Genomic DNA, 57,671 nt, shown 5'->3' on the forward strand with positions numbered 1-57,671 from the left:
GCGGCGCGATCGGTCCGGTAAGCGCGGTCGGACAGGCCGAACGGCCCAAGCCAAGCAGACACACAATCGACGCCTCGATGACGGAACCGACGTTCGCACCCGCTGACACCGACCTTCTGACCGAGCCTCGTCTCGTCGTCGAGCCGGGCGTCGCGGCGCGCGTGGCGGCGGTGGCCGATCCGGTGCTGCAGGGAATGGGATACCGCCTGGTGCGGATCCGCATCTCCGGCGAATCCGGCTGCACGGTCCAGGTGATGGCCGAGCGTCCCGACGGCACGATGCAGATCGAGGATTGCGAGGCGGTGTCGCGAGCGCTCTCGCCCGTGCTCGACATCGCCGATCCAATCGAACGTGCCTACCGGCTCGAGATCTCCTCGCCCGGCATCGACCGGCCGCTGGTCCGCCGTTCCGATTTCGATCGCCATATCGGTCATCTGGTCAAGATCGAGATGGCCGTGGCCTACCAGAATCGCAAACGCTTCCGCGGCATCATCGCCGGGGTCGAGGGCGACGGCGTGCGCATCGCCCGCGACGACGTGGCGAAGGACCAGGAAGTTGACGTCGTGCTACCCATGGCCGATATCGGCGATGCCAAGCTGGTGCTGACCGACGAGTTGATCGCCGAGTCCATGCGCCGCGGCAAGGCCGCCGAGCGCGAGAAGAAGCGCGACCTCGGATTGGCGCCACCGCTGGCGCCGCACGCCAAGCCGGCGGCCCAGGCCAAGCCGAAACCGAAGTTGAAGGACAAGCAGCCGGCCAAGAAGCCGTTGCCGACCAATACGAAAAAACATCGCCTCGCCGCCGATCGCGCGCGCAGAGGCGAGACCGATCCTGATTAGAGGAGACTGAACCATGGCCGTCAGCGCCAACCGGTTGGAACTGCTGCAGATCGCCGACGCCGTCGCGCGCGAGAAGTCGATCGACCGCGGCATCGTGATCGCCGCCATGGAAGACGCGATCGCCAAGGCCGCGCGCGCCCGCTACGGCAGCGAGACCGACGTGCACGCCGAGATCGATCCGCGCAAGGGCGAGCTCCGGCTGTCGCGCCACATGCTGGTGGTCGAGAAGGTCGAGAACCCCTCCAACCAGATCTCGCTCGATGACGCGCGCCGTGCCAATCCGGGCGCGCAGATCGGCGACACCATCGCCGACACGCTGCCGCCGCTGGAATATGGCCGCATCGCTGCGCAGTCGGCCAAGCAGGTGATCGTGCAGAAGGTGCGCGAGGCCGAGCGCGACCGTCAGTACCAGGAGTTCAAGGACCGCATCGGCGACATCGTCAACGGGGTTGTCAAGCGCGTGGAATACGGCAGCGTGATCCTCGACCTCGGCCGCGGCGAGGCGATCATCCGCCGCGACGAGATGCTGCCGCGCGAGGTGTTCCGCAATGGCGACCGCGTCCGCGCCTATGTGTTCGACGTCCGCCGCGAGACCCGCGGCCCGCAGATCTTCCTGTCGCGCACCCATCCGCAATTCATGGCCAAGCTGTTCGCGCAGGAGGTGCCGGAAATCTATGACGGCATCGTCGAGATCAAGGCGGTGGCCCGCGATCCGGGCTCGCGTGCCAAGATCGGCGTCGTGTCGCGCGACTCCTCGGTCGACCCGGTCGGCGCCTGCGTCGGCATGCGCGGCTCGCGCGTCCAGGCCGTGGTGAACGAGCTGCAGGGCGAGAAGATCGACATCATCCCGTGGTCGCCCGACATCGCGACCTTCGTGGTCAACGCGCTGGCCCCGGCCGAAGTCGCCAAGGTCGTCATCGACGAGGACCGCGAGCGCATCGAGGTCGTGGTCCCCGACACCAACAACCAGCTGTCGCTCGCCATCGGCCGCCGCGGCCAGAACGTCCGTCTCGCCTCGCAGCTCACCGGCTGGGACATCGACATCCTGACCGAGCAGGAGGAATCGGAGCGCCGCCAGGCCGATTTCGAGAACTCCACGCGCGTGTTCATGGAATCGCTGAACGTCGACGAGGTCGTCGGCCAGCTGCTGGCCTCGGAAGGCTTCACCTCGGTCGAGGAACTGGCATTGGTCGATCTCAAGGATCTCGCCGGCATCGAAGGCTTCGACGAGGAGACCGCGACCGAGCTGCAGACCCGTGCCCGCGAATTCCTGGAGCAGCAGGAGGCCGAGCTCGAGGCCAAGCGCAAGGAGCTCGGCGTCGAGGACGCCGTGAAGACGGTGCCGGGCGTCACCACCAAGATGCTGGTCAAGTTCGGCGAGAACGACATCAAGACGGTCGACGATCTCGCCGGCTGCGCTACCGACGACCTGGTCGGCTGGACCGAGCGCAAGGAGGGTGGCGAGTCCACCAAATTCCCAGGCATTCTCGACGGCCTCGAGGTCTCGCGGGATGACGCCGAAGCCATGGTGATGCAGGCGCGCGTCAAGGCCGGCTGGATCAGCGAGGCCGACCTCGCCAAGACAGAGGCCGAGGCCGAGGACGAATCCGAAGAACAGACCGCCTGAGCCATGGACGCCGTGATGATGCCCGCCACGACCATGATCGCTTGAGATGAGGAGCCGCACGACCGCATGCTCGCTTTGGCCGACCCCGAGCTCGACAATGGACCGCGGACTGAGAAGTCCGCGACCATGCGCATGTGCGCGGTCAGCCGCGAGGTGCGGCCGATCGGCGAGCTGATCCGCTTCGTCGTCGGCCCGACGGGCGAGGTCGTGCCCGACCTCAAGCGCAAGCTGCCCGGCCGGGGTTTGTGGATCACGGCCTCACGCCAGGCGGTTGCAGAAGCGGTGCGGCGTAACCATTTCAGCCGAGGCTTCAAGGCGAACGTCCGCGTCCATCCGACACTTGCCGAAGACCTGGAAGCCTTGCTGGCCCGCAGCGCGCTCGAAGCGCTGGGGATCGCCGCCAAGGCCGGCCAGGTCGTTTCCGGCTTCACCAAGGTGGAAGCCGCGCTGTCGCAGCGGCAATCCCGGACCACTCTGGCCGCCCTCATCCATGCGGCGGACGGCGCAGCCGACGGGATTCGCAAGCTCGACGCGCTGGTGCGGCCGACCGACGGGGATCAGGGACAAGGCATTCAAGGACAAGGCGCTCAGGGACAAGCTCTGCCATTTCCGATCATCAGCTGCCTCACTTCGGCAGAATTGGATTTGGCACTTGGGCGCTCAAATGTGATACATGCTGCCGTGCTCGCAGGCCCGGCGAGCAGGACATTCCTGTCGCGCAGCCAGACACTGGTCCGATACCGGTCGGCCGACGCGGACAAGACTGCCGGAACCGCGGCCACGAAATCTGCTTCGACTTCGACGACATAGCTACGATTACGCGACGATTGCACGAATGGGACGGTGCGGCAGACCCGCACGCTGGTAACGAGATTAGGACGACTGAATGGCCGACAACAATACTCCGGGCGACAAGAAACTGAGTGTCCCGAGCAAGACCTTGACGCTGAAGCCGCGCGTCGAGACCGGCACGGTGCGCCAGAGCTTCCCCCATGGCCGGAGCAAGCAGGTGGTGGTCGAGAAGCGTGGCACCAAGCGCCGCGTCGGCGAGGGCGGATCTGATGCGCCGCACGCGCCGGAGCCGGTCGTGGCCAAGGCGCCATCGCCGCCGCCGGCACCCTCCCGCCCGTCCGGATCGCGCCCGTCCGGCTCGTCACAGCGCGGCGGCTCCGGTGTCGTGCTGCGCACGTTGACCGAGGACGAGCGCTCGGCGCGCGCCAGCGCGCTCGCAGACGCCCGTGTCCGCGACGTCGAGGAACGCCGCCAAGCCGAGGAAGAAGCCCGCCGCCGCGCCGAGCGCGAAGCCGCCGAACGCGCCGAGCGCGAGGCTGCCGAGGCGCGCCGCAAGGCTGAGGAAGAGCGTCACCGCCACGAAGAGGAAGCCAAGCGCAAGGCTGAGCTCGAGGCCAAGAAGCGGTTCGGCGAAGGCGAGGCGCCCCGTCAGGCGACCGCCGCGCCGCAGCCGACGGTGACCGCGCCGGCGCGGCCGGCGCAAGCGCCTGGCCGCCCGCAAGGCGCCCCCGGCAGCCGCCCGCAGCAGATCGGAACGAGCTCGCGTCCCGCCGGCGCCCAGCCCGCCGGTGCGCGCCCGGCCGGCGGTGGTCCGCTCGGCCGTGCGCCTGGTGTCGCAGCCGGTCCGGACGAGGATGAAGGTCCGCGCCAGATCCGCCGCGGCCCCGGTGGCGCCGCGCGCCCCGCGCCGCCGCCGAAGACCACGCACAAGCCCGGCCCGCAGAAGCAGCGCGGCCGCCTGACCGTCGTCACCGCGCTCACCGCCGACGACGTCCGCGAGCGCTCGATCGCCTCGTTCCGCCGCCGCACCCAGCGCCTGAAGGGTCACGCGGCCAACGAGCAGAAGGAGAAGCTGATCCGCGAGGTGACGATTCCGGAAGCGATCACCATCCAGGAACTGGCGAACCGCATGTCGGAGCGTGCGGTCGACGTCATCCGCCTGCTCATGCGCCAGGGCGCGATGCACAAGATCACCGACGTGATCGATGCCGACACCGCGCAGCTGATCGCCGAGGAGCTCGGCCACACCGTCAAGCGCGTCGCCGCCTCCGACGTCGAGGAAGGCCTGTTCGATGTTGTCGACGATTCCGGCGATACCGAGCCGCGTTCTCCGGTTGTCACCGTGATGGGCCACGTCGATCACGGCAAGACCTCGCTGCTCGACGCGCTGCGCCACGCCAACGTGGTGTCCGGCGAAGCCGGCGGCATCACCCAGCACATCGGCGCCTATCAGGTGACCGCGCCGGACTCCGGCAAGAAGATCACCTTCATCGACACGCCCGGCCACGCCGCGTTCACCGCGATGCGCGCCCGCGGCGCCAAGGTCACCGACATTGTTGTCCTGGTGGTCGCGGCCGATGACGGCGTCATGCCGCAGACGATCGAGGCCATCAACCACGCCAAGGCGGCGAAGGTGCCGATGATCGTCGCGATCAACAAGATCGACAAGCCCGATGCGCGCCCCGAGCGCGTACGCACCGAGCTGCTGCAGCACGAGGTCCAGGTCGAATCCCTGGGCGGTGAGGTCGTCGACGTCGAGGTCTCCGCCAAGAACAAGACCAATCTCGACCGCCTGCTGGAAATGATCGCGCTGCAGGCCGACATCCTCGACCTCAAGACCAACTCGCATCGTCCCGCCGAAGGCACCGTGATCGAAGCCAAGCTCGATCGCGGCCGCGGTCCGGTGGCGACCGTGCTGGTTCAGCGCGGCACCCTCAAGGTCGGCGACATCATCGTGGCCGGCGCCGAAATGGGCCGCGTCCGCGCGCTGATTTCCGACCAGGGCGAGACCCTGACCGAGGCCGGCCCTTCGGTGCCGGTCGAGGTGCTCGGCTTCAACGGCCCGCCGGAAGCCGGCGACCGCCTCGCCGTGGTCGAGAGCGAAGCCCGCGCCCGCCAGGTCACGAGCTATCGCGCCCACCAGAAGCGCGAGAATGCCGCCGCCAGCGTCTCCGGCATGCGCGGTTCGCTCGAGCAGATGATGTCGCAGCTGAAGACCGCGGGCCGCAAGGAATTCCCGCTGGTCATCAAGGCCGACGTGCAGGGCTCGCTGGAAGCCATCCTCGGCTCGCTGGAGAAGCTCGGCACCGACGAGGTCGCCGCCCGCATCCTGCATGCCGGCGTCGGCGGCATCAGCGAGTCCGACGTCACGCTCGCCGAAGGCTTCAACGCGGCGATCATCGGCTTCTCGGTGCGAGCCAACAAGGAAGCGGCTGCGCTCGCCAAGCGCAACGGCATCGAGATCCGCTACTACAACATCATCTACGACCTCGTGGATGACGTGAAGAAGGCGATGAGCGGCCTGTTGGCCCCGACGCTGCGCGAGACCATGCTCGGCAATGCGCAGATCCTGGAGGTGTTCAACATCTCCAAGGTCGGCAAGGTCGCCGGCTGCCGCGTCACCGACGGCACCGTCGAGCGCGGCGCCAATGTCCGCCTGATCCGCGACAACGTCGTGGTTCACGAGGGCAAGCTGTCGACGTTGAAGCGCTTCAAGGACGAAGTGAAGGAAGTCCAGGCCGGCCAGGAATGCGGCATGGCCTTCGAGAACTACGGCGACATGCGTGTCGGCGACGTCATCGAATGTTATCGCGTGGAGACCATCCAGCGCTCGCTGTAAGTCCGAATCCTACAGAGCGCTGTCTTTTGATTGAGCTGCGAGCCCGTCCATCGACGGGTCTCGCAAGTCTCATTTGAACGAATCGAAGCGTCGTCGAACTCAACCAGAATGACCTCCATCACCCGCGCCACGCCGGGCGATGATTCATTGGATTTTGGGATTTTGAAACAATGCCTCGCCATCACCAGAGGGGAAGCTCGGCTTCCGGCGGCTCGCAGCGCCAGCTGCGCGTGGCCGAGACCGTGCGTCACGCTGTCGCCGACATTCTCGGCCAGGGTCACGTGCACGATCCGGACCTCGAGGGACACATCATCACGGTGCCCGAAGTCCGCATGTCGCCCGACCTGAAGCTCGCAACGATCTACATCATGCCGCTCGGCGGACAGGACACGGACGTCGTGCTCGCTGCGCTGGAGCGCAACAAGAAGTTTCTGCGCGGCGAACTCGCGCACCGCGTTAACCTGAAATTTGCACCCGACATCCGCTTCCGCGTCGACGAACGATTCGACGAAGCGGAACGGATCGAGAAATTACTGCGAACACCCGCGGTGCAGAGAGACCTCAATTCGGATTCGGAAGAGAGCTGATGACCATCCCCCCCGAAACCGGCACTGTCGAATCGCCCCACGCCGATACGATCGCCGCCAACGCGAAAAAAAATCACGCCGCCGACGGACGCCCGCGCGACAACAATGATCCGCGCAACAAGCAGCGCCAGGGAAACAATCAGGGCAACCAGCCGCGCCGCGACCGCCGCGACATCCATGGCTGGGTGGTGCTCGACAAGCCGATCGGCATGACCTCGACCCAGGCCGTCGCCGTCGCCAAGCGCCTGTTCCAGGCCAAGCGAGCCGGCCACGCCGGTACGCTCGATCCGCTCGCCTCCGGCGGCCTGCCGATCGCGCTCGGCGAAGCCACCAAGACCGTGCCGTTCGTGATGGACGGCCGCAAGCGCTACCGTTTCACGGTGTGCTGGGGTGAGGAGCGGGATACCGACGACACCGAAGGCCGCGTCGTTCACACCAGCGAGAACAGGCCGGACGTCGCGGCGATCAGCGCCCTGCTGCCGCAATTTACCGGCCGCATCGAGCAGACGCCGCCGCGCTATTCCGCCATCAAGATCCAGGGCGAGCGCGCCTATGACCTCGCCCGTGACGGCGAGGTCGTCGAGCTCCAGCCGCGCCCGGTCGAGATCCACGAACTGACCCTCGTCGACCAGCCCGATCCGGACCATTCGGTGTTCGAGGCCGAATGCGGCAAGGGAACCTATGTCCGGGCGCTGGCCCGCGACATGGGCCGAATCCTCGGCTGTTACGGCCATATCAGCGCGCTCCGGCGGACCCTGGTGGGTCCGTTTACCGAGAACGACATGATTCCGCTGGAACAGTTGGAGGCTTTGTGCAATAGAGCCGCGTCCGGTGAGGGAAGCCTCGCCGACGCACTCCTGCCCGTTGAGACCGCGCTGGACGACATCCCGGCACTGGCCGTCACTCGGGCTGATGCGGCAAGGCTCCATAGGGGCCAGGCCGTTTTGTTGCGCGGACGGGATGCGCCCAATAGTAGCGGCACAGTCTATGTCACGGTCGCAGGCCGCCTTCTGGCGCTTGCCGAAATTGGCAATGGCGAACTCATCCCCAAGCGCGTGTTCAACCTGACCGGACTGACTGCCAGCTCCGGTCGCAACGAAAGAGACTGACGATGTCGGTGACCGCAGAGCGCAAGGCGGAAATCATCAAGGCGAACGCCACCAAGGCCGGTGATACCGGTTCTCCCGAGGTGCAGGTTGCGATCCTGTCGGAACGCATCAACAACCTGACCGGCCATTTCAAGACCCACGGCAAGGACAACCACTCCCGCCGCGGCCTCCTGAAGCTGGTCTCCACCCGCCGTTCGCTGCTGGACTATCTGAAGAAGAACGACGAGGCGCGCTACAAGGCGCTGCTCGAGAAGCACAACATTCGTCGTTGAGCTTCGCTATGGAATGAGCGCGCGCGGTCTTGCGCGCGTTGACGACATGATCCCGAGGACGCCGCACGCGCGGCGTTCGCTCATCCGGGATCATGCGGTCTGGCCGGATCTGGAAAGAAGCGGATACGCTCTTCGACTGATCCTATCAGGACCATGCAGTACGCTTCAGCAGCAATCCGGCCGCTGGGCGTGACGGGCAAGGTGCCCGTTATTTACGAGAAGGATGGACGCCATCCGAAATAAGAAAACCATGGCAGGATCGCAGGCCGCTGATCGCATTCCAGCGCCCTGCAATCTTGCGCATGGTTTTTTTGTTTCTGGGGAGTCTGCCTTCGATCATCTCATGAAAGAAGATACCCATGTTTACCAAGCATTCCGTCGAGATCGACTGGGGTGGGCGTCCGCTCAAGCTTGAAACCGGCAAGATCGCCCGCCAGGCCGACGGCGCCGTCGTCGCCACCTATGGCGAGACCGTCGTGCTCGCGACCGTGGTCGCCGCCAAGTCGCCGCGCGAAGGCGTCGACTTCCTGCCGCTGACCGTCGACTATCAGGAAAAGACCTACGCTGCGGGTCGCATCCCCGGCGGCTATTTCAAGCGCGAGGGCCGTCCGACCGAGAAGGAGACGCTGGTCTCCCGCCTGATCGACCGCCCGATCCGGCCGCTGTTCGTCGACGCCTGGCGCAACGAGACCCAGGTCATCGTGACCGTGCTGTCGCACGACATGGAGAACGATCCTGATATCGTGGCGCTGGTCGGCGCGTCGGCTGCGCTGACCTTGTCGGGCGTCCCGTTCAAGGGCCCGATCGGCGCTGCCCGCGTCGGCTTCGCCAATGACGAATACATCCTCAACCCGACCCTCGACGAGATGGCCGACACCCAGCTCGACCTCGTCGTCGCCGGCACCTCGGACGCGGTGCTGATGGTGGAATCGGAGGCCAAGGAGCTCAACGAGGACATCATGCTCGGCGCGGTGATGTTCGGTCACCGCCACTTCCAGCCGGTCATCAACGCGATCATCGAGCTCGCCGAGAAGGCCGCCAAGGAGCCGCGCGACGTCGCGATCATCGACAACGCCGCGATCGAGAAGGAGATGCTCGGCATCGCCGAGCAGGACCTCCGCACCGCCTACGCGATTCCGATCAAGCAGCAGCGCTATGCTGCCGTCGGCGCCGTCAAGGAAAAGGTGATGGCCTACTTCTTCCCCGAAGGGCAGGAGCCGAAATACGACAAGCTGCGCGTCAGCGCCGTGTTCAAGGAGCTCGAGGCCAAGATCGTTCGCTGGAACATCCTGGACACCGGCAAGCGTATCGACGGCCGTGACGCCAAGACGGTACGCAACATCGTCTGCGAGGTCGGCGTGCTGCCGCGCGCCCACGGCTCGGCGCTGTTCACCCGCGGCGAAACCCAGGCGCTGGTCGTGACCACGCTCGGCACCGGCGAGGACGAGCAGTACATCGACGCGCTGTCGGGAACGTACAAGGAGACGTTCCTGCTGCACTACAACTTCCCTCCCTACTCGGTCGGTGAGACCGGCCGCCTCGGCGGCACCAAGCGCCGCGAGATCGGCCACGGCAAGCTCGCCTGGCGCGCCATCCACCCGGTGCTGCCGCCACACCACGAGTTCCCCTACACGACGCGCGTCGTGTCGGAGGTGACCGAGTCCAACGGCTCGTCGTCGATGGCGACCGTGTGCGGCTCCTCGCTGGCGCTGATGGATGCCGGCGTGCCGCTGAAGCGGCCGACCGCGGGCATCGCGATGGGCCTGATCCTGGAAGGCAGCCGGTTCGCCGTGCTGTCGGACATTCTCGGCGACGAGGACCATCTCGGCGACATGGACTTCAAGGTCGCCGGCACCGAGAGCGGCATCACCTCGCTGCAGATGGACATCAAGATCGAGGGCATCACCGAGGAGATCATGCGCGTGGCCCTCGGCCAGGCGCGCGACGGCCGGATCCATATCCTGGGTGAGATGTCCAAGGCCCTGACCGCCGCCCGCGCCGAGCTCGGCGAATACGCGCCGCGCATCGAGACCTTCAAGATCCCGACCGACAAGATCCGCGAAGTGATCGGCACCGGCGGCAAGGTGATCCGCGAGATCGTCGAGAAGACCGGCGCCAAGGTCAACATCGAGGACGACGGCACCGTGAAGGTCGCCTCCAGCGACGGCGAGGCGATGAAAGCCGCCATCAAGTGGATCAAGTCGATCGCTTCCGATCCGGAGATCGGCCAGATCTATGACGGCACCGTCGTCAAGGTGATGGAGTTCGGTGCCTTCGTGAACTTCTTCGGCACCCGCGACGGCCTCGTCCACATCTCGCAGCTCGCCGACAAGCGCGTGCAGAAGACCACGGACGTCGTCAAGGAAGGCGACAAGGTCAAGGTCAAGCTGCTCGGCTTCGACGACCGCGGCAAGACGCGGCTGTCGATGAAGGCGGTCGACCAGACCACCGGCGAGGACCTCGAGGCCAAGCAGAAGACAGAGGGCGGCGACGCCCCCCGCGAAGCTGCCGGTGAGTAGGCTGCGTTGAACGTCGAATGAGATATCAAGGGCGGCTTTCGGGCCGCCCTTTTTTGTTGACCGACCGTATCTGCACCGTGAGAACCATGGCGAGCCCGGAGGCCCCACGGATGCGCGGCCCGACGATGAGATCGCAATCCGCATCGTCTTGCCTTGCGCGGATTTGGATCGCGATGTCGCGTCGCTCTCGCCAAAGGCGGGTGATAGCGTAGCAGCGGCAGCCGCACGACTTCACGACGCGCGCCGGAGGTCACCGCCATGCCTGAGTCCGTCATCCGCCCCGCCCGCCCCAACGAATACGACGCCATCGCCAGGCTCTGGATGGAGAGCTGGTGTTCGACCGGGTTGGAGACACCGAGCGACAAGCTGCTCGAACTCCTGCAGGAGCGCGTGCCCCGTGAGGTTGCCGGCGGCTGGAGCCTCTACGTCGCGGATGACGACGGCCGGCTCGCCGCGATGCTCGCGATCAACCTCCCCAGGCTCTACCTCGACCAGTTGATGATCGCGCCCGCCTATCAGGGCCGCTCGCTCGGCCGCCGCCTGCTCGCCTTCACCCACGAGCTTCTGCCCGACGAGGTCTGGCTGCGCTGCGCCGAAGGCAACGAGAAGGCGTGGCGCTGGTACGAGCGCGAAGGCTTCGTCCTGGAGAAGAAAGAGGCCGATCCGCTGCATGGCCGGATCATGAAATATTATCGCTGGAAGCGCGAAAGCCACGACACCCGCTGATCGCGTGCACCAGCGACATGTCTCGCGTGTTGCCTGAAAGGCATTGCGTGCGCCATTCGAGGGGAACTAATTTTGGGTTCCCGACGGCCTAACTGTTCTCGAACCGCACCGATGTCCGTATTTCCCATGCTGATCCGCCGTTGCTCTCGCCGCCACGGCTCTCGTGCTGTTGCACCCGTCTTGGGCCCAGGCGCCCTCGACCCCTGCTCCCGCTGCAAAGCCGCCGGCTGCCGCCAAGAAGCCATCCGGAAAGAAGCCGGCCGCAAAGTCGGCCGCGGCCGTGGACAGCGGCCCCTGCGACATGGGCGTCATTACTGCCACGCACGATCTATTCACCGTCCAGAAGATCGGCCTCACCGTCTTCAACAACGAGTTCGCCGAGATGCCCGTGAGCTGGGGGCTGGACGATCTGATCTATGCGCGCGTCAAGGCCGCGGGTGGGGCGGGCGTCCGTCGCATCACCTACGACAAGCAGCTGTTCGACAATCTGGAGAAGCCGAAGCTGTTCTTCCTGCGCGAGGAGGGCGAGACGCTGACCGGCGTCGTCAAGCAGATCGTGGCGAAAGCGGCATGCCGTCGCTATCTCGTGGTCCAGCGCCAGACCACCCGCATCGGCAACACCAATCAGAACGCCACGGGATTTGGCATCCTCCAGTTCGGCCCCCTGATCACACGGACCTTCATCTTCGCCTATCTCGACATTCGGTTGCTCGATGGCCAGACGTTCGAGACGCTGCGCAACCCCAACTTCACCGTCCAGCGTGTCGTCGAAAACCTCGGTGAGGGCTTGATCAAGATCCCCGGCATGTTCGACGTCGATCAGTCGCTATATCCCGCCGTCGCGGCGGATGCCGCCAACAATGCCAGCCTGCGCGACGCCGTTCGGCGTCTCGTCACCGGTCAGCTCGATCGCGATATGCCTGCCTATTTCAAGGCGGAAGAGCAATGACGGCGGCAGCGATGCCCAACATGAGTGTTTCGATGCGTCCTTCACGACGACGAACTTCCACCGCCACCATCACGCGCCGGCTCGTCCTGCTGATGCTCGCCGTTGCGTTCCCGTGGACCGGAGCCTCGGCGCAATCGCTGCCGCCGGCAACACCTACAGCCAAGGCAGCGCCGAAGACCACGGGGACGAAAGCCAAGGTAGCCAAGACTGCAACGGCCGTCCGCGAAAGCGGACCTTGCGCCGTCGGCGTCATCACCGCGCTCGGCGATATCTTCACCGTGCAGAAGAACGGCATGACCCGGCTGGGAGACGAATACGCCGAAGTGCCTGTGTCCTGGGGCTTCGACGATCTCGTCTACGCGCGCGTGAAAGCGGCCACGGGTGATACCGGCGTTCGCCGTATCGCTGTCCCCAAGGGAGCATTCGATCCCTTCTATCAGTCCCCGCCGATCAAAGCCGAGAACGGAAAACTCACGCCCATCGTCAGGAAGGTGGCCGGCGCATCGGGATGCGCGAGTTATCTCGTCGTCACCCGCCGGACCGACAGCGAGCCGTCGGTACTGGACGAGGTCACCGGAATCGGCGTGATCAACCGCGGCATCGGATTTGGCCGATACTCACACGTGTTCATCATGATGGACATCCAGCTCTATGACGGGACAACCTTCGAGAAGCGGGAGCCCGCCACGAGCTCCAAGGCACTGCTCTCCCGTCTGACGTCCGGCGTCGGGCCGGCGTCCCACGCCGGTGACGTCGACAACTCGGCATTTCCCGCCTCGCCGGCAGATGCCGCCAACAACAATGTGCTGCGTGACATGGCGCGCTCGATGCTCAAATTCAGGCTCGACCAGCGATTGCCGGCCTATTTCGGTCGCGAATAGACGAGCACGTCAGATGGCGCCGCGAGGATGAGTCCGCCGATCACAATCTGATCTTCAGCACGGCACGGCCCGACTGCTGAACGAGACCTGACGGCACCACGTCGATGCCATAGCGAAGACTGAGGTCGAGCCGGTCGTTGCCGGCGGCCGCGAGCCCGAGGCCGGCCGAGTAGGTCCAGGGCGACAGGCCGAGGCCATGGGTGACGAAGCTGTCCCCACCGCCCGAGAAGGCCGCGCCGATCTGCAGCTTCTGGTTCAACCCGTTGTAGCCGGCGCCGATATCGCCGGTGAGACGGATCTGCCTGGTGAGGGCGTAGACGGCTTTCAGCCCGGCCGTCGTCGTCAATTCCTGATAGGTCTGCGGATCGACATCGAGGCTGAAGCCGCCGGCGCCGTTCTCGCGGTAGGAATTGCTCCGCACCGTGCCGTAGTCGAGGCGCAGCGACGGGACGAGCGCGAAACCATCCTGAAGCGGAATGCGCGCCTTGAGGCCCACGCCGGCATGTCCGGAATAGGAACGATAGCTTCCGCCCGCGGATGCACTCATGAAGCTCAACGACCGGCTCTCGCCGTTATCGCTCAATCCGCCATCCAGCTGATAGTCGAGCATGACATCGCGGCTGATGGCGTAGGCACCGTAGAGTCCCAACTGATAGGACGCGAGACCGAGACGGTTCGGCACGGCGTCGTCGCCGCCAGTGATCGTCTGATGGGAATAGGCGAATACGCCGCCGATGATGGCGCGTGACGAGACTGCCGTGTCCGCGCCGAACGCCAGACCGCCCCCGGACGCGCCATAGCCCGGAACACCATCGCGCCCCGCCTGCTGCGCGACCCCGCCGAGGGGCTGCATCCAGACATTGCGGCCCGCGGCCGCACCGATGCTGCTGACATCGTCGAGCCTGCTCGTCATCGTCTGCCGGAAGGCGCGCTGGGTGACGTAGGTCGCCTGCGAGGCCGCGCCGGTCAGCACGGGCAGCGTCTGCTTCATCGCATTGCCGAGCGAAGCGCCGGTCAGATTGTCGAGCGCAGCGAACCCCGAGACCATCGATCCGCTCCAGCCCGCCGGCGTCATCGACAGCCGGTACAGCACGTCGGCAGCTTCCAGACCGACGCGACCGCCCGCGGACCGCAGCGTATCGCGATAAGGCTGGACCAGGGACATGGCCGCGAGATCGCCGGTCAGGGCCCCCGTGAGATCATAGGTCGACGTGACCATCTGCGCGCTCGAGGCGTTGCCGCTCGCCGTGCCGTACAGGCTCGTCAGGCTGCCGCGCGACAGCGTGTTGAACAGCACCCTGCCCTCCGGCGTCACCGAGCCAAGCAAGGTGAAGCCGCCTGCGGCGCTGCCGGCCGGCGCGATGCCGGCACCCCAGAAATAGCCGTTCTGATAGTTGGTGATGACGAAGCGCCCCGGCGCCTGGGTGCCGAACAGGGCCGGGCTGACGATCCGCCACGGCGTGCCGGCGGTCCATGCCCACTGCGGCACCGAATTGGCGGGCACCGGCGCCGGCGGCGGCGGCGTGAACGTCGCGGGATCGTAGGGCAGCATGTAGGCCCAATGCGTCACCAGCAGGCTGTCGCCGGTGATCATCTGCATTTCCATGCTGGTGACGCCGTTGAGCGTACGCATGGCGCCGAGCCCGACCGTGACCGTGCCGCCGCCGGTCGGCGTGAACAGCATGGTGATCTGACCGCTGGCCGTGACGAAGCCCTGGATGGTCGAGGTGTCGGTCAGCAGCGCCGGGCCGATCCTGAGCTGCGCGATGCTGGTCCCGGTGAAGAAGCCGTTCGTTGCGGTGCCCAAGGTCCAAAGCGTCTGATCACCGATCGGGATCGGATTCGAGAATCCCGTCTTCGGCGACATGTAGGCCAGCAGCTGCGCCACCGGCACGTACCAATTCGTGTTGGAGATCGTGGAATCCCAGACGCTCGACTGCGCCCACGCGGGCCCGCAGCAGCCTATGCCGCACGCAGCGCTGGTCATCGCCCACAGGACGACAGCCCGGACCTTTGAACGCAGCATTGCAGATCGCCCCCACGGCTGTCTTGCTGCCGACGCGGCGGGCTGGCTGAATTGGCCGTAGCCCGGGCTTGATCGCCCTGTGCCGTAGCCGCAGCAGAACTCAGCCACCTGAGTTGCGCAAGTCCCCCTGATTACCGAGAAGGGGCGCCTGGGCTCAACTGGGACAAATTAGGTGGATCGCAACGATCATGGTGACGCGAAGCGGTCGGTCCAGTCCGTGGCGACCTTGCTTTGCGCGGGCCGGACTACTCCGCCTTGAGATCCTCGGGCCGCGGCATCGAGATCACGTTGTAGCCGGAATCCACGTAATGGAGTTCGCCGGTGACGCCGCCGGAGAGGTCCGACAGCAGATAGAGCGCGGAGCCACCGAGTTCCTCCAGGGTGACTCCGCGGCCGAGCGGCGAGTGCTTCTGCTGGAACGCGAACATGAAGCGGGCATCGCCGATGCCGGAGCCCGCCAGCGTGCGCACCGGGCCTGCGGAGATCGCGTTGACGCGGATGGCGCGGCGGCCGTAATCGGCGGCGAGGTAGCGCACCGAGGCTTCGAGCGCGGCCTTGGCGACGCCCATCACGTTGTAGTTCGGCATCACGCGATTCGAGCCGTCGAAGGTCAGCGTGATCATGCTGCCGCCGCTCTCCGGCATCAGCTCGGCGGCGCGCTTGGCGATCTCGGTAAAAGAGAAGCACGAGATCAGCATGGTGCGCGAGAAGTTCTCGCGCGAGGTGTCGGCATAACGGCCCTTGAGCTCGTTCTTGTCGGAGAAGGCAACGGCATGAACGATGAAGTCGAGGCCGCCCCAGGCGTCGCGCAACGCTGAGAACACGCTGTCGACGCTGGCGATGTCCTCGACGTCGCAGGGCAGCACATGCTTGACGCCGAGTTCGTCGGCGAGCGGACGCACGCGCTTGCCGAGCGCATCGCCCTGATAGGTGAAGGCCATCTCGGCGCCATGCGCGGCGAGCGTCCTGGCGATGCCCCAGGCGATCGAATGGTCGTTGGCGATGCCCATCACCAGACCGCGCTTGCCTGCCATCAGACCCTGCATGCTCACTCTCCTTCGTCATGCCGGGACCGACCCAGCCAAGATGATCGTCCCGCCTTCAAGACGCCAATGGCCGGACATCTGTGCGAAGAGCTTGGCTTCGCGCGCTGCCCGGCCATGATGCCGACGAGACCAGTCCTGTTGAAAATCCTAGGCGTCGAGCTGCTTGAACACCAGCGTCGCGTTGGTGCCGCCGAAGCCGAACGAGTTCGACAGCACGGTGCCGAGCTTGGCGTTGTCGATACGCTTGCGCACGATCGGCATGTCGGCAAACACGGGATCGAGCTCGGTGATATTCGCGCTCTCGCAGATGAAGCCGTTCTTCATCATCAGGAGCGAGTAGATCGCCTCCTGGACGCCGGTGGCGCCGAGCGAGTGGCCGGTCAGCGCCTTGGTGGCGGCGATTGGCGGGCACTTCTCGCCGCGACCAAAGACCTTGCGGATGGCTTCCATCTCCGGCGGATCACCGGCCGGCGTCGAGGTCGCATGCGGATTGATGTAGTCGATCTTCGTCTTCACCGTCGACAGCGCCATCTGCATGCAGCGCTCGGCGCCTTCGCCCGACGGCGCCACCATGTCGTAGCCGTCCGAGGTCGCGCCATAGCCGACGATTTCGCCGTAGATCTTGGCGCCGCGCGCCTTGGCATGCTCGAGTTCTTCCAGCACGAGGACGCCGGCGCCGCCGGCGATGACGAAGCCGTCGCGCGTGATGTCGTAGGGCCGCGAAGCGGTGGCGGGCGTCTCATTGTGCTTGGACGACATCGCACCCATGGCGTCGAACAGCACCGAGAGTGTCCAGTCCAGCTCCTCGCAGCCGCCGGCGAACATCACGTCCTGCTTGCCGTACTGGATCATCTCGTAGGAATTGCCGATGCAATGATTGGAGGTCGCGCAGGCCGAGGAGATCGAGTAGTTGACGCCCTTGATCTTGAACCAGGTCGCCAGCGTCGCAGATGCCGTGGACGACATCGCCTTGGGCACTGCGAAAGGCCCGACGCGCTTCGGTCCCTTGGTGCGGGTGATGTCGGCAGCTTCGACCAGCGTCCGCGTCGACGGCCCGCCGGAGCCCATGATGATGCCGGTTCTGACGTTGGAGACGTCGGTCGGCTCGAGCCCTGAATCGAGGATCGCCTGCTCCATCGCGACATGATTCCACGCCGCACCCTCGCCGAGGAAGCGCATCGCGCGGCGGTCGACGACCTCGGCCGGATTCAGCGTCGGCGCACCTTGCACCTGCGAACGGAAACCAAGCTCGGCATATTTCTCAGCACGGGAGATGCCGGATTTCGCCTCGTACAGGCTGGCCAACACCTCCTGGGTGTTGTTGCCGATCGATGAGACGATGCCCATGCCCGTGATGACGACCCGCCTCATGATGTCCGCCTCGCCTTGCTCGTGTGTTCTGTCGCAGTCACGTCTGCTGCACTGTCTGTGGTCGCAGCCCGCCGGTTCAAGCCGGCGCTGCACCCTGCTTGAACAGGCCGACCTTCAGGTCCTTGGCGCGATAGATAATCTCGCCATCCATCGAAAGCCACCCGTCGGCAATACCGAGCACCAGCTTTGAGCGCATCACGCGTTTGATGTCGATGTTGTACACAACCTTGCGGGCGGTCGGCAGAACCTGGCCGGAGAATTTCAGGTCGCCGAGACCGAGCGCGCGGCCGCGGCCTTCGCCACCGGTCCAGCCGAGGAAGAAGCCGACCATCTGCCACATCGCGTCGAGACCGAGGCAGCCCGGCATCACCGGGTCGTTCTTGAAATGGCAGCCGAAGAACCAGAGATCCGGCTTCACGTCGAGTTCGGCGCGCACCAGGCCCTTGCCATACTCGCCGCCGGTGTCGGCGATCTCGACGATGCGATCGAACATCAGCATCGGCGGCAGCGGCAGCTGCGCATTGCCCGGGCCGAACAGCTCTCCGCGGCCGCAGGCTAGCAGATCTTCGTATTCATAACTGCTGCGCCGATCCAGCATGACTGATGAGCCTTTCTCAACGATTCCCGATGGAAAATGTGCCGCGCGACCCGATTCCTTCGCGCATCGACCCGTTCACGCGCAGCTCGCCTTTCGGCCATCCCGCCAGCGCGCGTCTTCGACGCTCACGCCCAACGATGATGACCGCGGCCGAGCGGCCCCGGGCCAAGACGTCTGGACGGCGGAGACGACCATGACGGCCAGCCGCGCCCGCCAAGACAGGTCAAATCACGTCCGCGCGCTCTCTAACATAGGGGATTGCGGCGTCAATGCGCGTGTCCTGGTAAATCCACGCGGCAGAGGGACGCGCAACCGGGCCGGGCAGCAATTGCATTTTAGGGGCGTTCTAGATACGTTAGTTGCGATAAGCTTGCATCTGAACGGGTTTCTTCCTATATCAAAGTCGGTGTTATGAATTCTGCGGTGCTTGAAGTGGATGTCAGCAACAACGCTTCGATGAGTGGTCATGACCGGGCCAGTCCGGAAGGGCTGGGGACCGGGCGGCAGCCTGCGCTGAACGGCTGCCCTTGGCACGACGTCAACGAAATGCTGCAGACGGCGGGCTTGCGCCCGACCCGTCAGCGCATGGCGCTGGGCTGGCTGCTGTTCGGCAAGGGCGCACGGCATCTGACGGCCGAAATGCTCTACGAGGAAGCGACGCTGGCCAAGGTTCCGGTGTCGCTGGCCACCGTCTACAATACGCTGAATCAGCTCACCGACGCAGGTCTGCTGCGCCAGGTCAGCGTCGACGGCACCAAGACGTACTTCGATACCAACGTCACCGCCCATCACCACTTCTATCTCGAGAACAACCACGAGCTGGTCGACATTCCGGATCAGCATCTGGCGCTGTCGAAGCTGCCGGAGGCGCCGGAAGGTTACGAGATCGCCCGGATCGACATGGTGGTCCGGCTGCGCAAGAAGCGCTGAGCCGAAAAAAATTTGCGCCGGATGGTGCCCGCGTCTCCCGCGGGCATTTTCATGTCGGCAGCACGTCAGCATCGCGGCTCACGCCGCCTTCACGGACCTACGGCGTCAGTTGACCTGCTCGTCGGAATAGACGCCCCACAGCCGCTGCTGCTCGATCCAGCCCTCGAAGCCATTGCCGAGCACGCGGCACCAGCCGCCGCTGCACTTCTTGACCTGGGCAATCACCCCGGCCTGCAGCCGCGCCGTGACGGCGCTGGACGGACTGGCGCCCTCATAGACCGCGGCGAGATCGTCCTTGTTCTTCATCGTCACGACCGCGGTGCGGCGTCCGGACAGCAGCGAGTGATAGACCCAGCCCTCGGACCCTTCGGAATCGCGCACCCGGCGCCAGTTCTCATATTCGGCCGTGATTTCGACAGGCAGGCCCGAGCGCGTATAGACCCAGGCCACGTCATTGTCCTTGGTCGGACCGGCGCGGACGTTCACATGGTCGGATTTCAGGCTGACATAGCGCGGCACCGGCAGGCCGCTGGTGGTGAGAACCGAATCCTTCGCCGCAACGCCCCTGCCGACGGCAACGTCGAACAGACAGACCAGCAGCACCACGATTGCACCGAAACGCCCCAACGCCAATGTACTCAACTCACTCTCCCTCGAAAGGATCGACGCGCCCCCGGTCTGCTTTGCGGATTGCGTTGCGATCCTTCGCCCGATCCCCATCGAACCGCCCGGCTGCCCCCCTTCGTGCACAGAGAGAGCTTGCCGAAAGCGCCAGTCCACACCCGCCGCTGGCTTCTTGTCTTGGCCCGGCCTTCTGCTAGACAGGACCCAACACAAGCGGCCAGGAAGCGCCTGAGAATCGCTCGCGTAACCCTGTCAGGGACGGATCGGCCCCACCGCGAGATCCGACACGACCAGTCCAGGGAAGCGCCCGGCTCAGGCGACGACGGTAGTTTCGGCGAACCCGGTTAATGAGGTCTGAAGGATCTCATGAGAGCAGCACATGTCAGGTAGGAAAAAGCCCCTCGTCGTGGTGACACGCAAGCTGCCGGACTCGGTCGAGACCCGGATGCGCGAGCTGTTCGACGCCAGGCTCAATCTCGACGACGAGCCGTTGAGTCAGGAGCAACTCGCGGATGCGGTCCGCACCGCGGAGGTGCTGGTTCCGACGGTCACCGACCACATCACCGCCGACATCCTCAATCAGCCCGACTGCAAGCTGCGCATGATCGCCAACTTCGGCAACGGCGTCGACAATATCGACGTCGCGGCGGCGGTGGCGCGCGGCATCACCGTCACCAACACGCCGAAGGTCCTGACCGAGGACACCGCCGACATGACGATGGCGCTGATCCTCGCCGTGCCGCGGCGGCTGATCGAGGGCGCCTCTGTTCTCACCGAGGGTAAGAACTGGGCGGGCTGGTCGCCGACATGGATGCTCGGCCACCGCATCGGCGGCAAGCGCCTCGGCATCATCGGCATGGGCCGCATCGGCCAGGCGGTGGCGCGGCGCGCCCGCGCCTTCGGCCTGCAGATCCACTATCACAACCGCCGCCCCGTCGCCCCGGTCATCGCCGATGAGCTCGGCGCCACCTACTGGGAAAGCCTCGACCAGATGCTGGCGCGGATGGACATCATCTCGGTGAACTGTCCGCACACGCCGGCGACGTTCCATCTCTTGTCGGCGCGCCGCCTCAAGCTGATCCGGAAGGATGCCTACATCGTCAACACCGCGCGCGGCGAGGTGATCGACGAGGAGACGTTGACGCGGCTGATCGAAGCCGGCGACGTCGCCGGCGCCGGCCTCGACGTGTTCGAGCATGAGCCGGCGGTCAATCCGCGCCTGGTGCGGCTTGCGAAAGCCGGCAAGGTGACCTTGCTGCCGCACATGGGCTCGGCCACGATCGAGGGGCGCGTCGAGATGGGCGAGAAGGTCATCATCAACATCAAGACCTTCCTCGACAACCACCGTCCGCCGGACCGCGTGCTGCCGAGTATGCTGTAGGCCGAGCCCTTAGCTTTGCAAAAGGTATCGTCCCTGCGAACGCACTAAGGTTTCTACACGTCTGGCGCGACAGATTGACTCGGGAAGTCATGATGTTGTGCCGTCTTTGCGGGTTGTATGATTCCATCTCCGATGCTTGATTCAAGGGAGCATCGGAGATGGAGCGAGAGCCGGATCTGTCACTGGGGGAGTTTGGCGACGTTCGCCTCGATAAAAGGGGGCAGCGTTCGTCCAGGCTATGCTTTGCACGCGCAGCGTCTGCCTGCGCCGGATGGCGCAGGGTGACTGGGCCGCGTACATGGCGTACTGGCGGTTTGTGAACAATCCGCAAGTCACGATCGATCGGCTGATTGAAGGCTGGAGCCGGCAGACGGCGACTGTGGTCGCGGGGCGGCATGTGCTGGCGATCCAGGACACCAGCGAGGTCAAGTTCCAGACGCGGAAGGGGCGGCGGCGCGGACTGGGCGAGGTCGGCAAAGGCAATGCCCGTGGCGTGCTGTTGCATGCGATGTTGGCGGTCGATGCCGACAGCGGCGCCTGCCTCGGTCTCACCGGCGGCAAGGTGTGGACGCGCCGGGGCAAGGTGAAGGTGCCTCACGACCAGCGGGAGTTGGCCGACAAGGAATCGGCGCGCTGGGTGACGACCGCCGAACAGGCCTGTGACGTTCTCGCTGCCGCACGCATGATCACCGTCGTCAATGATCGCGAAGGGGAGTTCTTTGCGCATTGGGCTTTGACGCCGGGAGACAACGTCCACCTGCTGACGCGAGCCATGCACGATCATGCGCTGGCCGATGGCAGCACACTCTACCAGGCGGTGGAGCGAGCGCGCTTCTGCGACAAGGCGATGATCGACCTGCCGCAGCGCATGGATCGCCGCGCCCGCCAAGCTCAGCTCTCGCTGCGGTTCGGAACGGCCGAGCTCAAGCGGCCGGCGCGCCCCGGCGTGAAGGGCCTGCCGGAGCGCGTCGAAGTCAGCTTCGTGGAAGTCGTCGAATTGCATCCTCCGAAAGGGGCTGAGGCCGTTCATTGGCTGCTCTTGACCACTCATTCGATCGCCAAGGCGTCCGACGCTTGGCAGATCGTCTCCTGGTACAAGCAGCGCTGGATCATCGAACAGCTCTTCCGCTCGCTGAAGACCCAAGGGTTGCAGATCGAGGACAGCCAGCTCGAAAGCGCCCAGGCCCTGATCAAGCTCGTGGCCATCGCCACCAAAGCAGCCTGCATCGTCATTCAGCTCGTTCAGGCTCGCAACGGCGGTCAACAACTGCCGATCGAATGCGCCTTCACTCCGGAAGAAATGAAGGCCCTGGCGGCCATCAACAAGACGATGAAGGGCAGGACCAAGCTTCAGGAAAACCCTCATCCTGCCCAAACACTCGCGTGGGCGGCATGGATCATCGCCAAACTCGGCGGATGGACCGGCTACGCCTCCCATCGGCCTCCCGGGCCCATCACCTTCCACAACGGAATGAGTCGCTTCCAAATCCTCGTCGCCGGCAGAGCCCTCCAAACCGTGTAGAAACCCTAGTGCGAACGCAGGGACCGATACCGCGTGATGTCCGGAATGGGCAGACGGCTCGTTCCGTGCACCTCATTGAAATCCGGGATGACAGCCGAGTTTGTGGCGGGCCCGCACCCATCAAAGCGTGACCGCTGTACCCGCCCGCCTCCGCCACTCGCCGACGAACGCCACGAACGCCGCCAGCGCTGGCGGCGGGTGGCGACGGCTCGGGTAATACAGATAGGGCCCCGGGAATGGTGGGCACCAGTCTTCCAACACGCTGACGAGACGGCCTGCAGCCACGTCCTCGCGCACATGCCCTTCGAAGGTCGCCCAGTAGCCGAGCCCGTCACAGGCGGCGCGGAGTGCCAGTCCGAGTTGGACCGCGATCAGGCGGGCCGGCGGCGCGATCATGACCACCTGCCCGTCTTTCTCGAATTCCCAATCCAGCATCGCCCCAGAGGAGAAGCGGGTGCGGATGCAGGCGTGGCGCAGCAAGTCGCGCGGATGAATCGGGCGGCCATGCTGCGCAACATATTGCGGCGAGGCGACGATGGCGTAGCGCTGGGCCTCGCCCAAGGGCACCGCGATCATGTCCTGCGCCAGATGCTCGCCATAGCGCACCCCGGCATCGAAGCCGCCCTGCACGATGTCGACGAAGCCGCTGTCGGCGACGATCTCGAGCTCGATCCGCGGATGGGCGCTGAGGAACGGCGCCACCATCGGGGCCAGCACCAGGTCGACCGCAGGCGGCGGCGCGTTGATGCGCAGGCGCCCCGCCGCGACCTGCTGCAGGCCGCGCACCTGATCGATCGCCGCTGCGATTTCGGCCAGCGCAGGCTCGAGCCGCGCCAGCAGCACCTCGCCCGCTTGTGTCAGGCCGACGCTCCTGGTGGTCCGGTTGAGCAGCCGTACACCGAGCCGCTGCTCCAGCTCCTTCAGCCGCTGACTGAGGCTGGACACCGCGAGCCCCTGCTCGCGCGCAGCACGGCGGAAATTGCCGCTGCGGGCCACGGCGGCGAAGGCCTGGAAATCGCGGAGGTCTGGCTCGTTCATTGTTCGATATGTTGAACAGTCCATTCGGAATTGTCCAGCTTATCGAATTGCGGAAACGAACCGATATCCGCGTTGTTCGGGCGGTCTGGAGGCCGCCGTGCCAGCAAAGGAGATCGATCATGGAAACCCGTCAACTCGGCTCGACCGGCCCCGGCGTCTCGGTCCTCGGATTGGGCTGCATGGGGATGTCGGACTTCTATGGCCCGACCGACCGGTCCGAGAGCATCGCCACCATCCATGCCGCGCTCGACGCCGGCATCACGCTGCTCGACACCGGCGATTTCTACGGCATGGGCCACAACGAGATGCTGATCCGCGAGGCGCTCGCCTCGGCCGGTCCGCGCAACGTCCAGATCTCGGTGAAATTCGGCGCGTTGCGCGGGCCGGACAAAAGCTGGCTGGGCTATGACAGCCGGCCGGCTGCCGTCAGAACCTTCCTGTCCTACTCGCTGCAGCGGCTCGGCGTCGACGCCATCGACATCTACCGTCCCGCCCGGCTCGATCCGAGCGTGCCGATCGAGGAGACCATCGGCGCCATGGCCGAGCTGAAGCAGGCCGGCTACATCAGGCATATCGGCCTGTCCGAAGTGGGTTCGGAAACGATCCGCCGGGCGCACAAGGTGCACCCGATCGCGGATCTGCAGATCGAATATTCGCTGATCTCGCGCGGCATCGAGAGCGACATCCTGAAGACCTGCCGCGAGCTCGGCATCGGCATCACCGCCTATGGCGTGCTGTCGCGCGGGCTGATCAGCGGGCACTGGTCGAAAGACCGCGCCAATGCGGCAGACTTTCGCGGCCACGCGCCACGTTTTCAGGGCGACAATCTCGACCGCAATCTCACTCTCGTGGATGCGCTACGCAGCATTGCCGAGAATGTCGGCGCCACGCCGGCACAGGTCGCGATCGCCTGGGTGGCCGCGCAAGGCAACGACATCGTACCCCTGGTCGGCGCCCGCCGCCGCGATCGCCTCGACGAGGCGCTGGGCGCGCTCCATGTGAAGCTCACCGAGGTGCAGCTCGCCGCGCTCGACAAGGCGTTTCCGCCCGGCGTCGCCGCAGGTGAGCGCTATGCGGACGCGCAGCTCGCGCACATGGACAGCGAGCGAAGGTCGCGGGCTTGAGAGCGGCCTGAAGCGGGGCGCAGTACGCGGTAGAGTATGTAGCGAGCCTCACCCACAGTGTCGTCCCTGCGAACGCATGCGTTCGCAGGGACGACAGCGGAGGATCTGGCGCGGTACTCGCCACATCACTGCTTTTTGTGTGCGCCCAGATCCGCAATCACCGGCCCGTCGCCATTGAGCGGATTGGCCGGATCCCGGCCATAGCGCAGCGTCTCGAAGCGCATCGTGCGCGCGTCCAGCATCAGCAGCCGGCCGACCAGACTCTCGCCGAAGCCGACGATCTCGCGGATGGCCTCCAGCGCCATCATCGAGCCGAGCATGCCGGCGAGCGCGCCCATCACGCCGGCCTCTGCACAAGCCGGCACCGTGCCGGGCGGCGGCGGCTCGGGGAACAGGCAGCGATAGGTCGGATTGAATTCGCCCTTCTCGTTGGTCTCATGCGCGCGGATCGTCGTCAGCGACGCATCGAAGGTGCCGAGCGCGCCTGATATCAGCGGCCTCGCGGCCAGGAAGCAGGCATCGGAGACGAGATAGCGGGTGTCGAAATTGTCGGAGCCATCGAGCACGAGATCATAGCCGCCGATCAGATCGAGCGCGTTGTCGGCATTGAGCCATGTCCGATGCGTAACGACCGAAACGTGCGGATTGAGCGCGTTGATGCGCTCGGCCGCGCTGTCGACCTTGGGCCTGCCGATATCAGGCGTCGCGTGGATGATCTGGCGCTGCAGATTCGACAGCGACACCACGTCATCGTCGACCACGCCGATCGTGCCGACACCGGCGGCGGCGAGATACATCAACACCGGCGCCCCGAGCCCGCCTGCGCCGATCACCAGCACCGACGCGCGCTTCAGTGCCGCCTGACCGGGGCCGCCGACATCGCGCAGCACGATGTGGCGGGCATAGCGCTCCAGTTCCTCGTCGCTCAGCATCGTTACAGACGTCCTTCTGCCGCATCGCTGTCGGCCCCTCATGGAGACCGCGTCTCTCCACACTGAACCCTCGCCGGATTGTGACCGACCAAGCAGATGTGCTTATTTATGTCAGCGGCAAGAGCATCGGGATTTGTCATGAGACGGCTGGGCACGGCAACCTTCATCTGCGCGATCGCCGCGTGCGCGTCGGCGCAGGCACAGACGTCACAAGCGACACAGGGCGTCTTGCCCGGCGCCAAGCCCAAGCCCGTCGCGACCCAGACCGTGCGCCCGGGCGTGCAGGCCCCGGCCGATACCGCCAACGCGATGGGACAGGTCGAGCGGCTGACGCTGCAATCCGATCTCGCATGGGTCGGCCAGTACAACGGCGCGATCACCGGTGACGTCAGCGAGCGCATGGTCAATGCGATCAAGGAATACCAGAAGCTCATAGGCGGCAAGCCGACCGGCGTGCTGAATCCGCAGGAGCGCGCCACGCTCGCCGACACCGCGCGCCGCAAGCAGGAGGGCGTCGGCTGGAAGCTCGTGACCGAACCGGTCAGCGGCGCACGGCTCGGCATCCCCACCAAGCTGGTGCCGCAACAGACAAGCGACGGCAACGGCTCGAAATGGACATCGCCGACGGGCACGGTGCAGGTCGTGCTGTCACGCCGCAAGGAGGTTAATCCGACCACCGCGGCGCTGGCCGACCGCGAGAAGAAGGAGCCCGGCCGCACCGTCGACTACAGCGTGGTGAAGCCCGACTTCTTCGTGCTGTCCGGGCTGCAGAACCTGAAGAAATTCTACATCCGCGGCACCTTTCGGGGCGACGAGGTGCGCATCCTGACCATCCTCTACGATCAGGCCACCGAGAACACGGTCGAGCCGGTTGTGATCGCGATGTCGAGCGCCTTCACGGCCTTTCCCGCGGCATTGGCCGCGCAGCCGGCGCCACGGCGCAGCGTCGACTACGGCACCGGAATCATCGTGAGCCAGGACGGCGCCATCATCGGGGATCGCGAGGTCACCGATGGCTGCGTGGCGATCACCGTTCCCGGCTTCGGTCATGCCGAGCGCGTGGCCGAGGACAAGGAACACGGGCTGGCGCTGCTGCGCATCTATGGCGCACGCGGCCTGAAGCCGCTGGCGCTCTCGGGCGGCAGTGCGAAATCGTCGGTCGACATCATCGGCATCGCCGATCCGCAGAGCCAGGGCGGCGGTGCTGCGATCAGCACCGTCAAGGCGCAGCTCGCCGCCGGAGGCCAGGGCGACGCCTCGCTGGCGCCGGCTCCCGGACTCGGCTTCTCCGGCGCTGCGGCGCTCGACGGCGAGGGCAGGTTCGTCGGCGTCACTCTGCTCAAGCCGGGAGTTCTCGCCGGCTCGGCCTTCGTCCCGTCGTCACAGGTGGTGATGGTCAGCGCCGAAAACACCCGCGCCTTCCTCGCGGCGAACGGCGTCAAGCCCGACGGCAGCTCGCTCGACGCCAAGACCGCGGCCGTTCGCGTGATCTGCGTGCGCAAGTAGCGCGCGACGCCGACGATCTCTGCCAAATGCCGGAACGTTGCGCACGTTGCGGCGCGGCGACCGTTTACGCAAAATTAAGCATGTCATTTTACAAAAAATTAAGGGCCCGACGACGGCCGGCGAGGATCTGACGTGCAGCATCGCGACTGCATGGGATGATGCTCGACGATGCCGAGCGCTCGCCCGCGGCTCGCTGCCGCTCAACTTCCTAGCACCTTGCTATCAACTCGGAACGGCTCCCGCCGTAGTCAACCGGTCTGTGCAAGCACAGGCCGAGCGTGGGATAGTTCGAACAGTTTCTGTCGGCGTGCTGATTCGGACCACCGCGATCCCTCTTCGTTAGTTGGATCGGGCCGGGACTGTCCTGAGCGAGAATAGCTCTGCACCGCGTAATCGCGATGCACTCAGCTTTGGCGTTCTCATAAGTTCCGTCAACATCCGAAGGACTGTCTCCCGATGTACACGATCGTTTTGGCCACGCAGAAGGGCGGCAGCGGCAAGAGCACGCTGGCTATTGGTCTGGCCGTGGCGGCCCAGCAGGCCGGCCACAAGGTGCGCGTGATCGAGACCGACCGTCAGGGTACGCTGTCAAAATGGCAGGCGCGCCGCACGACCGGCGAGCCGATCGTCGAAGCCATCTATGACGCGAAGATGATCGAGCCGCGACTCGAAGCGCTGGCCATCGATGGCGTGACCGTCTGCGTGATCGACACCGGGAGCGGCATCACGGCATCCACCACCGCCGCGATCCGTTATTGCGACCTTTGCCTGATCCCGGCGCGTCCGAGCGTTGCCGACATCGAGGCCACGGCGCCGACGCTGAGCGTCATCAAAGCCTGGCGCAAGCCATTCGCATTCGTGCTCAATCAGGCGCCGATCCGTGGCGGCCACCGCATCACCGATGCGACCACCGCGCTCGACAGCGATGCGCCGCGCGACATCGCTGAGGTGCTGGCGCAGCCCTTCATCATGATGCGCAACGACCACCAGGACGCGCTCGCCGCCGGCCTCGGCGTCTGCGAGTTCGATACCGACGGCAAGTCCGCGCAGGAGATCCGCAGCCTGTGGCGCTGGACCGCCGGCAAGCTCGCCGGTGACCACGTCATGCACGAGGCCGGCGAACTCAAGGAAGCCGGCGAGCACGCCGAGGTCGAATTCCCGATCATGCTGACGCCATCAGCCGAAGACGCCAAGCTGCCGACGACCCGAGCCTATCCGACCTGGGCCGACAACGGCATCAACTGGAAGGCGGGGTTGTAGCCGCTGCCTGCTCGGCCGCCGGCGCGCTCGGAGCTCACGCAAATCATTCGCTGCCGAACGGCTGCTCGCCAAGCGAGTGGCCGTTTGCGTTAGGCGTGTGCGTCGGCGAACGCCATGCGTCGATATGACCAATTCGGCACAACTATCAGCTTTGCTGCGCTACGCCCGCTATCCGACATTTACAATCGTCGCACGAATGTCATAGTCGCTCGTGGACGTAAAAGCTTGCGATTCGAGCGACGGCGCTCGATTCGATCCGCTCACAGGCGGCCGATCGGCAGCAATTCCGCCGACCGTTCGAACGGTGCTCCCGTTGCGGTGGTCTGCAGTCGGCTTTTGCGGACGAGCAAGGGGTCGCATGATACGCACGATCGTATTGGCCACGCAGAAGGGCGGCAGCGGCAAGAGTACGCTGGCGATGAGCCTCGCGGTTGCCGCGCAGCAGGCCGGCGAGACGGTGCGCGTGATCGAGACCGATCCGCAGGGCACGCTGTCCTATTGGCAGAGCCGGCGCGGACTGGCCGAGCCCCTCGTCGAACCGATCCATCAGCCCTCGGATCTCGGCCGCCGCCTGGATGCTCTCGCCCGCGGCGGCGTCACGCTTGCCGTCATCGACACATCGAGCGGCATCAACGCGCTGATGCGCGCCGCGATCGATCAGGCCGATCTGTGCCTCGTGCCGGCGCGTCCGTGCGTTGCGGACATCGTTGCTGCTGCGCCCACGGTGAAGATCATCCGCAGCAGCGGCCGCCGCTTCGCCTTCGTGCTCAACCAGGCGCCGCATCGGGGGCAGCGCGCGAGCGAGGCGGCGAATGCGCTGAGCCAGGGCGATCGCGATCTCGCCGACATCATCGCCAAGCCGCTGATCACCCTGCGCAACGATCATCAGGATGCCCTCGCCGCGGGATTGGGCGTCACGGAATTCAATGATGACGGCAAATCGGCCGAGGAGATCCGGCTGCTTTGGCAATGGATCGAACAGCGGCTGGCCCAAGGCGACACATGCCATGCACTGCGCACGGCAGGAGCCGAGGCGCATTCCCAGATGACCAACGCCGGCGCGCCGCCGCTGAACGAGATGAGTCTCTCCTGGGACGCCTGCCTGTAGCGCGATCGGCGTCACCGCGGGCGCAAAAATCGAGCACCGATTCTGTTTGCCGGATCGCGCGGCCGCGCGAGGCCACTCATGACCTGCAAGCCTACCGCGGCCCGGCCTCCCGCACCTCCAGCCGCTTGATGCGCGCGTCGGCGCGGCGCAGGCGCCGGCATAGCTCGCGATTGATGTTCTGCAGCACGATCACATAGGCGTGGATGTCCGCCTTGTAGAAGGCATACAGCTTCTGCGCGGTCAGCTCGTACAGCAGGGTCGGCGTCTGCGCGACCACCGTGGCCGATCGGTTCTGCATGTCGAGCAAGGTCATCTCGCCGAAGAAATCTCCGGACTCGAGACCAGACATATGGATCGCGGCCCCGGTCTCCAGGCGCTCGCTGACCTCCAGCGTGCCGCTGTGCACGACGAACATCGAGCGGCCCGACTCGCCTTCCGCGACGACAATGGCGCCGCTGTCGAAGTGGCGCTCGACCAGCATCGAGATCAGCAGATCGAGGCTCGCGTCCGACAAGCCGCCGAAGAACGGCGTGGCGAGCAGGAATGCTTTCAGATCGGGCGAGCTGACAGCCATGGCGGCAGTATACGCCCACCCCCGTCCGTCACAAGCAGACCGGGCGGCCGGCCGGACCGGCTCGTCGGCCACTCCATCACTTCTGGCACTTCGGACACCAGAAGGTCGACCGCCCGTTCTGCACGAAGCGCTTCACCACGCCCTCGCAGCCATCCGTCCGGCACGGCTCGCCCTCGCGGTCATAGACCTGAAACGAATGCTGAAAATAGCCGAGTTCGCCTGATGTCTGGCGGTGATCGCGCAACGACGAGCCGCCGGCGCGGATGGCCTCGTTGAGCACGGTGTGGATCGCCTCCACCAGCCGCCTGGCATGATCCGTGGGCTCACCCTTTTTGGTCGCCAGCGTCGCGGCCAGACGTCGCGGCGACAGATGCGCGCGGAACAGCGCCTCGCAGACATAGATGTTGCCGAGGCCGGCGACGACGCGCTGGTCGAGCAGCGCCGCCTTCAGGCTGGTCTTCTTGTTGGCGCAGGCGCGCGCCAGCATCCCTGCATCGAATTCATTGCCGAGCGGCTCGGGTCCGAGGCCCCTGAGATGCGGCTCGGCCTCGATGTCGCCGCGCGCGATGATCTTCATGAAGCCGAAGCGGCGCGGATCGTTGAACACGATGTCGGCGCCGGACGACATGTGAAACACGACATGGTCGTGCACGCTGTCCTTGCCGCGCGGGTAGTGAAACTCGCCTGGCGTCTCCTCGTGCTCAGGCTTGATCACCCGGAACGAGCCTGACATGCCCAGATGCATCAGCAGCACGTCGCCGGAGCCGAGATCGGCCAGCAGATATTTCGCGCGCCGACCGAGCCCGGTGACGGTCTGGCCCTGCAGGCGCTTCGCAAAATCGGGCTGGAACGGAAACCTCAAATCGCCGCGCCGAGTCTCGGCGATGACGATCTTGGCCCCCTCCATGACCGGCTGCAACCCGCGCCGGACGGTCTCGACTTCGGGCAGCTCAGGCATGCCTGTTCATTTCACCTTTTGCGTCCTGCGACCATTCACCTTGTCCGGCTGACGTGATAGCGCCTTGGCCGCACCGGCGCTATGGTGCCGTATCGGAGTAAGGGTGATGGATCAGCCGGACCAAACCACTCATTTCGGCTTCAGAGATGTGCCTCTGGGCGAAAAGCAGACGCTGGTGAACGACGTGTTTCACAGCGTGGCCTCGCGCTACGACCTGATGAACGACCTGATGTCCGGCGGACTGCACCGCGTCTGGAAGGACATCATGATCAACACGCTGAACCCGCCGAAGAGCGATGCGCCGTTCGCGCTGCTCGACGTCGCGGGCGGCACCGGCGACATCTCCTTCCGCGCCGCGAAGAGGGCCGGCTCAGGCTTTCACGCGACCGTCTGCGACATCAATGGCGACATGCTCGAGGTCGGCCGCCAGCGCGCGCTGAAGCAATATCTCGATGACAAGGTCTCGTTCGTCGAGGGCAATGCCGAAAAGCTCGCCTTCCCCGACCGCTCGTTCGACGCCTACACCATCGCGTTCGGCATCCGCAACGTGCCGCAGATCGAGCTCGCGCTCGCCGAGGCGCACCGCGTGCTCAAGCATGGCGGCCGGTTTCTGTGCCTGGAGTTCTCCACCGTCGAGATGCCCGGGCTCGACAAGCTCTACGACCTGTTCTCCTTCAACGTGATCCCGCAGCTCGGCCGCGCCGTCACCGGCGACGCCGAGTCCTACCGCTATCTCGTCGAATCGATCCGCCAGTTTCCGCGGCCCAGCGCCTACGCCGAGATGATTTCGGCCGCCGGCTTCTCCCGCGTGTCCTGGCAGACCCTCTCCGGCGGCATCGTCGCGCTTCATTCCGGCTGGCGTTTGTGATCTCTGCACTCACTCATATTACGCGGCTCGCCCGGGCCGCCTTCGTGTTCGCGCGCGAGGGCGTGTTCGGCGCCGTCGATCCGAGCCTGGCGCCACCGCCGGGCCAACTCGCGCTAAAGTTGGCGCGACTGGTCGAACGTCCCGGCGCCAAGTCCGGACCCAGATTATCGCGCGCACTGGAACGGATGGGACCGGCCTATCTCAAGCTCGGCCAGTTCCTGGCGACCCGGCCGGACGTCGTCGGCGTCATCATGGCGCGCGATCTCGAATCCCTGCAGGACCGGCTGCCGCCGTTCCCGCAGGCCGAGGCCGAAGCGGTCATCGCGACCGCGCTCGAACGTCCGATCAGCCAGCTGTTCACGCACCTCGGACCGCCGGTCGCCGCCGCCTCGATCGCACAGGTGCATCGCGGCGAGGTCGAGCGCGACGGCATCCGTACGGCCGTCGCAGTCAAGGTGCTCCGGCCGAACGTCGCCGCGCGCTTCCGTCGTGACCTCTCCGATTTCTTCTTCGTCGCCGAGAATGCCGAGGCGCATTCGTCGGAGGCGCGTCGCTTGCGCCTGGTCGAGGTCATCAACACGATGTCGCGCTCGGTCGCGATGGAGATGGACCTCCGGCTGGAGGCCGCGGCGCTCTCCGAGATGGCGGAGAACATCAAGGACGACCCGGACTTCCGCGTCCCCACGGTGGACTGGGATCGCACCGCCAACACCGTGCTGACGATGGAGTGGATCGACGGCATCGCGCTGAACGACCACGCCCGGCTCGCCGAGGCCAATGTCGATCTGCCCGAGGTCGGCCGCAAGGTGATCCAGAGCTTCCTGCGCCACGCTTTGCGCGACGGCTTCTTCCACGCCGACATGCATCCGGGCAATCTGTTCCTGGACAAGCAGGGACGGCTGGTTGCGGTCGATTTCGGCATCATGGGCCGGCTCGGCATGAAGGAGCGGCGCTTCCTGGCCGAGATCCTGCTCGGCTTCATCACCCGCGATTATCGCCGCGTCGCCGAAGTGCATTTCGAGGCCGGCTACGTGCCGCCGCATCATTCGGTGGAGAATTTCGCGCAAGCCATCCGCGCCATAGGCGAGCCGATCCACAACCGCACGGCCGAAGAAATCTCCATGGCCAAGCTGCTGACCCTGCTGCTCGAGGTCACCGGCCTGTTCGACATGCGCACCCGGCCCGAGCTGATCCTGCTGCAGAAGACCATGGTGGTGGTCGAAGGCGTCGCGCGCGGCTTCGACCCCAAGCTCGACATCTGGAAGGTCGCCGACCCCGTGGTGCGCGAATGGATCGAGCGCAATCTCGGGCCGATCGGCCGGATCGAGGGTGCCGTCACCGGCATCGGCGAGCTGGCCCGGCTGACCGCGACCCTGCCGCTGCTCGCCGCCCGCGCGGCCGCCGTGCTCGAGCACATGGAGACCATGACCCGCGACGGCCTCCGTCTGTCACCCGAAACCATTGCCGCCATGGGCCGCACCGAAGGCAAAAAGAGCCGCTGGCGCGCCATCGCCCTCTGGGTGATCGCGCTGACGTTCATCGGGATCCTGTTTGCGGTGCTCAGGCTGTGACGTAGCAGCCATCAACAAGCAGCGCCGCCACAGCCCCGGCTGTCATCGCCCGGCTTGACCGGGCGATCCAGTACGCCGCGGCCGTTGTGGACGAATCGATGGGCCTCGGCGGACTGGATGCCCGCCTTCGCGGGCATGACGGCGGTAGTTGCAGCAACATCGGCGGGCAGGCGGCGTCTGGTCTGCGGGCGGTAGAGTGATTGCACTGCATTCATTTTGTGCTAGCATTGCCTTCACAACGACAATGCCGGGGAGGCGGTCATGGCGAGCCTGACCATCCGCAAGCTGGACGACTCGCTGAAGACCTATCTCCGGCTGCGCTCGGCGCAGAACAAGCGTTCCGTCGAGGAGGAAGTCCGGGTCATCCTGCGGGCGCTCATTGAGCCAGTCGATCCGTCCGAGCCGCCAGCAACAGCCCCACCTCCGGCCGCTCTGCCTGAGCCCGGCTTCCCTCAGCCCGGCGCCGCCCGCGAAGCCCGTGTCACCCTGATCATCGGCGGCGGCATTGCGGCCTACAAGTCGCTCGACCTGATCCGGCGGCTCAAGGAGCGCCATATCCACGTCCGCTGCGTGCTGACCAAGGCGGCGACGCAGTTCGTGACCGAACTCGCCGCGTCAGCGTTGTCGGGCGACCGCGTCTTCACCGACCTGTTCGACGCGCGCAGCGAGTTCGACGTCGGCCACATCCGCCTCGCGCGCGACTGCGACCTCATCGTCGTCGCGCCGGCGACCGCCGACCTGATGTCGAAGATGGCCCATGGCGCCGCCGACGACCTCGCCAGCGCCATCCTGCTCGCCGCGAGCCGACCGATCCTGCTGGCGCCGGCGATGAACCCTATGATGTGGAGCAACCCGGCGACCCGCCGCAACGCTGCGACGTTGCAGCGCGATGGCGTCCACATGATCGGCCCCAATGCCGGCGAGATGGCCGAGAGGGGCGAGGCCGGAATCGGCCGCATGGCCGAGGCCATCGAGATCGCGGACGCCGTGGTCGCGATGCTGAAGCCGCCTGTGCCGCGCCCGCTCGCCGGCCGCCGCGTGCTGATCACCGCAGGGCCGACGCATGAGCCGATCGACCCGGTGCGCTACATCGCCAACCGCTCCTCCGGCAAGCAGGGCTTTGCGATCGCAGCCGCAGCGCAAGCCGTCGGCGCCGACGTGCGACTGATCGCTGGACCGGTCGAGCTTGCCGACCCCAAGGGCGTCAGCGTCACCCATGTCGAGTCGGCGCGGCAGATGCTGGAGGCCGTCGAGGCCGAGCTGCCCGCCGACGTCGCGATCTTCGCCGCGGCGGTCGCCGACTGGCGCGTCGCCCATGAAGGTGGCCAGAAGCTGAAGAAGACGGGCAAGGCGATCCCGCCGCTGCAGCTGACCGAGAATCCCGACATCCTCGCCACCATCTCCAAGCTCGGGGAGAAACGGCCAGGACTCGTGATCGGCTTCGCCGCCGAGACCGAACATCTGATCGACAACGCCAAGGCCAAATTCGCGCGCAAGGGCTGCGACTGGATCGTCGCCAACGACGTCTCGCCCGCGACCGGCGTGATGGGCGGCGACCGCAACACCGTGCATCTCTTGACCAAGGGCGCCGACGGCGTCCATGTCGCGTCCTGGCCGATCATGACCAAGGACGAGGTCGCGACCGCTCTGGTCGCCGAGATCGCCAAGAAACTCAACAAGGAACTCACCAAGCCAATGGGACCGCCCGCGTGACACAGACGATCAGCATCGACGTTCAGATCCTTCCGCATGGCGAAGGCCTGCCGCTGCCGGCCTATCAGACCGCCCATGCTGCCGGAATGGATCTGCTCGCCGCGGTTCCCGCCGAGGCACCGCTCGTCCTTGCGTCAGGCCGCCACGCGATGGTGCCGACGGGACTGTCGATCGCACTGCCCGACGGCTACGAGGCCCAGGTGCGGCCGCGCTCCGGGCTCGCCGCGCGCCATGGCGTCACCGTGTTGAATGCGCCGGGCACGGTCGATGCGGACTATCGCGGCGAGATCTGCGTGCTGCTGATCAATCACGGCATGGCACCGTTCACCATCAACCGCGGTGAGCGCATCGCGCAGTTGGTGATCGCCTCCGTCGTGCGCGCCGAGCTGCGTGCTGCAACGACGCTGTCGACCACTGTGCGCGGCAGCGGCGGCTTCGGCTCCACGGGCCGTTGAACTACGGGGCCTGCCATTGTTCCGACTCGAAAGAGTCGATCGGCAGACGCATTTTACTGGAGGGCAACCATCGTTCACGGTCTGGACTCTTACCGCTGGAGTCCCGAAGCGGTTATGGTTGATTGATTCGTGAAACGGCGCGGTCGATGCGATCGGCGCGGCGCGGAACTTCGTGCGGTTTGGGGCAAATATGTCGGGCGTGATCGTGGTGATGCGTCAGACGCTGCTGTCGTGCACGTCACTCGCGCGCAAGGGCCTGTTAGGTCTCGCTGCGACCGCGCTTGCGCCGGCAACACCGGGCTTCGCAGGCGACGGCGTGCCGGCGGATGCGATCACGACGCTGTTCGAGCTGAGCCGTCAGGACATCGCCGAGGTCACGGCGATGCTGGCGTTGCTCGGCTTCTCCGTGGTCGCCGCCATTGCATTGGTGCGCACACGGCTCGCGGCCGGCCGCAGGCAAGCGCGGCTGCGCGCCGATGTCGCCGAGCTGCAATTGCAGGCCGATCGCTATCGCGCGTTGTTGTTTGCCGAGCCGCAGATCCTGATCGCCTGGCCGGCCGGCGGTCACCGCCCGCAGATCTCCGGCGACACCGCACTGCTGGTGCCACAGGACCAGCCGCACCGCATCCTCGCCTTTGGAACCTGGCTGCCGCCAGAGCCGGCGCTACAGCTCGACCGTGCCGTGGACGGCCTGCGCGAAGCCGGCGAAGGCTTCAGCATGCACCTCACCACCTCGCATGGCCATGCGATCGAGGCGATGGGCCGCGCCATCGGCGGCCAGGCCATCGTGCGCATCCGTGAGCTGTCCGGGCTGCGCCGCGAGCTCGCCGAGACGCAGCTGCGGTTCAAGGCGCTCGGCGAGGAGACGGAGTCGCTGCGCGCGCTCGCCTCCGCGCTGCCATGGCCGATCTGGGCCCGCCAGGCCAATGGTGCGCTCACCTACGTCAACCCCGCCTACGCCCGCGCCGCCGATGCGCGCGACGTGCCGGATGCGATCAGCCGCAATCTCGAGCTGCTCGACTCCGCCGACCGCACCGATCTTCAGCGCGCGCTCGGTGCCGGCGGCCGCTTCGAGGGCCGGCTGCCGATCGTGACCGGCGGCGAGCGCCGCATGCACGACGTCCGCGCCTTCGCGCTCGGCAATGGCAGCGCCGGGGTCGCCATCGATGCCAGCGAGGCGGCGGCGCTCGACGCGGCCGTGGTGCGGATGCGGGAAGCACACCGGCGCACGCTCGACCAGCTGTCCTCGGGCGTCGCCGTGTTCGACGGCCAGCGGCGGCTCGCCTTCTACAACGACTCCTATCGCCGCCTCTGGGATCTCGACCCGGCGTTTCTCGACGGCCAGCCCGACGACTCTTCGGTGCTCGATCGTCTCCGCGCCTCGCGCAAGCTGCCGGAGCAGGCCGATTTCCGCGCCTGGAAGGTCAAGCTGCACGAGGCCTATCGCGCCGTCGAGGCCGCCAAGGACACCTGGTTCCTGCCCGACGGCCGCGCCCTGTCGGTGGTCACGACGCCCAATCCCGAAGGCGGCGTCACCTATCTGTTCGACGACGTCACCGAGAGCTTCGCGCTCGCCCGCCGCTATGACGGCCTGATCCGGGTCCAGCGCGAGACGCTCGACAGCCTCGCCGAGGGCGTCGCGGTGTTCGGCTCGAACGGCCGCGTCGAGCTGTTCAATCCGGCCTTCGCGCGGATGTGGCGGTTGTCGCCGGAGTCCTTGCGCGAGCATCCGCACATCGACGCCGTCGAATCCTGGTGCCGTGCCATTTACGACGACGCGGTCGCCTGGCGCACCATCCGCGAGGCCATCACCTCGATCGAGAACCGGCTCGACATTGCGCTGAAGCTGGAGCGCAAGGACGGCAGCGTGCTGGACTGCCTCAGCCGTCCCTTGCCCGACGGTGCCACCATGCTCACCTTCCAGGACATCACCGACACCGAGAATGTCGAGCGTGCGCTGCGCGAAAGCAACGACGCGCTCGAAGCCGCCGGACAGATGAAGATCGACTTCGTCCATCACGTGTCCTACGAGCTGCGCGCCCCACTGACGACGATCATCGGCTTCGCGCATTTCCTGTCCGATCCGTCGACGGGCCCGCTGACGCCGAAACAGGCCGAATATCTTGACTACGTCACCAAATCGACCAACGCACTGCTGGCGCTGACCAACAACATTCTCGACCTCGCCACCATCGATGCCGGCGCGATGAAGCTCGAGCTCGGCCCGGTCGATGCCGCCAAGGCGATCGAGGCCGCGGCCGAAGGGGTGCAGGACCGCCTCGCCACCGACCGCATCCGGCTGAAGGTGGCGGTCGATGCCAATGTCGGCACCTTCGTCGGCGACGAGCGTCGCGTCGTGCAGGTGCTCTACAATCTGCTCGCCAATGCCGTCGGCTTCTCGCCGCAGGATTCGACGGTCGTGGTCAGCGCCCGCCGCACCGATCACAGCGTCGCCTTCTCGGTCACCGATTCCGGCCCCGGCATTCCGCCCGACCTGAAGGACCAGATGTTCGACTGGTTCGTCAGCCGCTCGCAAGGCTCGCGCCATCGCGGCGCCGGGCTTGGCCTGTCATTGGTACGCTCCTTCGTCGAGCTGCATGGCGGCAAGGTGCGGATGGATTCGGTGGTCGGCAAGGGCACCACCGTCACCTGTGATTTCCCGACCGACCACGTCGCGCAACGCACCGCCGCGGAATGACGGACCAGCTGACATTCACCACGACGCTCGCGGACGAGACCGCAACCGCCGCTTTGATGGCCGACCTCGCGCTCCTGATCGGCCCGGGCGCGCTGATCACGCTCACGGGCGATCTCGGCGCCGGCAAGACCGCGGCGGCGCGGGCCATGATCCGCTACCTCGCCGACGACGCCGAGCTGGAGGTGCCGAGCCCGACCTTCACCCTGGCGCAGAGCTACGATCTGCCGAGCTTCCCGCTGGTGCATGCCGATCTCTACCGCATCAGCGATGCCTCCGAGCTGGAGGAGATCGGGCTGTCGCCATTGCCCGAGGCGACCGTCGTGCTGATCGAATGGCCGGAGCGCGCCGGCAACGCCCTGCCGCACGACCGCATCGACATCGCGCTGCGCCACGATGCATCCGACGGCGACACGGCGCGCAGCGCGGAGATCACCGGCATCGGCAAGGCCCGCGCGGTCGTCGCCCGGCTGAAGGCCTTGCGCGAATTCCTCGCTGAAGCCGGCCACACGAAATCGCGCCGCGAGCGCATGGCCGGCGACGCCTCGACCCGCTCCTATGCGCGCCTCTACAAGGGCGAGCGCGTCTTCATCCTGATGAACTCGCCGAAGCGGCCCGACGGCCCGGCGATCTACAACGGCAAGCCTTATAGCGGCGCCGTCCATCTGGCGGAGGACGTCCGTCCCTTCGTCGCGATCGCCGCTGCCTTGCGCGCGCGCGGCATCTCGGCGCCGAAGATCAACGATGCCGATCTTGACCACGGCTTTCTCGTCACCGAGGATCTCGGCCGCGAGGGCGTGATCGAAGGCGAGCCGCCGCAGCCGATCGTGGAGCGCTACGAGGCCGCGACGGACCTCCTGGCGGCGCTGCATGCGCAGGACGTACCATCCGTGCTGCCGTTGGCGCCACAGGTCACCTACGAGGTCCCGACCTTCGACGTCGACGCGATGCTGATCGAGATCGGCCTGATGCTCGAATGGTACCTGCCCGATCGCGGCGTGCAGCCGTCACAGGTGCTGCGCGGCGAATTCCTGGAGCTGTGGCGCGAGCTGCTGGAGGCGCCGCTGGCCGCCAAACCGACCTGGGTGATCCGCGACTATCATTCGCCGAATCTGCTGTGGCTGCCGGCGCGCGCCGGCATCGCGCGCGTGGGCGTGATCGATTTCCAGGATGCGGTGATGGGACCACCGGCCTACGACGTCGTCTCACTGGCGCAGGACGCCCGCATCGACGTCGCAGCGGAGATCGAGCAGGCGCTGCGAGAGCGCTACATCGCCGCACGGCAGGCTGCGTCGACGGAGTTCGACGCGGATGAATTCAGCGCGCACTACGCCATCATGTCGGCCCAGCGCAACACCCGCCTGCTCGGCACCTTCGCCCGCCTCAACCGCCGCGACGGCAAGCCGCACTACCTCAAGCACCAGCCCCGCATCTGGGACTATTTGCACCGGTCGCTGGCGCACGCGGCGCTCGACCCGATCCGCGACTGGTACGCCGCCAACGTGCCGCCGCCAATCGGCGTAGCTTGACGCACCCTCTCCGCGCCGACGGTGCGCTCCCCTCCCCCTTGCTGGGAGGGGTCGGGGGCGGGGGTCCCCGGGCGATACTTTCAGGGATGAGAACGGACTCCGCTGCGCATCGTCGGTAGATCGTGATCGCTGATATCTCAGCGCTGGCAGACCAAGTAACCCAACGACATTCTGCGTCCGCGGACCCCCACCCCCAACCCCTCCCCGCAAGAGGGGGAGGGGAGCCGACCGCCGCCGTGGAGAGAGTCTACACAATTGCTCTTCCCCCGTAGCTTTACCGCTTCTTAGCCATCCCCCTTTACCTTGCGCCCGCCACGCTACGCTGCGTCGCGCGGGAATGGAGGTCGAGATGGCAGAGCGGATGAAGGGCGAGCGCGTCGTCTTCGAGCGCGGCATCCCGGCTTTCATGATGGGCATCGACGGCACCTGGCGGCGCAACTGCACCATCGAGGACGTCTCCGAGACCGGCGCCAAGCTGACGGTGGAGGGCTCGGTCGAGGGCCTGCATCTGAAGGAATTCTTCCTGCTGCTGTCGTCGACCGGCCTCGCCTATCGCCGCTGCGAGCTGGCCTGGGTCAATGGCGACCAGATCGGCGTCACCTTCCTGAAGCAGGGCAAGAAGAAGACCAACAAGCGCGCGCCCGCCGAGGCCTAGCGGGGCGCCTCTGCGGCATCTTGCATCACGACGGCGGCGCCGCCGTCGCATATTCGTCATCGGGTCCGGCTATCGCAACCGACCGAGACGATAGATGTTTTTGCGTGGTATGATTCGCCCATACCACCTTTGATCGAGATGCTTCGAAGATGCCCGTCAAGCCGCACAAAGCCATGGTCCTCGCCGCCGGCCTCGGACTACGCATGCGCCCGCTGACTGAGACGATGCCCAAACCGCTGGTGCGCGTCGCCGGACGCCCGCTGCTCGACCACGTGCTCGACCGCCTGGCCGATGCCGGCGTCGCCGAGGCAGTGGTCAACGTGCACTATCTGGCCGACCAGATCATCGCGCACACCGCGACGCGCAGGACACCTCGCGTGATCATCTCCGACGAGCGCGACCAGGTGCTCGGCACCGGCGGCGGCGTCGTCAAGGCGCTGCCGCTGCTCGGGCACGAGCCGTTCTTCCACCTCAACTCCGATACGATGTGGATCGAGGGCGTGCGCCAGAACCTCGCCCGCCTCGCCGACGCGTTCGATCCGGAACGCATGGACATCATGCTGCTGATGGCGCCCACCGCGACCTCGATCGGCTATTCCGGCCTCGGCGACTACGCCATGCTCGCCGACGGGACTTTGCGCAAACGCCGGGAGCACCAGGTGGTGCCGTTCGTCTATGCCGGCGCCGCCATCATCTCGCCCGCGATCTTCGACGGCGCGCCGTCAGGCGAGTTTTCGCTGACGAAGATGTTCGACAAGGCGAACGAGCAGGACCGCCTGTTCGGGCTGCGTCTCGAAGGCGTGTGGATGCATGTCGGCACGCCGGACGCAGTGACCGAAGCCGAAGAGGCGCTGATGGAGAGTGCGGCGTAAGACTTTGGCCGACCTGCCTCCTGCAATTCGGTCTCGTCCTGGCCAAGCCCAGGCATCGCGCAGCGAGGCCGGGGCGCAGAGCCGGGATCCATAGCCACCGGCGGGCGTGTGGCAAAGACAGGTCATGGCCATCCCACAACAAATAACCGCCTGTGGCTATGGGTCCCGGGTCGGCGCCTCCGACAGCGCTGGCGCGCTGCCGATGGCTTGCCCGGGACGACAGCGAGATTTGATCTGAGCGTCAACCGGAACGCAGCGGCTTTTTCTCCGTCATTGCGAGCGTTGCGCGCTGCGAAGCAATCCACGGCTTCGGGCGTGGCTCTGGATTGCTTCGCAGCCATGTCCCCGGGGCTGAACGCTTCGCTCACAATGATGATGGGGTGGGTAGCTCGTTCCACAAACTCCGTTGTCATCGCCCGCGAAAGCGGGCGATCCAGTACGCCGCGGCTTCTCGGTTCAAGCCGAACCGTCTCGGAGTACTGGATCGCCCGGTTGAACCGGGCGATGACAGCGGAGGAGGTGGCTGCAGCTGGGGCTCCATGCGCGCCGGGGCAACTGACATCGAGCACGCCCCCCGCATCTATCAACACCCATCCACACCCCAGATATGACCTTCGGCCCGCCGCTCCCTATATAGACGCCCAGAGTTCACCCGCGAATCGCAGGCCATGCGCGTCTTCACCGTTCCCATCTCGGCCCCGTTCCTGCGCAGCGTGATCGCGGCGCTGGTCGATGGCCGGCTGGTCGACGGCTTCGAGGCGCGCAGCGATCCGGCCAGGCTCGCGACCGCGACGCTGTATCTGCCGACGCGGCGCTCGCTCCGTGTCGCGCGTGAAATGTTCCTCGACGAGCTCAAGACCGACGCTGCGGTGCTGCCGCGGCTGGTCGCGCTCGGCGACATCGACGAGGACGAGCTCGCCTTCGCGGAGGATCGCGACGCCTTCCTCGGACCCGCGCCGCTGGAGATCCCCGAGCGGCTCGACGACCTGCAGCGCCGGCTCACGCTGGCGCGGCTGGTGGCGGCCTGGGCCAAGACGCCGGTGTCGGCGCCGCTGGTCGTCGGCGGCCCCGCCTCGACGCTTGCATTGGCCGGCGACCTGGCGCGGCTGATCGACGACATGGTGACGCGCGGCGTCTCGTGGGATGCGCTCGATGATCTCGTGCCGGATCAGCTCGACCGCTATTGGCAGCATTCGCTCGAATTCCTGCGCATCGCGCGCACGGCGTGGCCGGCCTATCTTGCGGAGATCGAACGCATCGAGCCGGCAGCGCGGCGCGATCTGCTCATAGCCGCCGAAGCCGCGCGGCTGTCGGCGCATCCCGATGGTCCCGTGATTGCGGCGGGCTCGACCGGCTCGATGCCGGCGACCGCAAAATTCCTGCTCGCGGTCGCCAAGCTGCCGCATGGCGCCGTGGTGCTGCCGGGACTCGACACCGATCTCGACGAACCCGCCTGGTCCTCGATCGGCGGCGCGAGGGATCGCGGCGGGCGCGTGCTGGCGCCACCAGCGGTCAACCATCCGCAATATGCGATGCACCTCCTGCTCAAGCGCTTCGGCCTGGAGCGGCGCGACGTGGTGCGGCTCGCGCCCACGGGGCGCGGCGGCCGCGAGGTGCTGATATCAGAGGCGATGCGGCCGTCCGAGGCGACCGCCATTTGGCACGAGCGGCTGCGCCAGTTCGACATCGCCGCCAACATCGCCGAAGCGATGGACAATCTCGCCGTGGTCGCCGCGCCCAATCCGGAGATGGAGGCGCTGGCAATTGCGATCGCGATGCGCGAGGCGCGTCATCTCGGCAAGTCGGCTGCGCTGGTGACGCCCGACCGCGCCCTGGCGCGGCGGGTGATGGCGGCGCTGACGCGCTGGCACCTCACCTTCGACGATTCCGGCGGTGACGCGCTGCTGGAGACACCGGCCGGCATCTTCGCGCGCCTCGCCGCGGAAGCCGCGGCCCGCGGCCTGGAGCCGCCGACATTGTTGGCGCTGCTCAAGCATCCGCTGTGCCGCCTTGGCCGCGCCGCCCATGGCTGGAAGAATGCGATCGAAACGCTGGAGCTCGCTTTGCTTCGCGGCACCCGACCGCAAGCCGGAACGAACGGGCTCGCGCGCGACTTCGCGCGCTTCCGCGACGAGCACGGCAAGCTGCACCAGGGCGAGGCGTCGTCGCTGCACCGTGCCGAACCGCGCGCGCGGCTCAGGCCCGAGCAGCTCGACCAGGCCGGCGCGCTGATCGCACAGCTGCAGACAGCGCTGGCGCCGCTGGAAAATCTCGCCTCGCCGCGCCCGCAGGATTTCGCCGAGCTGGCGGCACGCCACCGCGAGGTGCTGATCGCGCTGTCTTCAGACGATGTCGGCCTCAGCACCGCGTTCGCCGATCGCGACGGCGCGGCGCTGGCGCGCTGCTTCGATGATCTCCTCGCTCCCGGCGAGCGCTGCGGCCTGATGGCGCCGCTGTCGGACTATCCGGACCTGTTCCACACCGCCTTCTCTGACCGCGCCGTGCGCCGCCCCGAGCGGCATGGCGCGCAACTGCAGATCTATGGCCCGCTCGAAGCGCGCTTGATGCAAGCCGACCGCATCATCGTCGGCGGCCTGATCGAGGGCACATGGCCGCCGGCACCGCGGATCGATCCCTGGCTCAGCCGCCCGATGCGGCACCAGCTCGGCCTCGATCTTCCCGAGCGCCGCATCGGCCTGTCGGCGCATGACTTCGCGCAGCTGCTCGGCGCGCCCGAGGTGATCCTGACTCACGCTGCGAAATCCGGCGGCGCGCCGGCCGTGGCCTCGCGCTTCCTGCACCGGCTCCAGGCGGTGGCCGGCACCGAGCGCTGGAAAGCCGCCACGGCCCGTGGCGATACCTACGTCCGCTATGCCGAGGTGCTCGACCAGCCTCCCGCGGTGAAGCCGATCGAGCAGCCGGCGCCGAAGCCGCCGCTCTCGGCACGACCGCTGCGGATGTCGGTCACAGCCATCGAGGACTGGCTGCGCGATCCCTACACCATCTTCGCCCGCTACATCCTGCGCCTCGAAGCGCTCGATCCCGTCGATATGCCGCTGTCGGCGGCCGATCGCGGCTCGGCCATTCACGAGGCGATCGGCGAGTTCACGCAAACCTATGCCGAGGCGCTGCCGCTGCACCCGGCGCATGCGCTGCGCGTGATCGGCGAGAAGCACTTTGCGCCGTTGATGGAGCGCCCAGAGGCGCGCGCGCTGTGGTGGCCGCGCTTCCAGCGCATCGCCGGCTGGTTCGCCGCCTGGGAGAGCGCGCGCCGCGAGCAGATCGGTGCGATCACTGCGGAGATCCGCGGCGAGATCGGCATTCCTCTCGACCAGGGCCGCACCTTCACGCTGTCGGCGCGCGCCGACCGTATCGAGCAGCGCGCCGAGGGCACCTACGCCATCCTCGACTACAAGACCGGCCAGCCGCCGACGGGCAAGCAGGTGCGCATGGGGCTGTCGCCACAGCTGACATTGGAGGCCGCGATCCTGCGCGAGGGCGGCTTCGAGGGCATCCCGGCCGGCAGCCTGATCAGCCAGCTGGTCTATGTCAGGCTGTCTGGCAACAATCCGCCGGGCGAAGAGCGCATTCTCGAATTGAAGATCAACAAGAGCGATACGCCGCAGCACCCGGACCAGGCCGCGCAGGAAGCGCGCGCCAAGCTCGAAGCGCTGATCCGCAGCTTCGAGGACGTCAATCAAGGCTACACCTCGCTGAACCTGTCGATGTGGGCAAACCGCTACGGCAGCTATGACGATCTCGCCCGCATCAAGGAGTGGTCGGCGGCAGGCGGCCTGGGAGTCGAGGAATGGTGAAGGCGCCCCGCCCCATTCCCGCAGCCGTGAGCGAGGCGCAGACGCGCGCGTCGAACCCGGCGGCGTCAGCGTTCGTGTCCGCCAATGCCGGCTCGGGCAAGACGCATGTGCTGGTGCAGCGCGTGATCCGGCTGCTGCTCGACGGCGTGCCGCCGGAGAAGATCCTCTGCATCACCTTCACCAAGGCCGCCGCCGCCAACATGGCCGAGCGCGTGTTCTCGACGCTCGGCCATTGGGTGACGCTCGACGACGACGCACTCGACGGCGCCATCAGATCGACGGGCATTCTACAGTCCGACAAGAAGCTGCGCGCGGCGGCGCGCAAGCTGTTTGCCAGCGCGCTGGAGACGCCGGGCGGGCTGAAGGTGCAGACCATCCACGCGCTGTGCACACGGTTGCTGCAGCAGTTTCCGTTCGAGGCCAACGTACCGGCACGGTTCTCGGTGCTCGACGACCGCGACCAGACCGAGATGATGGAGCGCGCCAATCTCAAGGTGATGCTCGACGCGGCGCGCGCGCCGGACAGCGCGGTCGGCCGCGCGCTGCAGGTGGCGATGGCCAATGCGGCCGATTCGACCTTCAAGGAGGTCGTGCGCGAGGCCTGTCTCAGCCGTGATCACTTCATGGCCTGGACAGACGGCGCCGGCCGTGTCGAAGTCGCCGCGCAGCATCTCGGCGAGGTGCTCGGCATCGGCGCCGATGAGACGCTGGAGGCGATCGAGCGCGACATCCTCGATGGTCCCAATCTGCCCCGCGCGGATTGGACCGAGATTGCCGCGCGGCTCGACGGCGGCGCCAAGACCGACCAGAAGCAGGCCGATCAGTTGCGCGCGGCGCTCGCGTTCTCGGGCAGCGATCAGGTCGACGAATATCTTCGCGTGTTCCTCACCGATGACAAGGAGCCGCGCAAATCGGTGCTGACCAAGAAGTTCGCCGAGAGCAATCCAGGCCTCGCCGGGCTGTTCGACTCGGAGGCACGCCGGCTCGATCGTCTGATCGAGAAGCGCCGCGCCGCCGTCGTGCGCGACCGCACCGAGGCGCTGTTGCAGATCGCGACCGCCGCGGCCGCGAACTATCGCCGCGAGAAGCAGGAGCGCGGGCTGCTCGACTATGACGACCTGATCGACAAGACGCTGGCGATGCTCAACCGCGTCTCGGCCGGCTGGGTGCACTACAAGCTCGACCGCGGCGTCGATCACGTGCTGATCGACGAGGCGCAGGACACCAGCCCGCGGCAATGGGACATCGTCGCCCACATCATCGAGGAGTTCACCGCCGGCGCCGGCGCGCGCGACGGGCTGACGCGCACGATCTTCGCGGTCGGCGACGAGAAGCAGTCGATCTTCTCGTTCCAGGGCGCCGATCCGCACGAGTTCGATGCGCGCCGTCGCCAGCTGCAGCAGCGCTTCACCGATGCCGGGCTGCTGTTCGATCCGGTGTCCTTCACCTATTCGTTCCGCTCCGGCCCGACGGTGCTGCACGCGGTCGATCACGTATTCCGCGAGCGCGAGGTCTACAGCAGCATCCATTCGCCCGATATCGGCTACCCCATCCACAACGCGTTGACCGATGCCGGGCCGAGCCTGGTCGAGCTGTGGAGTCTCAGCGAGCGCGACGACCGCAAGGAGATCGAGGGCTGGCGCGCGCCGTTCGACGGCGTCTCGGTGACGAGTCCCGAGGTGAAGCTGTCGCGCCGCATCCAGGCCGAGATCAAGCGGCTGATCCAGACGGGCACGATGACCGGTCATGATCGTGCGCGGCGGCGGCTGAGCTATGGCGACATGCTGATCCTGGTGCGCCGGCGCGGCAATGCGTTCGACGCGGTGATCCAGGCGCTGAAGCATGCCGGCATCCCCGTGGCCGGCGCCGACCGGCTGAAGCTGACCGAGCACATCGCCATCATCGACCTCATGAACCTTGCCGACGCGCTGCTGCTGCCGCAGGACGATCTGGCGTTGGCCACCGCGCTGAAGAGCCCGCTGTTCGGGCTCGACGATGACGACCTGTTCAAGCTGGCTTGGCAGCGCCGCGGGTCTCTGCGCGAGGCGCTCGCCGCGCAGGCCGCTGGTGACGAGCGGCTGCAGGCGGTGGTGCGCCGACTGCAGCAATGCGAGCGTCGCGCCGCCGAGGATACGCCGTTCGCGTTCTATGCCTGGCTGCTCGGCGGCGACGGCGGACGGCGCCGCATCCTGGCGCGGCTCGGCCACGAGGCCAACGACGCGCTCGACGAATTTCTCGAGTTGGCGCTGTCCTATGAGCGCAAGGCGCCGGCCTCGCTGCAGGGCTTCGTCGCGTGGCTGCGCGCGGCCGATACCGAGGTGAAGCGCGACATGGAGATTTCGCGCGACGAGATCCGAGTGATGACCGTGCACGGCGCCAAGGGCCTCGAGGCCTCGGTCGTGTTCCTGGTCGACACGACCTCCTCGCCTTCGGATTCGCAGCGGCTGCGGCTGATCCACGTGCCGCATGGCGAGCAGGAGATCGTGGTCTGGGCCGGACGCAAGGCCGACGATCCGCAAGCCGTGGTCGCGGCGCGCGCGGCAATGCTCAAGGACACCGAGGACGAGTATCGCCGGCTGCTGTACGTCGCGATGACCCGCGCCGCCGACCGGCTCGTGATCGGCGGCTGCATGCCGGGCAACATGAACAATGTCCGCGGCGGCAGCTGGTACGACCTGATGGCACGCGGGCTAGAAGCCGCGGGCCTCGAGGTCGAGGTGATCGAAACCGAGGACGGTCCCGTGAAGCGCTATGCGCGGGCCGAGGATATCGCCGAGACCGCGAAAGACGAGGCGCGGCGCATGGTGGAGACGGCAGTCGCGCTGCCGGCCTGGCTGCGGACGGCGGCAGCGGAGAGCCCCGCTGATGTCGCTGTGCTGAGGCCGTCCGATCCCTCCGGCGAGGAGCGTCCGGTGCGCACGGGCGAATCACTGGCGGCGCGCAGTCTTGCGATGCAGCGCGGTACATTGGTGCACCGCCTGCTGCAGTCGCTGCCGGATGTGCTGCCGGAGCGGCGCCGCGACGCGGCGTTGCGGTATCTGTTGCGCAATGCCCCCGATTGGCCGGAGGACGAGCGGGAGCGGCTCGCGGCGCGCGTCCTCGGCGTGATCGAAGACACGCGCTTTGCCGCGGTGTTCGCGGCCGGCAGCCGCGCGGAGGTGTCGATCGTCGGCCGGCTCGCGCTGGCGGGGCAACCGCCGGCGCTGGTGTCGGGTCAGATCGACCGCCTGGTCGTGACCGAGGCCGCGGTGCTGATCGTCGACTTCAAGACCAATCAGCAGCCGGCTTCGACTCTCGCCGAGGTGCCACCAGCCTATGTCCGCCAGCTCGCGCTGTACCGCGCCGTGCTCGGCCAATTGTACCCCGGCAGGACCGTCCGCGCCGCCCTGCTCTGGACCGAAACCGCTGAATTCATGGAGCTTCCCGTCTCCGCGCTGGACGCCATGCTGCCATCCCAGCACGTCTGAGTGAGCCCGCTTGACCCGGCATCACGCCATTCATACTTTGACACCCACGCAGAGGCGGCGCGACATCCACGCCGCTCCCTCCAACCGAACGAGGTAATCCCATGGCCGTTGGCAAGGTTTCCGACGCCGATTTCGAAAGCGAAGTGTTGAAGGCGGACGGCCCGGTCGTGGTCGACTTCTGGGCCGAGTGGTGCGGCCCTTGCCGCATGATCGCGCCCGCCCTCGACGAGATCTCGAGCGCGATGGGCGACAAGGTCAAGATCGTCAAGCTGAACGTCGACGAGAGCCCGAAGACCGCCTCGAAATACGGCGTGATGTCGATCCCGACCCTGATGGTGTTCAAGGGCGGCGAGATGGCCTCCCGCCAGGTCGGCGCCGCGCCCAAGGCCAAGCTTCAGCAGTGGATCTCGTCGGCGGTATGATCCTGTAGGGGATCACCGTCCCCGCATATCGCTCTGCTCGTGCAGGCTACAGGCACAGGACATTTTTCTCGAACGGCCGGCGGAATCGCCGGCCGTTTGCGTTGAGAGGGGTGTTTGCAGCGTTTTCGGATTTCGCCATGCCCGCCCGCCCCCGCCGCTCCCCCTCCCGCAGATCCAGCCTTCTCGCCATGGAGGCGCGCTCGGTGGACGACATCCCGCGGGGCGAGGAGTGGCAGTACGAGCCGAAATGGGATGGCTTCCGCTGCCTGCTGTCACGCGAAGGGGCTGGTGTGACGATGCAGTCCAAGGCCGGTGAGGATCTCGCGCGCTACTTCCCGGAGGTCGTCGCCGCCGCGCGCGAGCTGAAGGCGACCAGCTTCACGCTCGACGGCGAGCTGGTGGTGCCGCAGGCAAAGTCGTTCTCCTTCGACGCGCTGTTGCAGCGGATCCATCCCGCTGCCAGCCGGGTGAAGAAACTGTCCGCTGAGACGCCGGCGCTGTTCCTCGCCTTCGACCTGCTGGCGAGCGGAAAGACGGAGCTGATGGTGCAGCCGCTGCAGGAACGGCGGCCGGTGCTGGAGGCATTCGCGAAGGCGAACTTCGCGGGACATGCGACGTTCCGGCTGTCGCCTGCGACGACGCGCTTCGCGACGGCTCAAGACTGGCTGGCGCAGTCCGGCGGCGGCTCGGATGGCGTCATCGCCAAGCGCATCGACCTGCCCTACCAGGCGGGAAACCGCGACGGCATGCAGAAGATCAAGCGCTACCGCTCCGCCGATTGCGTCATCGGCGGCTTCCGCTACGCCACTAACAAAGGCGCGAGCGGAAAGAAGCTGGTCGGCTCGCTGCTGCTCGGCCTCTACGACGATGACGGCCTGCTGCATCACGTGGGCTTCACCTCGGCAATCAAGAGGGACGAGAAGCCCGCGCTGACCGACAGGCTGGAGCCGCTGATTGCTCCGCCCGGCTTCACCGGCAATGCGCCGGGCGGGCCGAGCCGCTGGTCGACCGAGCGCTCGGCGGAATGGTGTCCGCTCAAACCGAAGCTGGTGATCGAGGTCAGCTACGACCATTTCTCCGGCGAGCGTTTTCGCCACGGCACCTCGATCCTGCGCTGGCGTCCCGACAAGCCGGCGAAGCAATGCACCTTCGAGCAGCTCGAGCAGAAAGTCGCCGATCCCTTGAAGCTGCTCGCGTAATCTCAGCGGATCCAGCCGGTCGCGAGCGCCGATGCGAACTCGGCATCGCCATTGGCACGCGCCAGCGCGGCCATGGTTTCATGATCATAGGGGACGTGGCGGAAGCTCACGCTCCAACCAGCCGATTGCTGCTCCAGGATCGCGTAGCGGGCATCCGGTGTGCCGGCTTCCATCACGTGCGGATGCGGCACGTTATAGGAATAGCCCGGGCTGCCGACGCTGCCGGGGTTGACGATCAGCCGCCCATCGCGAAGCCGCACCGCACGCGCGGTGTGGGTATGGCCGCACAGGATCAGCGACTGCGCAATGCCTGCGGCAATTGTCTCAATCGCATCGAGCGGCGCGCAGGTGACGGCGCCATCCGGCGCCACGTTCTCGAGCCAGTAGACGTTGTCGTCCGCGGGCGTAGCGTGACAGAGGAAGACCTTGTCGCGATACACAGCGGTCGCCGGGATCGTTCGCAGCCAGTCGAGATGAGCAGCTTCAAGCTGGGCATAGGCCGGACGCTCCCATGCGCCCATCTTCTCGGGCGGGCGGTCGATCAGCCAGCGATCGTGATTGCCGCGCACATGGACCGCATCGAGCGGCATCAGCAGGTCCATCGTGCGCCGCGCATCGAGCGGTCCGCTCGCCATGTCGCCGAGATTGACGATCTCATCAACACCTTGCGCGCGGATGTCAGCCAGCACGGCTTCGAGCGCGAGATGGTTGCCGTGGACGTCTGCGATCGCGGCAAAGCGCATGCGCTATTCCCCTCAGGTCGGCGGCGTGCCGTTGAGGTCGAGCACGTGACCCGCGAGATAGAGCGACCCCGTGATCAGGATACGCGGCGGCACCTCATAGGCAAGACGCGCGATGCCGGCGAGCGCGGACGCCACGCCGTCGGCGATCTCGACGCGCATGCCGAGTGTGCGCGCGGCCGCCGCGAGATCCGTCGGCGCCATCGCCTTGCTCTCGTTGGGAATGGGCACGACGATGATGTGGCGCGTCAGTCCGGAGAAATTGGCGAGGAAGGCCGCCGCATCCTTGTTGCCCATCATCCCGACGATCATGACCAGTTGCCGCGAGACGCGCTCTTCGAGGTCACCGAGCGCCGCCGCGACGACGCGGCCGCCTTCGGCATTGTGGCCCCCGTCGAGCCATATCTCCGCGCCCTGCGGCGCGAGCGTGGTGAGCGCGCCGCTCGACAGGCGCTGCATGCGCGCCGGCCATTCGGCGCCGACGATGCCGTCCTCGAATGCCTTCGTGGTGAGCTTGAACTGATCGATGGCGCGCAAGGTCGCGATCGCAAGACCTGCATTATCGAACTGATGCCGGCCAAACAACTTTGGTGCTGGTAGATCGAGAAGCCCGCGATCGTCCTGATACACGAGACGATTGCGCTCGACGCTGACGTGCCAGCTCTCGCCGGCGGCAAACAGCGGCGCACGCTGGCGCCTGGCCCCGGCCTCGATCACCGCCATCGCGTCAGGCTCCTGCGCCGCGGATATGACCGGGCAACCGCGCTTGATGATCGCAGCCTTCTCGGCCGCGATCAGCGCCCTGGTGTCGCCGAGAAATTCCATGTGGTCCATGCTGATCGGCGTCAGCACCGACGCCGCGACCTGCTCGACCACATTGGTGGAATCCAGCCGGCCACCGAGCCCGACCTCGAGCAGCACGACGTCGGCAGGATGCCTGGCGAACAGCACGAACGCCGCCACGGTCTTGACTTCGAAGAAGGTGATCGGCGCACCGGCGTTGACCCGCTCGCATTCCAGGAGCGCGGAGATCAGCTCCTCGTCCTCGACCAGAACGCCGCCGCCGACCTTGCCGAGGCGATAGCTCTCATTGATGCGCACCAGCCAGGGCGAGGTGAAGACGTGGACGCGCAGGCCTGCGGCTTCGAGCATCGCCCTGAGATAGGCGACCGTGGAGCCCTTGCCGTTGGTGCCGGCGACATGAATCACCGGCGGCAGCTTGCGCTCGGGATGATCGAGCTGGCCGAGCAGCCGGTGCATCCGCTCGAGCCCGAGCGAGATCCGGCTTGGATGCAGCGCGGAGAGACGGGCGATCAGCTCGTCGAGCGAAGGTTGCTGCGGGGCGTCCGGTTGGCTCACGCTGTGGGCGCGACCGCCGGCGCATCGGCCGCTTCGACAGCCTTGGCCGGCGGCGGCAGCTGCGGCGCGGGCTTGGCCTGTTCGACGGCCGGCGCCTTGGTCAGCAGGCGGCAGAGCCGCGCCAGGGTCGGACGCAGATCATGACGATGCACGACCATGTCGACCATGCCGTGGTCGAGCAGATACTCGGCGCGCTGGAAGCCTTCCGGCAGCTTCTCGCGGATGGTCTGCTCGATCACGCGCGCGCCGGCGAAGCCGATCAGCGCACCGGGCTCGGCAATGTGGACGTCGCCCAGCATCGCGTAGGAGGCCGTGACACCGCCGGTGGTCGGATTGGTCTGCACCACGATGTAGGGCAGCTTCGCTTCGCGCAGCATCTGCACGGCGACCGTGGTGCGCGGCATCTGCATCAGCGACAGGATGCCTTCCTGCATGCGGGCGCCGCCGGAGGCTGCAAAGACAATGAAAGGCGACTTCTTCTCGAGCGCAAGCTCCAGCCCGCGCACGATCGCCTCGCCGGCGGCCATGCCGAGCGAACCGCCCATGAAATCGAAATCCTGCACGGCAATGACGGCGCCCATGCCTTCGAGCTTGCCGTAGCCGACCTTGACGGCATCGTTCATGCCGGTGCGTGCCCGCGCGTCCTTGATGCGGTCGGCATAGCGGCGCTCGTCACGGAATTTCAGCGGGTCGGGCGTGACCTCGGGAAGCGCAACGTCGAACCAGGTCTCGTTGTCGAACATCGACTTGAGCCGCGCCGACGCGCCCATGCGCATGTGGTAGTTGGAGCCGGGGATGACGAACTGGTTGGCCTCGACGTCCTTGTAGAACACGAGCTGTCCGGAATCCGGGCACTTGATCCAGAGATTCTCCGGCGTCTCGCGGCGGAGAATGTTGCGGATCTTCGGCCGGACCACGTTGGTAAGCCAGTTCATGATAAGCTCCGTTTTGCGGTCGCCCGGATATATGGCGGGACGGCAGCGTCACGGCAAGCCGGCCGCGACACCCGGTCGAATGGTGGTTGACGGCCTATTCCGCGGCCTGCTGGGCGCCGCGCACACCCTGGGCCAGGGCCGCGGCCAGATCGGCGACGGCGCTGACTGTCTTGGGCGTCGCTCGTCCCTCAGGATCGAGACTGGCGCGCAAGGCGTCGACCAAGGCAGTGCCGACCACGGCCCCGTCGGAATTGGCGGCGATGGCGCGGGCAGTCTCCGGTGTCCGGATGCCGAAACCGACGCAGACGGGCAGCGCCGTGTGGCGCTTGATCCGCGCCACGGCGGCGCCCACGGCGGACGAATCCGCCGCCGCGGCGCCGGTAATGCCGGTGATCGACACGTAGTAGACGAAGCCGGAGGTGTTCGCGAGCACCGCCGGCAGCCGCTTGTCATCGGTCGTCGGCGTCGCCAGCCGGATGAAGTTGAGTCCCGCCTTCAGGGCGGGGATGCAGAGCTCGGTGTCCTCTTCCGGCGGCAGGTCGACGATGATCAGGCCGTCCACCCCGGCGCTCTTGGCATCTTCGAGAAACCTGTCGACGCCATAGATGTAGATCGGATTGTAGTAGCCCATCAGCACGATCGGCGTGGCCGCGTCGCTGTCGCGGAAGCTGCGCACCAGCTGCAAGGTCTTCTTCAAGGTCATGCCGGCCTTGAGCGCACGCAGGCCGGCCGCCTGAATCGACGGACCGTCGGCCATCGGATCGGTGAACGGCATGCCGATCTCGATGATGTCGGCGCCGGCCTGCGGCAGCGCCTTGACGATCGCGAGCGACGTCTCCGGATCGGGGTCGCCAGCCATCACGAAGGTGACGAACGCCGAGCGGCCTTCCTGCTTCAACTGCGCGAACCGCGCTTCCATCCGGCTGGTCACTGTGCTCTGGCCCTTCCTCGCAGGATATCGCCGACTTGCGGCACGTCCTTGTCGCCGCGGCCGGACATGTTGACCACCATGAGATGATCCCTCGGCTTCTTCGGCGCCAGTTCCATCACCTTGGCGATCGCATGCGCCGGCTCCAGCGCCGGGATGATACCTTCGAGGCGCGACAGCAACTGGAACGCCGCCAGCGCCTCCTCATCGGTTGCGGAGAGGTAGTTCACGCGGCCGACGTCATGCAGCCAGGAATGCTCCGGCCCGATGCCGGGGTAGTCGAGGCCGGCCGAGATCGAATGCGCCTCTTCGATCTGCCCGTCTTCGTCCATCAGCAAATAGGTACGGTTGCCGTGCAGCACACCGGGACGACCGCCGGCGATCGAGGCCGCATGTAGCTGCGTCAGGCCGTGGCCCGCGGCTTCGACACCGTAGATCTCGACCGTGGGATCGTCCAGGAACGGGTGGAACAGGCCCATCGCATTGGAGCCGCCGCCGATGCAGGCGATCAGCGAATCCGGCAGGCGGCCTTCGGCCTCCTGCATCTGCGTGCGCGTCTCGCTGCCGATCACCGACTGGAAGTCGCGCACCATCATCGGATAGGGGTGCGGGCCGGCGACGGTGCCGATGCAGTAGAACGTGTCGTGGACGTTGGTGACCCAGTCACGCAGCGCCTCGTTCATGGCGTCCTTGAGCGTCTTGGCGCCGGACTGCACCGGCACCACCTTGGCGCCGAGCATCTCCATGCGGATCACATTCGGCTGCTGCCGCTCGACGTCGACGGCGCCCATGTAGACCACGCAGTCGAGCCCGAAGCGCGCGCACAGCGTCGCGGTGGCGACGCCATGCTGACCGGCGCCGGTCTCGGCGATGATGCGCTTCTTGCCCATGCGGCGCGCGACCATGATCTGGCCGAGCACGTTGTTGACCTTGTGCGAGCCGGTGTGATTGAGCTCCTCGCGCTTGAAGTAGATCTTGGCGCCGCCGAGATGCTCGGTCAGCCGCTCCGCGTAGTACAGCGGCGAGGGACGGCCGACATAGTGCTTGAGATAGCCCGTCATCTCGGCGTGGAACGCCGGATCGACCTTGGCCTCGGCGTACGCCTTTTCCAGGTCGAGGATCAGCGGCATCAGGGTTTCGGCGACGAAGCGGCCGCCGAAGATGCCGAAATGACCGCGGTCATCCGGACCGCTACGGTAGGAATTGGGAATGGCTGTCGTCATTGAACGCTCAACTCTTCAGCGGCCCGCGCCGCGCGAATGAAATTCCTGATCAGGTCGCAATCCTTCACACCCGGCGCCCGCTCGACGCCGGATGACACGTCGACGCCGCCGGCGCGCGTGATCCGCACGGCCTCGGCGATGTTGTCCGCGCTCAATCCACCCGACACCATGAACGGGCGGTCGAGCTTCAGCCCTTGGAGCAGATGCCAATCGAAAGTGGCACCGAGCCCGCCAGGCCGCGTCGCGTCCTTCGGCGCCCGCGCATCGAACAGGATGCGGTCGCAGACGTCGGCGTACCCCGCCAGCGGCGCGAGATCCGCTGATGTCTCGACCGGAATGGCCTTCATGACCGGCAGGCCGAAGCGCTGCTTGAGGTCGCGGATGCGCGCGATGCTTTCGCGGCCATGCAGCTGCAGCAGATCAGGCCGCAAGGTCTCGACGATGTTCTCGACTGTCGCGTCGTCGGCATCGACCGTCAGCGCGACCTTGAGCGCGCGGCCCTTGGCGGCACGGCCAAGCTCACGGGCGCCTGTGAGGTCGAGGTGGCGCGGGGACGGCGGAAAGAACACGAAGCCCACCATGTCGGCGCCCGCGTCGAGCGCCGCTGACAGCGTGTCGGGCGTGGTCAGGCCGCAGATTTTGACGAGCAGGGACATCGATGAACAACGCACGTCCGGGCGGAAAGGATCACCAGAGTCCGACGGCTTCCGAGGGCCGTTCGGGCTTTGCGCGCCTTCTACAACGCGGCGCCCTGCTTGTCTCGCCCATAAGGGGCGAAAAGCCGGGCCGGCGCGGCCGGAACCAGGGATTGTGCCGAGCCCTGGTTCGCACGCGCTGCGGCGGTCAGCTGAGCCACCTGCGCCCGGGCCGCTTCGGCTTCTGCGAGGTGGTGGCGCGCGGCCCGGCGCCATCGGCGCTGGCCGATCCAGGTGGCGCAGCCGCCGGCGATCACGCCCAGGATCGCGACTGCGATGATCAATGCGAACAGCGGGATCGAGACGGCGAGCGCCGGATCCGTCGCATTGAAGGGATCAAACGATACGGTAACGAAATGCCGGTTGGCGACCGCGAACACGACGAACAGCACCAGCAGCGGAAGGATGATCACGACGGTGAGGAATCTGCGCATGCGCTCGCTCGTATCGGTCAGGGCGGATTCGCCTCGAAATCAGCCGTCAAATGGCTGGCACGTCCGGCGCGAGACGCGTCACTCGTCCGTATCGTCAGCGTCAGAACCAGCGCCGTCGGGATGGTCCCGGTTCAGCCGCTCGCGCATTTCCTTGCCCGTCTTGAAGAACGGGACGCTTTTCTGGTCGACCGGGACATGGGCGCCAGTCCGCGGGTTGCGCCCGGCACGGGCGGGCCGATGCTTCACCGAGAAGGCACCAAAACCGCGTAGTTCGACGCGGTCGCCGCGCGCGAGCGCGGCCACGATTTCATCGAGGATCGCATTGACGATGTTCTCGACATCCCGCTGGTAGAGATGCGGGTTGTGCTCGGCGATACGCTGAACAAGCTCGGATTTAATCATCGAGAAAATGTACCCGGGGAGACGGATCCCATTTCCGTGAAAATATGCTGGACTGTCAAGACGCTAAATCATTCATCGCGGCCGTGAATCGGGTTTCGAGCCCCGACGCCGGACCCCGTCAAAGCACACGCGGAACGGGAAGATCGTCCTGAGGATGGTCTTGGCGAGTTTCAATTGCCCGACGCGGGCGTCCAGAGCGCGAGCATGCCGTCGAGGCCGATCCGATCGACCGCCTGGACGACGCCGGTGCGCTCGATCTGGCGGGCGATCCCGGAGAGGCCAACGGCATCGAGCGCCATCGAGGTCGCCGTTCGCAGGAAGGTGAGATCGCCGAACCGCGGCACGAGCTTGTAGTCGCGCACCGGCAGGTCCTTCTTGACGTTCTTGTTCGCCACGAGCCAGGCGACCGCCGTCTTCTCGTCGCCGAGCTCATCGATCAGCTTCAGCTCGATCGCCTGCCGTCCGGTGAAGACCCGGCCATCGGCGACCTTCTCCAGCAGCGCGTCGTCCATGCCGCGGCGATCCTTCACGAGGCCGCGGAACCAGGCGTAAGAAT

The 57,671-nt window shown here is 66.5% G+C and carries 48 protein-coding genes (1 of these 48 only partly in view); 30 read left to right on the forward strand and 18 right to left on the reverse strand.

Annotated features, from left to right (window positions below; genetic code table 11):
• Positions 1-77 precede the first annotated feature (77 nt).
• From rimP to S58_RS00330, 11 genes are all read left to right on the forward strand, one after another.
• A complete protein-coding gene (rimP, locus tag S58_RS00280; RefSeq protein ID WP_015663219.1) occupies positions 78-839 on the forward strand; it encodes a ribosome maturation factor RimP in 762 nt (253 codons plus the stop codon).
• A 13-nt stretch (positions 840-852) separates the two neighbouring features.
• Positions 853-2,466: a transcription termination factor NusA gene (gene nusA, locus S58_RS00285; RefSeq protein ID WP_015663220.1), complete on the forward strand. Its 1,614-nt coding sequence runs from the start codon at positions 853-855 to the stop codon at positions 2,464-2,466.
• A 66-nt stretch (positions 2,467-2,532) separates the two neighbouring features.
• Positions 2,533-3,276, forward strand: coding sequence for an RNA-binding protein (locus S58_RS00290; RefSeq protein WP_015663221.1), 744 nt, complete (start codon positions 2,533-2,535; stop codon positions 3,274-3,276).
• Between the two features lie 76 nt (positions 3,277-3,352).
• Entirely contained in the window at positions 3,353-6,097 is a 2,745-nt protein-coding gene (infB, locus tag S58_RS00295; protein WP_015663222.1) for a translation initiation factor IF-2, read from the forward strand.
• Between the two features lie 170 nt (positions 6,098-6,267).
• Positions 6,268-6,684, forward strand: coding sequence for a 30S ribosome-binding factor RbfA (gene rbfA / locus S58_RS00300; protein WP_015663223.1), 417 nt, complete (start codon positions 6,268-6,270; stop codon positions 6,682-6,684).
• Positions 6,684-7,793 carry a tRNA pseudouridine(55) synthase TruB gene (truB, locus tag S58_RS00305; RefSeq protein ID WP_015663224.1) on the forward strand — a complete coding sequence of 370 codons (1,110 nt, stop codon included), beginning with the start codon at positions 6,684-6,686 and terminating at the stop codon, positions 7,791-7,793. Before rbfA ends, truB begins: the two co-directional genes overlap by 1 nt.
• A 2-nt stretch (positions 7,794-7,795) precedes the next feature.
• Entirely contained in the window at positions 7,796-8,065 is a 270-nt protein-coding gene (gene rpsO, locus S58_RS00310) for a 30S ribosomal protein S15 (protein ID WP_015663225.1), read from the forward strand.
• 359 nt (positions 8,066-8,424) lie between these two features.
• The gene (pnp, locus tag S58_RS00315) at positions 8,425-10,584 is read left to right on the forward strand and encodes a polyribonucleotide nucleotidyltransferase (RefSeq protein WP_015663226.1); all 2,160 of its coding nucleotides are present in this window, start codon (positions 8,425-8,427) and stop codon (positions 10,582-10,584) included.
• Positions 10,585-10,842: 258 nt separating this feature from the next.
• Positions 10,843-11,310: a GNAT family N-acetyltransferase gene (locus S58_RS00320; RefSeq protein ID WP_015663227.1), complete on the forward strand. Its 468-nt coding sequence runs from the start codon at positions 10,843-10,845 to the stop codon at positions 11,308-11,310.
• 301 nt (positions 11,311-11,611) lie between these two features.
• Positions 11,612-12,259 (forward strand): hypothetical protein, encoded by a 648-nt coding sequence (locus S58_RS00325; RefSeq protein WP_144058214.1) that lies wholly within the window; start codon positions 11,612-11,614, stop codon positions 12,257-12,259.
• Positions 12,256-13,140 carry a hypothetical protein gene (locus tag S58_RS00330; RefSeq protein WP_015663229.1) on the forward strand — a complete coding sequence of 295 codons (885 nt, stop codon included), beginning with the start codon at positions 12,256-12,258 and terminating at the stop codon, positions 13,138-13,140. Before S58_RS00325 ends, S58_RS00330 begins: the two co-directional genes overlap by 4 nt.
• Before the next feature lie 40 nt (positions 13,141-13,180).
• Here the strand turns inward: S58_RS00330 and S58_RS35710 are convergent, their stop codons facing one another.
• The 4 genes from S58_RS35710 to fabA form a co-directional block, all read right to left on the reverse strand.
• Positions 13,181-15,166, reverse strand: a complete 1,986-nt coding sequence (locus tag S58_RS35710; protein ID WP_015663230.1) for an autotransporter family protein — start codon at positions 15,164-15,166, stop codon at positions 13,181-13,183.
• A gap of 245 nt (positions 15,167-15,411) precedes the next feature.
• Positions 15,412-16,212 (reverse strand): enoyl-ACP reductase FabI, encoded by an 801-nt coding sequence (gene fabI / locus S58_RS00340; protein WP_015663231.1) that lies wholly within the window; start codon positions 16,210-16,212, stop codon positions 15,412-15,414.
• 147 nt (positions 16,213-16,359) lie between these two features.
• Complete coding sequence (gene fabB, locus S58_RS00345) at positions 16,360-17,583, reverse strand: beta-ketoacyl-ACP synthase I (protein ID WP_015663232.1); 1,224 nt, start codon at positions 17,581-17,583, stop codon at positions 16,360-16,362.
• Positions 17,584-17,659: 76 nt separating this feature from the next.
• A complete protein-coding gene (fabA, locus tag S58_RS00350) occupies positions 17,660-18,181 on the reverse strand; it encodes a 3-hydroxyacyl-[acyl-carrier-protein] dehydratase FabA (protein ID WP_015663233.1) in 522 nt (173 codons plus the stop codon).
• 456 nt (positions 18,182-18,637) lie between these two features.
• Here fabA and irrA point away from each other — a divergent pair, with 456 nt between their 5' ends.
• Positions 18,638-19,111, forward strand: coding sequence for an iron response transcriptional regulator IrrA (irrA, locus tag S58_RS00355; RefSeq protein ID WP_042340464.1), 474 nt, complete (start codon positions 18,638-18,640; stop codon positions 19,109-19,111).
• A gap of 105 nt (positions 19,112-19,216) precedes the next feature.
• Here the strand turns inward: irrA and S58_RS00360 are convergent, their stop codons facing one another.
• On the reverse strand, positions 19,217-19,744 hold the full coding sequence (locus S58_RS00360; protein ID WP_042338467.1) for an SH3 domain-containing protein: 528 nt from the start codon (positions 19,742-19,744) through the stop codon (positions 19,217-19,219).
• A 370-nt stretch (positions 19,745-20,114) separates the two neighbouring features.
• Between S58_RS00360 and S58_RS00365 the strand changes: the two genes are divergently transcribed.
• Both S58_RS00365 and S58_RS00370 read left to right on the forward strand, forming a co-directional pair.
• Complete coding sequence (locus tag S58_RS00365; RefSeq protein WP_042338471.1) at positions 20,115-21,116, forward strand: 2-hydroxyacid dehydrogenase; 1,002 nt, start codon at positions 20,115-20,117, stop codon at positions 21,114-21,116.
• 271 nt (positions 21,117-21,387) lie between these two features.
• Positions 21,388-22,638, forward strand: a complete 1,251-nt coding sequence (locus S58_RS00370) for an IS4 family transposase (RefSeq protein WP_244440677.1) — start codon at positions 21,388-21,390, stop codon at positions 22,636-22,638.
• Positions 22,639-22,758: 120 nt separating this feature from the next.
• Here the strand turns inward: S58_RS00370 and S58_RS00375 are convergent, their stop codons facing one another.
• Complete coding sequence (locus S58_RS00375) at positions 22,759-23,676, reverse strand: LysR family transcriptional regulator (RefSeq protein WP_015663237.1); 918 nt, start codon at positions 23,674-23,676, stop codon at positions 22,759-22,761.
• A 119-nt stretch (positions 23,677-23,795) separates the two neighbouring features.
• On the opposite strand from S58_RS00375, the gene S58_RS00380 reads away from it, so the two are divergent.
• A complete protein-coding gene (locus tag S58_RS00380) occupies positions 23,796-24,800 on the forward strand; it encodes an aldo/keto reductase (protein WP_015663238.1) in 1,005 nt (334 codons plus the stop codon).
• A gap of 125 nt (positions 24,801-24,925) precedes the next feature.
• On the opposite strand, the gene S58_RS00385 is transcribed toward S58_RS00380, so the two are convergent.
• On the reverse strand, positions 24,926-25,732 hold the full coding sequence (locus tag S58_RS00385) for a HesA/MoeB/ThiF family protein (protein WP_015663239.1): 807 nt from the start codon (positions 25,730-25,732) through the stop codon (positions 24,926-24,928).
• A gap of 138 nt (positions 25,733-25,870) precedes the next feature.
• Between S58_RS00385 and S58_RS00390 the strand changes: the two genes are divergently transcribed.
• The 3 genes from S58_RS00390 (at position 25,871) to S58_RS00400 (ending at position 29,606) form a co-directional block, all read left to right on the forward strand.
• Positions 25,871-27,238 (forward strand): serine protease, encoded by a 1,368-nt coding sequence (locus tag S58_RS00390; protein WP_015663240.1) that lies wholly within the window; start codon positions 25,871-25,873, stop codon positions 27,236-27,238.
• A 456-nt stretch (positions 27,239-27,694) separates the two neighbouring features.
• Positions 27,695-28,498 carry a ParA family protein gene (locus S58_RS00395; protein ID WP_015663241.1) on the forward strand — a complete coding sequence of 268 codons (804 nt, stop codon included), beginning with the start codon at positions 27,695-27,697 and terminating at the stop codon, positions 28,496-28,498.
• Positions 28,499-28,856: 358 nt separating this feature from the next.
• Positions 28,857-29,606, forward strand: coding sequence for a nucleotide-binding protein (locus S58_RS00400; RefSeq protein ID WP_015663242.1), 750 nt, complete (start codon positions 28,857-28,859; stop codon positions 29,604-29,606).
• 91 nt (positions 29,607-29,697) lie between these two features.
• On the opposite strand, the gene S58_RS00405 is transcribed toward S58_RS00400, so the two are convergent.
• Together S58_RS00405 and mutM are read right to left on the reverse strand one after the other, a co-directional pair.
• Complete coding sequence (locus tag S58_RS00405) at positions 29,698-30,180, reverse strand: Crp/Fnr family transcriptional regulator (protein ID WP_042338475.1); 483 nt, start codon at positions 30,178-30,180, stop codon at positions 29,698-29,700.
• Between the two features lie 76 nt (positions 30,181-30,256).
• The gene (mutM, locus tag S58_RS00410) at positions 30,257-31,138 is read right to left on the reverse strand and encodes a bifunctional DNA-formamidopyrimidine glycosylase/DNA-(apurinic or apyrimidinic site) lyase (protein WP_015663244.1); all 882 of its coding nucleotides are present in this window, start codon (positions 31,136-31,138) and stop codon (positions 30,257-30,259) included.
• Positions 31,139-31,244: 106 nt separating this feature from the next.
• Between mutM and ubiE the strand changes: the two genes are divergently transcribed.
• The 12 genes from ubiE to S58_RS00470 all read left to right on the forward strand — a co-directional run bounded on the left by ubiE (position 31,245) and on the right by S58_RS00470 (position 50,399).
• Positions 31,245-32,006: a bifunctional demethylmenaquinone methyltransferase/2-methoxy-6-polyprenyl-1,4-benzoquinol methylase UbiE gene (ubiE, locus tag S58_RS00415; protein ID WP_015663245.1), complete on the forward strand. Its 762-nt coding sequence runs from the start codon at positions 31,245-31,247 to the stop codon at positions 32,004-32,006.
• Complete coding sequence (gene ubiB, locus S58_RS00420; protein ID WP_015663246.1) at positions 32,003-33,577, forward strand: 2-polyprenylphenol 6-hydroxylase; 1,575 nt, start codon at positions 32,003-32,005, stop codon at positions 33,575-33,577. The genes ubiE and ubiB overlap by 4 nt, the downstream gene beginning before the upstream one ends.
• Before the next feature lie 261 nt (positions 33,578-33,838).
• On the forward strand, positions 33,839-35,290 hold the full coding sequence (coaBC, locus tag S58_RS00425; protein WP_015663247.1) for a bifunctional phosphopantothenoylcysteine decarboxylase/phosphopantothenate--cysteine ligase CoaBC: 1,452 nt from the start codon (positions 33,839-33,841) through the stop codon (positions 35,288-35,290).
• Entirely contained in the window at positions 35,287-35,745 is a 459-nt protein-coding gene (gene dut / locus S58_RS00430; RefSeq protein ID WP_015663248.1) for a dUTP diphosphatase, read from the forward strand. Before coaBC ends, dut begins: the two co-directional genes overlap by 4 nt.
• A gap of 190 nt (positions 35,746-35,935) precedes the next feature.
• Positions 35,936-38,443: a sensor histidine kinase gene (locus tag S58_RS00435; RefSeq protein ID WP_015663249.1), complete on the forward strand. Its 2,508-nt coding sequence runs from the start codon at positions 35,936-35,938 to the stop codon at positions 38,441-38,443.
• The gene (locus S58_RS00440; RefSeq protein ID WP_015663250.1) at positions 38,440-39,969 is read left to right on the forward strand and encodes a bifunctional tRNA (adenosine(37)-N6)-threonylcarbamoyltransferase complex ATPase subunit type 1 TsaE/phosphotransferase; all 1,530 of its coding nucleotides are present in this window, start codon (positions 38,440-38,442) and stop codon (positions 39,967-39,969) included. The genes S58_RS00435 and S58_RS00440 overlap by 4 nt, the downstream gene beginning before the upstream one ends.
• 349 nt (positions 39,970-40,318) lie before the next feature.
• Positions 40,319-40,624 (forward strand): PilZ domain-containing protein, encoded by a 306-nt coding sequence (locus tag S58_RS00445; RefSeq protein WP_015663251.1) that lies wholly within the window; start codon positions 40,319-40,321, stop codon positions 40,622-40,624.
• Between the two features lie 149 nt (positions 40,625-40,773).
• On the forward strand, positions 40,774-41,496 hold the full coding sequence (locus tag S58_RS00450; RefSeq protein WP_015663252.1) for a nucleotidyltransferase family protein: 723 nt from the start codon (positions 40,774-40,776) through the stop codon (positions 41,494-41,496).
• Positions 41,497-42,164: 668 nt separating this feature from the next.
• Positions 42,165-45,311, forward strand: a complete 3,147-nt coding sequence (addB, locus tag S58_RS00455; protein ID WP_015663253.1) for a double-strand break repair protein AddB — start codon at positions 42,165-42,167, stop codon at positions 45,309-45,311.
• On the forward strand, positions 45,305-48,778 hold the full coding sequence (gene addA / locus S58_RS00460; protein ID WP_015663254.1) for a double-strand break repair helicase AddA: 3,474 nt from the start codon (positions 45,305-45,307) through the stop codon (positions 48,776-48,778). Before addB ends, addA begins: the two co-directional genes overlap by 7 nt.
• A 101-nt stretch (positions 48,779-48,879) precedes the next feature.
• The gene (gene trxA / locus S58_RS00465; protein ID WP_015663255.1) at positions 48,880-49,200 is read left to right on the forward strand and encodes a thioredoxin; all 321 of its coding nucleotides are present in this window, start codon (positions 48,880-48,882) and stop codon (positions 49,198-49,200) included.
• A gap of 188 nt (positions 49,201-49,388) precedes the next feature.
• A complete protein-coding gene (locus S58_RS00470; protein ID WP_015663256.1) occupies positions 49,389-50,399 on the forward strand; it encodes an ATP-dependent DNA ligase in 1,011 nt (336 codons plus the stop codon).
• A gap of 2 nt (positions 50,400-50,401) precedes the next feature.
• On the opposite strand, the gene S58_RS00475 is transcribed toward S58_RS00470, so the two are convergent.
• The 9 genes from S58_RS00475 to sppA form a co-directional block, all read right to left on the reverse strand.
• Entirely contained in the window at positions 50,402-51,142 is a 741-nt protein-coding gene (locus S58_RS00475; RefSeq protein ID WP_015663257.1) for a metallophosphoesterase family protein, read from the reverse strand.
• Positions 51,143-51,154: 12 nt separating this feature from the next.
• Complete coding sequence (locus tag S58_RS00480) at positions 51,155-52,498, reverse strand: bifunctional folylpolyglutamate synthase/dihydrofolate synthase (RefSeq protein WP_015663258.1); 1,344 nt, start codon at positions 52,496-52,498, stop codon at positions 51,155-51,157.
• Positions 52,495-53,433, reverse strand: coding sequence for an acetyl-CoA carboxylase, carboxyltransferase subunit beta (gene accD, locus S58_RS00485; RefSeq protein ID WP_015663259.1), 939 nt, complete (start codon positions 53,431-53,433; stop codon positions 52,495-52,497). The genes S58_RS00480 and accD overlap by 4 nt, the downstream gene beginning before the upstream one ends.
• A 94-nt stretch (positions 53,434-53,527) precedes the next feature.
• Positions 53,528-54,352 (reverse strand): tryptophan synthase subunit alpha, encoded by an 825-nt coding sequence (gene trpA, locus S58_RS00490; RefSeq protein ID WP_377813172.1) that lies wholly within the window; start codon positions 54,350-54,352, stop codon positions 53,528-53,530.
• Between the two features lie 8 nt (positions 54,353-54,360).
• Positions 54,361-55,584, reverse strand: a complete 1,224-nt coding sequence (gene trpB, locus S58_RS00495; protein ID WP_015663261.1) for a tryptophan synthase subunit beta — start codon at positions 55,582-55,584, stop codon at positions 54,361-54,363.
• Positions 55,581-56,240, reverse strand: a complete 660-nt coding sequence (locus S58_RS00500; protein ID WP_015663262.1) for a phosphoribosylanthranilate isomerase — start codon at positions 56,238-56,240, stop codon at positions 55,581-55,583. Before S58_RS00500 ends, trpB begins: the two co-directional genes overlap by 4 nt.
• 80 nt (positions 56,241-56,320) lie before the next feature.
• Complete coding sequence (locus tag S58_RS00505; protein ID WP_015663263.1) at positions 56,321-56,713, reverse strand: DUF1049 domain-containing protein; 393 nt, start codon at positions 56,711-56,713, stop codon at positions 56,321-56,323.
• A 78-nt stretch (positions 56,714-56,791) separates the two neighbouring features.
• Entirely contained in the window at positions 56,792-57,115 is a 324-nt protein-coding gene (locus S58_RS00510) for an integration host factor subunit beta (RefSeq protein ID WP_015663264.1), read from the reverse strand.
• Positions 57,116-57,285: 170 nt separating this feature from the next.
• Positions 57,286-57,671, reverse strand: the end of a protein-coding gene (gene sppA / locus S58_RS00515) for a signal peptide peptidase SppA (protein ID WP_015663265.1). Its footprint extends 595 nt past the window's final position; the window shows 386 of its 981 coding nt (coding positions 596-981); its start codon lies beyond the right edge, outside the window — the gene reads right to left on this strand; the stop codon is at positions 57,286-57,288.

Source organism: Bradyrhizobium oligotrophicum S58, from assembly GCF_000344805.1.
Taxonomy (GTDB): Bacteria; Pseudomonadota; Alphaproteobacteria; order Rhizobiales; family Xanthobacteraceae; genus Bradyrhizobium; species Bradyrhizobium oligotrophicum.

Excerpts from the sequence above, each read along its gene's own strand:
- S58_RS00370 (WP_244440677.1), top strand. The coding sequence starts at position 21,388 with ATGGCGCAGGGTGACTGGGCCGCGTACATGGCGTACTGGCGGTTTGTG.
- S58_RS00290 (WP_015663221.1), top strand. The coding sequence starts at position 2,533 with ATGCTCGCTTTGGCCGACCCCGAGCTCGACAATGGACCGCGGACTGAG.
- S58_RS00440 (WP_015663250.1), top strand. The coding sequence starts at position 38,440 with ATGACGGACCAGCTGACATTCACCACGACGCTCGCGGACGAGACCGCA.
- S58_RS00385 (WP_015663239.1), bottom strand. The coding sequence starts at position 25,732 with ATGCTGAGCGACGAGGAACTGGAGCGCTATGCCCGCCACATCGTGCTG.
- rpsO (WP_015663225.1), top strand. The coding sequence starts at position 7,796 with ATGTCGGTGACCGCAGAGCGCAAGGCGGAAATCATCAAGGCGAACGCC.
- S58_RS00405 (WP_042338475.1), bottom strand. The coding sequence starts at position 30,180 with ATGGCTGTCAGCTCGCCCGATCTGAAAGCATTCCTGCTCGCCACGCCG.
- S58_RS00510 (WP_015663264.1), bottom strand. The coding sequence starts at position 57,115 with ATGATTAAATCCGAGCTTGTTCAGCGTATCGCCGAGCACAACCCGCAT.
- rbfA (WP_015663223.1), top strand. The coding sequence starts at position 6,268 with ATGCCTCGCCATCACCAGAGGGGAAGCTCGGCTTCCGGCGGCTCGCAG.
- S58_RS00375 (WP_015663237.1), bottom strand. The coding sequence starts at position 23,676 with ATGAACGAGCCAGACCTCCGCGATTTCCAGGCCTTCGCCGCCGTGGCC.
- S58_RS00475 (WP_015663257.1), bottom strand. The coding sequence starts at position 51,142 with ATGCGCTTTGCCGCGATCGCAGACGTCCACGGCAACCATCTCGCGCTC.
- S58_RS00365 (WP_042338471.1), top strand. The coding sequence starts at position 20,115 with ATGTCAGGTAGGAAAAAGCCCCTCGTCGTGGTGACACGCAAGCTGCCG.
- irrA (WP_042340464.1), top strand. The coding sequence starts at position 18,638 with ATGAGTGGTCATGACCGGGCCAGTCCGGAAGGGCTGGGGACCGGGCGG.
- ubiE (WP_015663245.1), top strand. The coding sequence starts at position 31,245 with ATGGATCAGCCGGACCAAACCACTCATTTCGGCTTCAGAGATGTGCCT.
- S58_RS00500 (WP_015663262.1), bottom strand. The coding sequence starts at position 56,240 with ATGTCCCTGCTCGTCAAAATCTGCGGCCTGACCACGCCCGACACGCTG.
- S58_RS00395 (WP_015663241.1), top strand. The coding sequence starts at position 27,695 with ATGTACACGATCGTTTTGGCCACGCAGAAGGGCGGCAGCGGCAAGAGC.
- rimP (WP_015663219.1), top strand. The coding sequence starts at position 78 with ATGACGGAACCGACGTTCGCACCCGCTGACACCGACCTTCTGACCGAG.
- S58_RS00450 (WP_015663252.1), top strand. The coding sequence starts at position 40,774 with ATGCCCGTCAAGCCGCACAAAGCCATGGTCCTCGCCGCCGGCCTCGGA.
- mutM (WP_015663244.1), bottom strand. The coding sequence starts at position 31,138 with ATGCCTGAGCTGCCCGAAGTCGAGACCGTCCGGCGCGGGTTGCAGCCG.
- fabA (WP_015663233.1), bottom strand. The coding sequence starts at position 18,181 with ATGCTGGATCGGCGCAGCAGTTATGAATACGAAGATCTGCTAGCCTGC.
- pnp (WP_015663226.1), top strand. The coding sequence starts at position 8,425 with ATGTTTACCAAGCATTCCGTCGAGATCGACTGGGGTGGGCGTCCGCTC.
- trpA (WP_377813172.1), bottom strand. The coding sequence starts at position 54,352 with ATGGAAGCGCGGTTCGCGCAGTTGAAGCAGGAAGGCCGCTCGGCGTTC.
- S58_RS00325 (WP_144058214.1), top strand. The coding sequence starts at position 11,612 with ATGGGCGTCATTACTGCCACGCACGATCTATTCACCGTCCAGAAGATC.
- fabI (WP_015663231.1), bottom strand. The coding sequence starts at position 16,212 with ATGCAGGGTCTGATGGCAGGCAAGCGCGGTCTGGTGATGGGCATCGCC.
- addA (WP_015663254.1), top strand. The coding sequence starts at position 45,305 with ATGGTGAAGGCGCCCCGCCCCATTCCCGCAGCCGTGAGCGAGGCGCAG.
- nusA (WP_015663220.1), top strand. The coding sequence starts at position 853 with ATGGCCGTCAGCGCCAACCGGTTGGAACTGCTGCAGATCGCCGACGCC.
- S58_RS00435 (WP_015663249.1), top strand. The coding sequence starts at position 35,936 with ATGTCGGGCGTGATCGTGGTGATGCGTCAGACGCTGCTGTCGTGCACG.
- S58_RS00320 (WP_015663227.1), top strand. The coding sequence starts at position 10,843 with ATGCCTGAGTCCGTCATCCGCCCCGCCCGCCCCAACGAATACGACGCC.
- addB (WP_015663253.1), top strand. The coding sequence starts at position 42,165 with ATGCGCGTCTTCACCGTTCCCATCTCGGCCCCGTTCCTGCGCAGCGTG.
- infB (WP_015663222.1), top strand. The coding sequence starts at position 3,353 with ATGGCCGACAACAATACTCCGGGCGACAAGAAACTGAGTGTCCCGAGC.
- S58_RS00400 (WP_015663242.1), top strand. The coding sequence starts at position 28,857 with ATGATACGCACGATCGTATTGGCCACGCAGAAGGGCGGCAGCGGCAAG.
- truB (WP_015663224.1), top strand. The coding sequence starts at position 6,684 with ATGACCATCCCCCCCGAAACCGGCACTGTCGAATCGCCCCACGCCGAT.
- fabB (WP_015663232.1), bottom strand. The coding sequence starts at position 17,583 with ATGAGGCGGGTCGTCATCACGGGCATGGGCATCGTCTCATCGATCGGC.
- S58_RS00380 (WP_015663238.1), top strand. The coding sequence starts at position 23,796 with ATGGAAACCCGTCAACTCGGCTCGACCGGCCCCGGCGTCTCGGTCCTC.
- S58_RS00470 (WP_015663256.1), top strand. The coding sequence starts at position 49,389 with ATGGAGGCGCGCTCGGTGGACGACATCCCGCGGGGCGAGGAGTGGCAG.
- S58_RS00330 (WP_015663229.1), top strand. The coding sequence starts at position 12,256 with ATGACGGCGGCAGCGATGCCCAACATGAGTGTTTCGATGCGTCCTTCA.
- S58_RS00445 (WP_015663251.1), top strand. The coding sequence starts at position 40,319 with ATGGCAGAGCGGATGAAGGGCGAGCGCGTCGTCTTCGAGCGCGGCATC.
- trpB (WP_015663261.1), bottom strand. The coding sequence starts at position 55,584 with ATGACGACAGCCATTCCCAATTCCTACCGTAGCGGTCCGGATGACCGC.
- accD (WP_015663259.1), bottom strand. The coding sequence starts at position 53,433 with ATGAACTGGCTTACCAACGTGGTCCGGCCGAAGATCCGCAACATTCTC.
- S58_RS00505 (WP_015663263.1), bottom strand. The coding sequence starts at position 56,713 with ATGCGCAGATTCCTCACCGTCGTGATCATCCTTCCGCTGCTGGTGCTG.
- coaBC (WP_015663247.1), top strand. The coding sequence starts at position 33,839 with ATGGCGAGCCTGACCATCCGCAAGCTGGACGACTCGCTGAAGACCTAT.
- trxA (WP_015663255.1), top strand. The coding sequence starts at position 48,880 with ATGGCCGTTGGCAAGGTTTCCGACGCCGATTTCGAAAGCGAAGTGTTG.
- S58_RS35710 (WP_015663230.1), bottom strand. The coding sequence starts at position 15,166 with ATGCTGCGTTCAAAGGTCCGGGCTGTCGTCCTGTGGGCGATGACCAGC.
- S58_RS00390 (WP_015663240.1), top strand. The coding sequence starts at position 25,871 with ATGAGACGGCTGGGCACGGCAACCTTCATCTGCGCGATCGCCGCGTGC.